This is a genomic window from Aeromonas sp. QDB34 (assembly GCF_027705405.1).
GTDB classification, from domain to species: Bacteria; Pseudomonadota; Gammaproteobacteria; order Enterobacterales; family Aeromonadaceae; genus Aeromonas; species Aeromonas hydrophila.
In genome coordinates this window covers 230687-288209 of the sequence record NZ_JAPDBT010000004.1, presented here as the reverse complement: position 1 = coordinate 288209, position 57523 = coordinate 230687, and the positions used below count along the sequence as shown (strand labels likewise).

50 protein-coding genes and 1 tRNA gene (2 of these 51 cut by a window edge) are annotated in these 57523 nt (G+C 61.9%); 24 read left to right on the top strand and 27 right to left on the bottom strand.

All coding sequences use genetic code 11. The features are described from left to right. Positions 1-464 carry the final stretch of a siroheme synthase CysG gene (cysG, locus tag OKC29_RS08890; protein WP_073350650.1) on the top strand. The gene continues 928 nt to the left of window position 1, outside the view, so only the last 464 of its 1392 coding nucleotides appear in the window; its start codon lies beyond the left edge, outside the window; the stop codon is at positions 462-464. Between the two features lie 88 nt (positions 465-552). On the opposite strand, the gene OKC29_RS08885 is transcribed toward cysG, so the two are convergent. Both OKC29_RS08885 and OKC29_RS08880 read right to left on the bottom strand, forming a co-directional pair. Continuing rightward, the gene (locus tag OKC29_RS08885; protein WP_073350652.1) at positions 553-1155 is read right to left on the bottom strand and encodes a hypothetical protein; all 603 of its coding nucleotides are present in this window, start codon (positions 1153-1155) and stop codon (positions 553-555) included. A gap of 272 nt (positions 1156-1427) precedes the next feature. Then, positions 1428-1745: a heavy metal-binding domain-containing protein gene (locus tag OKC29_RS08880; protein ID WP_011706400.1), complete on the bottom strand. Its 318-nt coding sequence runs from the start codon at positions 1743-1745 to the stop codon at positions 1428-1430. A 436-nt stretch (positions 1746-2181) separates the two neighbouring features. On the opposite strand from OKC29_RS08880, the gene OKC29_RS08875 reads away from it, so the two are divergent. The 3 genes from OKC29_RS08875 to OKC29_RS08865 are packed head-to-tail and all read left to right on the top strand — an operon-like array spanning position 2182 to position 5250. Continuing rightward, positions 2182-3300 carry a hypothetical protein gene (locus OKC29_RS08875; RefSeq protein ID WP_162275711.1) on the top strand — a complete coding sequence of 373 codons (1119 nt, stop codon included), beginning with the start codon at positions 2182-2184 and terminating at the stop codon, positions 3298-3300. Positions 3301-3324: 24 nt separating this feature from the next. Continuing rightward, a complete protein-coding gene (locus OKC29_RS08870; protein ID WP_073350654.1) occupies positions 3325-4404 on the top strand; it encodes an HBL/NHE enterotoxin family protein in 1080 nt (359 codons plus the stop codon). A gap of 45 nt (positions 4405-4449) precedes the next feature. Beyond that, positions 4450-5250, top strand: a complete 801-nt coding sequence (locus OKC29_RS08865) for a hypothetical protein (protein ID WP_073350657.1) — start codon at positions 4450-4452, stop codon at positions 5248-5250. Between the two features lie 105 nt (positions 5251-5355). Here the strand turns inward: OKC29_RS08865 and OKC29_RS08860 are convergent, their stop codons facing one another. Both OKC29_RS08860 and ycfP read right to left on the bottom strand, forming a co-directional pair. Further along, a complete protein-coding gene (locus OKC29_RS08860) occupies positions 5356-6648 on the bottom strand; it encodes an NAD(P)/FAD-dependent oxidoreductase (RefSeq protein WP_011706404.1) in 1293 nt (430 codons plus the stop codon). A 78-nt stretch (positions 6649-6726) separates the two neighbouring features. Further along, positions 6727-7266, bottom strand: a complete 540-nt coding sequence (ycfP, locus tag OKC29_RS08855) for an alpha/beta hydrolase YcfP (protein WP_016351064.1) — start codon at positions 7264-7266, stop codon at positions 6727-6729. Positions 7267-7735: 469 nt separating this feature from the next. Here ycfP and OKC29_RS08850 point away from each other — a divergent pair, with 469 nt between their 5' ends. Beyond that, on the top strand, positions 7736-9151 hold the full coding sequence (locus tag OKC29_RS08850; RefSeq protein WP_042064544.1) for a nucleobase:cation symporter-2 family protein: 1416 nt from the start codon (positions 7736-7738) through the stop codon (positions 9149-9151). A gap of 52 nt (positions 9152-9203) precedes the next feature. On the opposite strand, the gene OKC29_RS08845 is transcribed toward OKC29_RS08850, so the two are convergent. From OKC29_RS08845 to OKC29_RS08835, 3 genes are all read right to left on the bottom strand, one after another. Next, positions 9204-11012, bottom strand: a complete 1809-nt coding sequence (locus tag OKC29_RS08845; RefSeq protein WP_073350659.1) for a M3 family oligoendopeptidase — start codon at positions 11010-11012, stop codon at positions 9204-9206. A 93-nt stretch (positions 11013-11105) separates the two neighbouring features. Next, positions 11106-12884: a M3 family oligoendopeptidase gene (locus OKC29_RS08840; protein WP_073350661.1), complete on the bottom strand. Its 1779-nt coding sequence runs from the start codon at positions 12882-12884 to the stop codon at positions 11106-11108. A 181-nt stretch (positions 12885-13065) separates the two neighbouring features. After that, positions 13066-13983 carry a DUF808 domain-containing protein gene (locus tag OKC29_RS08835; RefSeq protein WP_049047786.1) on the bottom strand — a complete coding sequence of 306 codons (918 nt, stop codon included), beginning with the start codon at positions 13981-13983 and terminating at the stop codon, positions 13066-13068. A gap of 258 nt (positions 13984-14241) precedes the next feature. On the opposite strand from OKC29_RS08835, the gene OKC29_RS08830 reads away from it, so the two are divergent. Then, positions 14242-14844 carry a DUF924 family protein gene (locus tag OKC29_RS08830; RefSeq protein WP_073350663.1) on the top strand — a complete coding sequence of 201 codons (603 nt, stop codon included), beginning with the start codon at positions 14242-14244 and terminating at the stop codon, positions 14842-14844. A 64-nt stretch (positions 14845-14908) separates the two neighbouring features. Here OKC29_RS08830 and secF read toward each other — a convergent pair whose 3' ends face one another. The 9 genes from secF to hinT all read right to left on the bottom strand — a co-directional run bounded on the left by secF (position 14909) and on the right by hinT (position 23071). Continuing rightward, positions 14909-15823, bottom strand: coding sequence for a protein translocase subunit SecF (gene secF / locus OKC29_RS08825; RefSeq protein WP_024944906.1), 915 nt, complete (start codon positions 15821-15823; stop codon positions 14909-14911). Between the two features lie 112 nt (positions 15824-15935). Continuing rightward, positions 15936-17738 (bottom strand): protein translocase subunit SecD, encoded by a 1803-nt coding sequence (secD, locus tag OKC29_RS08820; protein WP_162275712.1) that lies wholly within the window; start codon positions 17736-17738, stop codon positions 15936-15938. Positions 17739-17885: 147 nt separating this feature from the next. Next, a complete protein-coding gene (locus tag OKC29_RS08815; protein WP_073350666.1) occupies positions 17886-18392 on the bottom strand; it encodes a hypothetical protein in 507 nt (168 codons plus the stop codon). A 66-nt stretch (positions 18393-18458) separates the two neighbouring features. Beyond that, a complete protein-coding gene (locus tag OKC29_RS08810; RefSeq protein ID WP_011706414.1) occupies positions 18459-19316 on the bottom strand; it encodes a DUF6279 family lipoprotein in 858 nt (285 codons plus the stop codon). 61 nt (positions 19317-19377) lie between these two features. Then, a complete protein-coding gene (locus OKC29_RS08805) occupies positions 19378-20232 on the bottom strand; it encodes a choline kinase family protein (RefSeq protein ID WP_123785026.1) in 855 nt (284 codons plus the stop codon). Further along, positions 20222-20818, bottom strand: coding sequence for a penicillin-binding protein activator LpoB (gene lpoB / locus OKC29_RS08800; RefSeq protein WP_005302153.1), 597 nt, complete (start codon positions 20816-20818; stop codon positions 20222-20224). The genes OKC29_RS08805 and lpoB overlap by 11 nt, the downstream gene beginning before the upstream one ends. Further along, positions 20818-21216 carry a YcfL family protein gene (locus OKC29_RS08795; protein ID WP_073350667.1) on the bottom strand — a complete coding sequence of 133 codons (399 nt, stop codon included), beginning with the start codon at positions 21214-21216 and terminating at the stop codon, positions 20818-20820. Before OKC29_RS08795 ends, lpoB begins: the two co-directional genes overlap by 1 nt. Positions 21217-21299: 83 nt before the next feature. Beyond that, the gene (locus tag OKC29_RS08790) at positions 21300-22721 is read right to left on the bottom strand and encodes a COG3014 family protein (RefSeq protein WP_162275713.1); all 1422 of its coding nucleotides are present in this window, start codon (positions 22719-22721) and stop codon (positions 21300-21302) included. After that, entirely contained in the window at positions 22721-23071 is a 351-nt protein-coding gene (gene hinT, locus OKC29_RS08785) for a purine nucleoside phosphoramidase (protein WP_010633658.1), read from the bottom strand. Before hinT ends, OKC29_RS08790 begins: the two co-directional genes overlap by 1 nt. 262 nt (positions 23072-23333) lie before the next feature. On the opposite strand from hinT, the gene OKC29_RS08780 reads away from it, so the two are divergent. Beyond that, positions 23334-25334, top strand: a complete 2001-nt coding sequence (locus OKC29_RS08780) for a methyl-accepting chemotaxis protein (RefSeq protein WP_226031544.1) — start codon at positions 23334-23336, stop codon at positions 25332-25334. Positions 25335-25410: 76 nt separating this feature from the next. On the opposite strand, the gene OKC29_RS08775 is transcribed toward OKC29_RS08780, so the two are convergent. Continuing rightward, positions 25411-26295, bottom strand: coding sequence for a 6-carboxytetrahydropterin synthase (locus tag OKC29_RS08775; RefSeq protein ID WP_162275715.1), 885 nt, complete (start codon positions 26293-26295; stop codon positions 25411-25413). 79 nt (positions 26296-26374) lie between these two features. On the opposite strand from OKC29_RS08775, the gene OKC29_RS08770 reads away from it, so the two are divergent. From OKC29_RS08770 to OKC29_RS08755, 4 genes are all read left to right on the top strand, one after another. After that, positions 26375-27718 (top strand): dihydroorotase, encoded by a 1344-nt coding sequence (locus OKC29_RS08770; RefSeq protein ID WP_073350671.1) that lies wholly within the window; start codon positions 26375-26377, stop codon positions 27716-27718. Between the two features lie 231 nt (positions 27719-27949). Then, positions 27950-28026: transfer RNA gene (locus tag OKC29_RS08765), tRNA-Pro, on the top strand. Positions 28027-28159: 133 nt separating this feature from the next. Then, positions 28160-28636 (top strand): CC0125/CC1285 family lipoprotein, encoded by a 477-nt coding sequence (locus OKC29_RS08760; protein ID WP_162275716.1) that lies wholly within the window; start codon positions 28160-28162, stop codon positions 28634-28636. Positions 28637-28841: 205 nt separating this feature from the next. After that, positions 28842-30101, top strand: coding sequence for a dicarboxylate/amino acid:cation symporter (locus OKC29_RS08755; RefSeq protein WP_024944897.1), 1260 nt, complete (start codon positions 28842-28844; stop codon positions 30099-30101). Between the two features lie 74 nt (positions 30102-30175). Here the strand turns inward: OKC29_RS08755 and OKC29_RS08750 are convergent, their stop codons facing one another. Continuing rightward, positions 30176-30631: a methyltransferase family protein gene (locus OKC29_RS08750; RefSeq protein WP_073350678.1), complete on the bottom strand. Its 456-nt coding sequence runs from the start codon at positions 30629-30631 to the stop codon at positions 30176-30178. A gap of 189 nt (positions 30632-30820) precedes the next feature. Here OKC29_RS08750 and alr point away from each other — a divergent pair, with 189 nt between their 5' ends. After that, on the top strand, positions 30821-32047 hold the full coding sequence (alr, locus tag OKC29_RS08745) for an alanine racemase (protein ID WP_011706424.1): 1227 nt from the start codon (positions 30821-30823) through the stop codon (positions 32045-32047). A 66-nt stretch (positions 32048-32113) separates the two neighbouring features. Here alr and OKC29_RS08740 read toward each other — a convergent pair whose 3' ends face one another. The 7 genes from OKC29_RS08740 to OKC29_RS08710 form a co-directional block, all read right to left on the bottom strand. After that, positions 32114-33058, bottom strand: a complete 945-nt coding sequence (locus OKC29_RS08740; protein ID WP_011706425.1) for a TerC family protein — start codon at positions 33056-33058, stop codon at positions 32114-32116. 295 nt (positions 33059-33353) lie between these two features. Continuing rightward, positions 33354-34349 carry a murein tripeptide/oligopeptide ABC transporter ATP binding protein OppF gene (gene oppF, locus OKC29_RS08735; RefSeq protein ID WP_011706426.1) on the bottom strand — a complete coding sequence of 332 codons (996 nt, stop codon included), beginning with the start codon at positions 34347-34349 and terminating at the stop codon, positions 33354-33356. Beyond that, a complete protein-coding gene (locus OKC29_RS08730; protein ID WP_017408089.1) occupies positions 34350-35330 on the bottom strand; it encodes an ABC transporter ATP-binding protein in 981 nt (326 codons plus the stop codon). Positions 35331-35470: 140 nt separating this feature from the next. Continuing rightward, positions 35471-36382: an oligopeptide ABC transporter permease OppC gene (gene oppC / locus OKC29_RS08725; protein ID WP_073350679.1), complete on the bottom strand. Its 912-nt coding sequence runs from the start codon at positions 36380-36382 to the stop codon at positions 35471-35473. 14 nt (positions 36383-36396) lie between these two features. Then, entirely contained in the window at positions 36397-37317 is a 921-nt protein-coding gene (gene oppB / locus OKC29_RS08720) for an oligopeptide ABC transporter permease OppB (protein ID WP_011706429.1), read from the bottom strand. 97 nt (positions 37318-37414) lie between these two features. Further along, complete coding sequence (locus tag OKC29_RS08715) at positions 37415-39034, bottom strand: ABC transporter substrate-binding protein (RefSeq protein ID WP_011706430.1); 1620 nt, start codon at positions 39032-39034, stop codon at positions 37415-37417. 279 nt (positions 39035-39313) lie between these two features. Further along, complete coding sequence (locus OKC29_RS08710) at positions 39314-39949, bottom strand: YchE family NAAT transporter (protein WP_016351085.1); 636 nt, start codon at positions 39947-39949, stop codon at positions 39314-39316. A gap of 269 nt (positions 39950-40218) precedes the next feature. On the opposite strand from OKC29_RS08710, the gene OKC29_RS08705 reads away from it, so the two are divergent. From OKC29_RS08705 to OKC29_RS08655, 11 genes are all read left to right on the top strand, one after another. Then, entirely contained in the window at positions 40219-40851 is a 633-nt protein-coding gene (locus tag OKC29_RS08705) for a 2OG-Fe dioxygenase family protein (protein ID WP_162275717.1), read from the top strand. Positions 40852-41146: 295 nt separating this feature from the next. Beyond that, positions 41147-43810, top strand: a complete 2664-nt coding sequence (gene adhE / locus OKC29_RS08700) for a bifunctional acetaldehyde-CoA/alcohol dehydrogenase (protein WP_016351087.1) — start codon at positions 41147-41149, stop codon at positions 43808-43810. Positions 43811-43919: 109 nt separating this feature from the next. Further along, complete coding sequence (locus tag OKC29_RS08695) at positions 43920-45155, top strand: HD-GYP domain-containing protein (RefSeq protein ID WP_011706434.1); 1236 nt, start codon at positions 43920-43922, stop codon at positions 45153-45155. Positions 45156-45508: 353 nt separating this feature from the next. After that, positions 45509-47179: a sensor histidine kinase gene (locus tag OKC29_RS08690; RefSeq protein ID WP_045789525.1), complete on the top strand. Its 1671-nt coding sequence runs from the start codon at positions 45509-45511 to the stop codon at positions 47177-47179. A 57-nt stretch (positions 47180-47236) separates the two neighbouring features. After that, positions 47237-47941, top strand: a complete 705-nt coding sequence (gene btsR, locus OKC29_RS08685) for a two-component system response regulator BtsR (RefSeq protein WP_073350683.1) — start codon at positions 47237-47239, stop codon at positions 47939-47941. A 140-nt stretch (positions 47942-48081) separates the two neighbouring features. Next, positions 48082-49503: a carbon starvation CstA family protein gene (locus OKC29_RS08680; protein WP_039214540.1), complete on the top strand. Its 1422-nt coding sequence runs from the start codon at positions 48082-48084 to the stop codon at positions 49501-49503. 289 nt (positions 49504-49792) lie between these two features. Next, on the top strand, positions 49793-50131 hold the full coding sequence (locus OKC29_RS08675; RefSeq protein ID WP_043167400.1) for a DUF3302 domain-containing protein: 339 nt from the start codon (positions 49793-49795) through the stop codon (positions 50129-50131). Positions 50132-50134: 3 nt separating this feature from the next. Further along, positions 50135-51172 carry an HlyD family secretion protein gene (locus tag OKC29_RS08670; protein ID WP_011706439.1) on the top strand — a complete coding sequence of 346 codons (1038 nt, stop codon included), beginning with the start codon at positions 50135-50137 and terminating at the stop codon, positions 51170-51172. Between the two features lie 114 nt (positions 51173-51286). Next, the gene (locus OKC29_RS08665; RefSeq protein WP_073352486.1) at positions 51287-53047 is read left to right on the top strand and encodes a DEAD/DEAH box helicase; all 1761 of its coding nucleotides are present in this window, start codon (positions 51287-51289) and stop codon (positions 53045-53047) included. A 132-nt stretch (positions 53048-53179) separates the two neighbouring features. Then, complete coding sequence (dacB, locus tag OKC29_RS08660; RefSeq protein WP_073350685.1) at positions 53180-54616, top strand: D-alanyl-D-alanine carboxypeptidase/D-alanyl-D-alanine endopeptidase; 1437 nt, start codon at positions 53180-53182, stop codon at positions 54614-54616. Positions 54617-54758: 142 nt separating this feature from the next. Beyond that, on the top strand, positions 54759-55022 hold the full coding sequence (locus OKC29_RS08655) for a GrxA family glutaredoxin (protein WP_010633640.1): 264 nt from the start codon (positions 54759-54761) through the stop codon (positions 55020-55022). Between the two features lie 57 nt (positions 55023-55079). Here OKC29_RS08655 and OKC29_RS08650 read toward each other — a convergent pair whose 3' ends face one another. Continuing rightward, positions 55080-55292 (bottom strand): DUF1653 domain-containing protein, encoded by a 213-nt coding sequence (locus OKC29_RS08650; protein WP_017408079.1) that lies wholly within the window; start codon positions 55290-55292, stop codon positions 55080-55082. Positions 55293-55671: 379 nt separating this feature from the next. Here OKC29_RS08650 and OKC29_RS08645 point away from each other — a divergent pair, with 379 nt between their 5' ends. Then, the gene (locus tag OKC29_RS08645; protein WP_011706443.1) at positions 55672-56886 is read left to right on the top strand and encodes a pyridoxal phosphate-dependent aminotransferase; all 1215 of its coding nucleotides are present in this window, start codon (positions 55672-55674) and stop codon (positions 56884-56886) included. A gap of 65 nt (positions 56887-56951) precedes the next feature. On the opposite strand, the gene OKC29_RS08640 is transcribed toward OKC29_RS08645, so the two are convergent. Then, positions 56952-57523, bottom strand: partial view of a YfcC family protein gene (locus OKC29_RS08640; protein WP_073350688.1) — the 3' portion only. Its footprint extends 904 nt past the window's final position; only the last 572 of its 1476 coding nucleotides appear in the window; its start codon lies beyond the right edge, outside the window; the stop codon is at positions 56952-56954.

Sequence of the window (57523 nt, the reverse complement as noted above, 5' to 3'; positions counted from 1 at the left end):
GCGAGGAGCTGGAGACCCTGGCCAAAGCGGGGATCCCCTTCTCGGTGGTGCCGGGCATCACGGCCGCATCGGGCTGCGCCGCCTACAGCGGCATTCCCCTCACCCACCGTGATCACGCCCAGCGGGTGCAGTTCATCACCGGCCACGACAAGGAGGGCAATATCGCACAGGAATGGTCGGCGCTGGCGGCCCCTCGCCAGACCCTGGTCTTCTACATGGGACTGGCCCATGCCGGCCGCATTCAGGACGAGCTGCAGACTCACGGCCTGCCCGGTCACACCCCGGTAGCGCTGGTGGAGCAAGGCACCCACCTGCAGCAGCGGGTGGTACGCGGCAAGCTGCAGCAGTTGGCGCAGCTGGCAACCCAGGTCGGCAGTCCGAGCCTGATCATCATAGGTTCGGTGGTGACGCTGGCCGACAAGCTGGACTGGTACGGCGAAGCCAATACCCTGGCGGGGATGTAACCGCTCATAGCGCGCCCCTTCAGTAGACCAGTAAAAAAGCGACGCAGGCCATGGCCTGCGTCGCTTTTATCGGAGTTGGAAAGCGAATTTATTCAAAGGAGATAGGGCCGGTCGAGCCGGCATCCGTATCCTGCCAGCTGCTTTCGCTGCGTACTCGCGGATCGCCCTGCAGGGTATAGAGGATCATCCCCTGACGAAACTGCAGGGCACCGTCGGTGCGCTTGGCCTTCACCTTGACCTCGTTGACCCACACCTGCTCCTTGCCGTCGATCCGGATCTCGGCCACGGTCTGACCGGTGCCGCTGTTCTTGGCGGTCCACTTGCCCTGATAGGGAGAGTCCCCCTTGGCCATCGGCAACGCGGCCGCCTTGCCTGCCGACCAGGATTGCACGGTGCAAAGGCCGTTGGCGCGCTTGTCGTGCTTGATGGCGTAGTCGATGCTGGGCTCGCTGGTGGCGGAATCCGAGGTGATGCCGATCATGATCTTGCCGCTCTGGGCCGAATAGGCATTAGGGGCATCGGTTTTCAGGGTGGCCTTCTTGCCGTTGATGTAGACGCTTCCCCCTTCTCCCTTGACCTGGATATTCATGGGGCAGCTGGCGCTGAAGTTGGGCACGGCCGCCGCAACGCTGCCGGCATGGGCGGTGATGGCCAGGGTGATGATGGTCAACAGAGCTGATTTCTTGTGCATCTTGATACGCCTTGAGAGAGATGAAATGTCATCCGTGCCGGATGTCGTCCTGATGGCACACACTCTAGTGCTGACGACTCACCGCCGCCCAGTTAAAAAATATAAAATCGGCAACGGGCCATTATTAAAAAATATTAAAGATAACAATCAACAAGTTATGAGCATACATTGGCTCATTTTCCGCTGATGGCCAGGGAAGCGGCACCGCCAGCCCCCACAAAAAAGCCGATAACCAGGTTATCGGCCTACATCACAACAGCAGGAACGCAGCCTTAAACCAGCACGGCGGTTCCGCTAATGCTGACCATCAGCATGCTGCCGCTTTGCCCCACCACCTCGTAGTCGATGTCGATGCCGACCACCGCATTGGCGCCCAGCGCTGCGGCGCGCTCCTTGAGCTCGTCGAAGGCGATTTCCCGGGCCCTGGCCAGCTCTTTTTCATAGGCGCCGGAGCGGCCGCCGATGATGTCGCGGATGCCGGCGAACAGATCCTTGAACACGTTGGCGCCAAGAATGGCTTCGCCCACGACGATGCCACGGTACTCGCGAATGGTCTTGCCTTCCAGGGTGGGAGTGGTTGAGAGGATCATCTTGCTTTCCTTGTGGAGTGTACTGGGGAGACAGCCTAAAGCAGCGCAGGAGACCAGGCAAGCAGGCAGACTCGACACGATCAGCCAGACCCTGGCTGACCGTGCCCCATATCCCGGAGCCACAGCCCGATGACAGGCCTGTTTACCGGCAGAAGTTATCGGCAAAAGACAACACCGGGCCGCCGACACGCCCCATGCAGACGCCCCTTTCATTAGCCGATCCAGCTCAAACATCAAGTGACAAAAGTGTCAGTTGTGACCCATTTTGCCTTTCCCTAGGGTGAGTCTGTCCCGGCACCAGCGCGGGGACAGACCCACTTCGTCACGAGGAGAGCAGCATGATGCAGCAGGATACCCGACTACCTCACCCCACCCTCGCACTGGGGACATGTTCCCCCGCCAGCCCGCTCGCCGACACCGCGATGGAGACCATGTCATGACCACGATCGCCACCCTGGATCTGGGGGATCAAGGTCTGCTGGCCGCCTACCTGTCGGCGACCTCACCCGCCCTGCTCAACCAGACCTATGCGAACTTGCTGTTGATGCAGCAGTCCTTGGCCAACAGCGAGATCGACTCCACCCTCGCGGTAAAAATCGAGGCCTACCAGGCCCAGATGATGAATCAGGCACGCTATTACCAGCAGACCAACCTGTCCGGCCTTATCCACCTGCTGAGCAACGGCTCCAACTTCTACGCCCTGGTCGCCGCGTTCAACCGCCTGCTTGGTCAGGAAGACGACGCCGCCGTTCTCGCGGGCGGAGCCCGGCTGGGACAGCAACTGACGTCCCTCGTCGATCAGGCCCAGAGCCACCGGCTCAATGCCCAGGCACTCAATACCCGCGTGCAGGTGGCCTGGGGCTCCCTGCGCCCCCTGATGACCCAGTTCAACGGCGTCATCACCCAGCTCGAGCAGGATCTGATGGCCGACGCCAAGCGTCAGACCGAGATCATTGACGCCCTCAACCAGGCTATCGCCGCCAATATCCAGGCGATCGTCGATGAGGGTGGCAAGGCCGGTGAGGGGGTCAACCAGCTGGGGCGGGCCATCGTCACTTCGCTGACGCTGGAGCAGAAACCGGCCGACAAGGAGGCCAAACCCGCCACGTCGCAGGAGATAGCCAAAGAGACCGATCAGCAGACCCAGTACATGATCTCCGGCCTCGAGGCGCTCTCCTCCGGCATCGCTGGCTCCAGCCAGGCGGCCCGCGAGCTCAAGACCAACACCGACAAGCTGGCCCAGGCCTATCAGGCACTGGCTGCCACCAACACCCTGCTGAGCGTGGCCAAGTCGGTCCAGGCGCAAAACCAGCTGTTTGTCGACACCTACAACCGGGTTGCCGACACCGTCACCCAGTTGCCCGCAGGCTGGCAGAAGGTGGCCGACGCCTACCAAGGGGCCGTGCCCGTGGTCACTGACCTCAACAGCCCCGCCGACATACGCCAGCTGCGGCGCACCGTGGCGCTCAACACCCAGTCCTGGCAGCTGCTCTCGAGCCAGGTTGACGACATCAAGGCAGCCTACGCCGGCAACGGCATCCTGCCCGACGCTTAATCCCACCACGCAAGGACACGCCAAATGACCAACGCAACAACCATCACCATGGACCAGGGTATGGCCAACCAGGCTTCCCAAGCCATGCAGATCCAGACCTACTGCAACAGCGTCAAGCAGCAGGTGCCGGTGGACTTCAGCCAGTTCCCGAACCTCAAGGACAACCAGACCCAGATCAACCAGGGGCTCGATCTGGCGAAGGGGCACGCCGACCTCTATCTCAATACCATCCAGCCGCAGATCATCACCAACATCAGCAACATCTCCAACTACTTTGCCCTGCAAAACGCCATTCCGGCCGTGCTGCCGCCCGGCTCCACCAAGGCACAGTGGCTCAGGCAACTGAGCGTCATCAAGGAGCAGGCCACCGAATATCAGCGGCTCTCCTCCGACACCCGCCTGGTGATCGTCAATCTCAACAACAACCTCATCACCGACTCCAGCAACTTCCAGGGAATCGTGGTGAACCTCAACAGCAAGGTGCAGGGGGATAACGGGGTGCTCGCCCAGCTCAACGGCGACATCGACAAGGTGAACGCGGCCATCGACGGCGCCATCGCCGGCATCGTCGCCGGGGGGCTGCTGGTGATTGGTGGCGCCTTCGTCACCGCCATCGGTGCCGTGGCCGACTTCGTCACCGCCGGCACCTCGACCCCGGTGGTCATCGGCGGGGTCGCCATGATGGTGGCCGGGGCCGGCGGCATCACGGCTGGCGCCATTGTGCTGCACAACTCGCTGGGCGCCCGCCAGGATCTGTACCAGAAACGCAGCAGCCTCAACAGTGAGGTGCTGATCGCCACCCAGATCGGCAACGGCTACAAGGGGCTGCAGGTGCAGGCGCAAAACGCCGTCACCGCCGCCACCCAAATGAGCAACGCCTGGGACTCCCTCACCTCCGATCTGGGCAGCCTGATCACCGACCTGGACAAGGGGATCACCAGCGGCGACGACATCCGTCAGCTCTGGCTGACCGCCGCCGACACCACGGTCAAGACGGTGCTCACCGACGTGACCACCATCAAGGCCCAGATGGCCGGGGTGAGCCCGCTGCAAGTGCCGCAGACCGACACCATCGCCGACTTCGTGGCGCGCCTGGCCGCCTAAACCACGGGAGGGCGGCCTGGCCGCCCTCTTTCATAAGGAGACCCCATGAGCAACGGCATTCTTTCCCAATCCATTGCCAACATGCAGCAGGCCGAAGCGACCATTCAGTCCTTCAGCGGTCTGCCGCAAAACGCCGTCAACATCCAGCAGAACGTCGGTGAGGTGGTCGCGGCCCTGCTGCCCCAGGTGCAAACCATGCAGCAGCAAGTCCTGGCATTTGCTGCCCGCCTGGAGCTGCAACTGACCCAGCAGCTGGCCAATACCGGCCCCTTCAACCCCGATGCGCTCAAGGCGTTCGTCGATCTGGTCCAGCAGGAGATCGCCCCCATCCAGACCCTGACCGCCCAGACCCTGACCGCCAGCCAGACCGCCAACGATCGCATCACACAAGACAACATCGCGTTGCAACGGATCGGCGTGGAGCTGCAAGCCACCATCGCCGGGCTGCAATCCAACCTGGACGGCGCCCGGCAGGAGCTGGACTCCCTCAACAAGAAAAAACTCTACCTGCTGGGGCTGGGATTGCTGGGGCTGCCGGGTCTCATCGCCCTGGCCGTCACCCTGACGCAGACCCAGAACAAGGTGAGCAGCCTGGAGGGACAGGTGAACCAGATTGAGGGGCAGATCCAGCGTCAGCAAGGCTTCCTCGGCCAGACGACGGCCTTCTCCCAGCAGTTCGGCTCCCTCATCGATCGGGTCAGCAAGGTGGGCAACACCATCACCCTGCTCGGCGGTGACATTGCCAACGTCGCCCGCGATGCCGGACAAGGAGATCCGGAGCTGGCGCGGCTGTTCTTCACCGCAGCCCTCACCGAGGTGCGCACCCTGCAGGTGGACGCCTCCTGATACCCCAGCAACAAAAAAGGAGAGGCCAGGGCCTCTCCTTTTTCATAGTGCGCGTTTCATGGTGCGCGGGACCATTGCCGCCCCGCCACGTTTGCCCCAAGCGGCTTAGTGCAGCTTCAGGGTCGGGCGCAGCACCCGGTTGATGCGGCCCACCAGCATGATGAGGCCGGTCTTGACGTAGCCATGAAGGGCGATCTGGTGCATCCGGTAGAGCGAGATGTACACCAGACGGGCGATGTAGCCCTCCACCATCATGGAGCCACGCATCAGGTTGCCCATCAGGCTGCCCACGGTGGAGAAGCGGCTCAAGGATACCAGCGAACCGTGGTCATGGTAGAGGTAGGGCTTGAGCTCGCCACCGTTCATCTTGGCCAGGATGTTCTTGAACGCCTGGGTCGCCATCTGGTGGGCGGACTGGGCGCGCGGCGGCACGAACTTGCCGTCCGGCTGCGGGCAGGCGGCGCAGTCACCGATGACGAAGATGTTCTCGTCGCGGGTGGTCTGCAGGGTCTCTTTCACCACCAGCTGGTTGATGCGGTTGGTCTCAAGACCGGCGATATCCTTCATGAAGTCCGGCGCCTTGATACCGGCTGCCCACACCATCAGGTCCGCTTCAATCAGCTCGCCATCCTTGGTGTGCAGACCCTCGCTGGTCGCTTCGGTGATCATGGTGGCGGTACGCACGTCCACGCCGAGCTTGACCAGCTCCTGGTGGGCGGCGCCGCTGATGCGCTCAGGCAGGGCCGGCAGGATGCGGGGGCCCGCTTCCACCAGGGTCACCTTCAGGCTGTCGGTGGTGAGGTTCTTGAAGCCGTAGGCATAGAGCTGCTCGACCGCGTTGTAGAGCTCGGCAGAGAGCTCGACGCCGGTGGCGCCGCCGCCGACGATGGCAATCTTCACCTTGTCGCCCGGCTGGTATTCGGTGGCGAACTGCAGGAAGCGGTTCATCATGCTGTTGTGGAAACGGTGCGCCTGGGTGGGGCTGTCCAGGAAGATGCAGTGATCCTTGATGCCCTTGGTGTTGAAGTCGTTGGAGACGGAACCGATGGCCATCACCAGGTAGTCGTAGGGCAGCTCGCGCTCGTTGACCACGATGTCGCCGTTATCGTCGACAATCTTCCCCAGCACGATGCGTTTCTCGTCGCGCTTGATGTCGGTCAGGGTACCCAGCTGGAAGTCGAAGCCGTGGTTCTTGGCGTGGGACTGGTAGCTCAGGGCGTCGATGCCCGCGTCCATGGAGCCGGTGGCCACTTCGTGCAGCAGGGGTTTCCACAGGTGGGTACGATTGCGATCAACCAGGGTGATCTTGGCCTTGTTCTTCTTGCCCAGCTTGCGGCCCAGGCTGGTGGCCAGCTCCAGACCGCCGGCACCGCCGCCGACGACAACAATATTGGTCATGGTTAATTACCTCGGTTCCATTAAAGCGAAGGGAGCCATCGGCTCCCTTGATAGTTGAATCCATGACGTGACGATCAATCAGGCTTCTTTGAAAGCCTTCATCTGTTGCAGGTGATGAGAGATGTTCTTGAACTTGTGCGTCTCTCGCTCATCCCACACGATGTTGTAATAATTCTTCAATTCACGCTCAGTTTCGCCATTATCGCGCACTTCATCCTGAACGGAAAGGATGCAGAGGCAATTTCCTGAATTTTTACTACGAAATTCAGACACACATTTGGTACCGATATCCTCGTACTCTTCCGGTCGGTCGATCTTGCCCTGCATGGTGATTTCGGGGTGCAGGTTGGGGTTGAAGATCACCTGCTTGATGCCGCACAGGAAGCCGATGCGCTCGCTCCAGTACCCACCCAGCCCCACCCCGCAGATGAGGGGTTTGGGATCGGTGCTCATGTCGAGCTGCTTCTTCACTTCCTTGAGCAGGTGGCTCATGTCATGACGGGGGTGAACCGTGCTGTAGTGCACGAAACGCACATCATCATCAATAAACTGCAACTGCAGCACTTTCTCGTGATTGCCCGGGCTGGTGGCATCGAAGCCATGCAGATAGATGATCATGGATAAGACCTCAGGATCTGTGTCGGTTTTATCGAAACTACCCCAGCGGCGGGGCCCTGCGCCACCAAAACATCCTACTTTCTTGCTTTGGATCACGCCCTCGGTTACGGATGAAACCAGACGGTGCGCAACCGTCCGCTGCCGGCTATCAATCTGAGAGCCCGACCGACCGAAATGATAACCGGGCTACCAATCTGAAAGCCCGGTCTCATCGACTGGCAAACGATTGTCAGCCATCGGCGCGTGCAAGCGTGATCCCGCCTGCAAAAATACGCATGAACAGGGCCAACAGACACCCATGCCTGCCGGCTGAGCACGGTTCCTGCACTCCCCCTGCAATACCGCGTGAAGGCAACCTTCGCCTGCGCGGCCGGATCCAGGGCGACCCGGACCCCATCCATGAACGGGGCAGCCAGCCTGCCCCATCTTGCCCGGCTCTCGCCGCCGGGTCGCAAGGAGTGATCTGTTCATGAACCAGACCCAGCCCCCCGGGGCGGCCAAGGGCCGCGCCATCGACGAAGTGGAGCGCCTGCTCCCCCCCGGCCAGCTCTTTACCCTCGGCCTGCAGCATGTGCTGGTGATGTATGCCGGCGCCGTGGCAGTGCCGCTGGTCATCGGCGGCAGCCTGGGGCTGCCCAAGGATCAAATCTCCTATCTCATCAGTTCGGATCTCTTCTGCTGCGGCATCGTCACCCTGCTGCAGTGTCTTGGCATCGGCCGCTTCGCCGGGATCCGGCTGCCGGTCATCATGTCGGTCACCTTCGCCGCCGTCATGCCGATGCTGGCCATCGGCGCCAACCCGGCGCTGGGGCTGACCGGCATCTTCGGCGCCACCATCGCCGCCGGCATCCTCTCCACCCTGCTGGTCCCACTCATCGGCCGCTTGATGCCGCTCTTCCCCACCGTGGTGACCGGGGTGGTCATCACCTCCATCGGCATCAGCATCATGCAGGTGGGCATCGACTGGATGGCGGGGGGCAAGGGCAACCCCGAGTACGGCAGCCTGCGCTACATCGGCACCAGCTTTCTGGTGCTGGCCTTCATCCTGCTGGTGACCCGCTTCACCAAGGGCTTTTTCAGCAACATCTCGGTGCTGCTCGGCATCCTGTTCGGCTTCGGGGTGGCCATCGCCATGGGAGAAGTGAGCCTGGACGGACTCGGCGAGGCGGCCTGGTTCGCCCCCATAGTGCCGTTCGCCTTCGGCTGGCCCACCTTCGATCCCATCTCCATCGCCACCCTCACCGTCATCATGCTGATCACCTTCATCGAGTCGATGGGGATGTTTCTGGCGCTCGGCGACATCGTCGGCCACCCGGCCAGCCGGGGCGACATAGTGCGCGGCCTGCGGGTGGACGGCATCGGCACCATCATCGGCGGCATCTTCAACAGCTTCCCCCACACCTCCTTCTCCCAGAACATCGGCCTGGTGAGCGTGACCGGGGTGTCGAGCCGCTGGGTCTGCGTCATGTCGGGAGGGATCCTGCTCGCCTTCGGCCTGGTGCCCAAGATGTCGGTGCTGGTCGCCTCCATTCCCCCCTTCGTGCTGGGGGGCGCCGGTATCGTGATGTTCGGCATGGTGCTGGCCACCGGCATCCGCATCCTGGCCAGGGCCGACTACAACAGCAATCGCCACAACCTCTATATCGTCGCCATCAGCTTAGGGGTCGGCATGATCCCCACCGTATCCGGCCACTTCTTCCAGCACTTCCCCGCCGCCCTGCAACCGCTGTTTCACAGCGGCATCCTGCTGGCCACCCTCAGCTCGGTGCTGCTCAACCTCTTTTTCAACGGCTACCAACCAGACCTGCGCCACCAGCCGAGGCCCCTGCTGGTGGGGCCGGTGCGCCCGCCCGCTCAGCCGCAGCCAGGCAAACCCGCCCCATAAAAAAACCGCCGGGCAGCATGGCTGCCCGGCGGTTTCATTCAGCAAGCCTGCGTTAGCCGCGAGTCTGGGCGAAACGCTCCACCGCCGCTTCCACCAGCGCCAGGCTGCCCTGCCAGAAGGCGCTCTGGCGGATGTCCTGGCCCAGGTGCTTGGCCACCAGATCTTCGGCGCTCATGCGGCCGGTATCGCGCAGCAGGTCGCGATAGGCCTGGGCCACGTTCTGTTCCCCCGCCTTCTGGCGATGCATCAGCTGCTGATAGACGCCGAGGCTGAACAGATAGCCGAACAGGTAGGGGTAGTTGTAAAAACCCAAGCCCGCGATGGAGAAGTGCGCCTTGGCGGCCCAGAACAGGGGGTGATAGCGGCACAGACTCTGCTCATACCAGCGGCCCCAGGCCTCTTCGGTCAGCGCCTTGAGCCGCGCCGGCGAGACATAGCCCGCCGCCCGCTCCGCCACCAGGGCGCGCTCGAAATCGAAGCGGGCCGGGATATTGACCAGGAAGGTGGCGGCGCCGTCGGCTTCCGCCCAGGCGATGGCCTGCTGCTCCTCGGGGGTCTGCGCCTGCTCGAACAGGGCGCTGCGCACCAGGGTCTCGGCGAAGATGGAGGCGGTCTCCGCCAGCGTCATGGGGTAGCTGCGCTGGCTCATGGGCAGATCGCGAATGAGCCAGTTGTGCCAGGCGTGGCCGAGCTCGTGGGCCAGGGTGATGACGTTGTCCATGGTGCCGGCATAGGTGATGAAGACCCGCGGCTCCACCGGCTCGGCAAACTTGGTGCAGTAGGCCCCGGTGCGCCGGTTGGGGGTGGGCGCGGCATCGATCCACCCCTTTTCAGCCATCATGCGGGCAAACTCGCCCATCTCGGGATCAAAACGGGAGAAGGCCTCGGCGGTGATCTCGATGGCCTCCTCGAACGGGATCTCGCGGCTCACCGCGGCCGGCGGCGGGGCAAACAAATCCTCCGGCCCCAGCTCTTCGATGCCGAGGCGCTCGGCCATCAGCCCCAGCGCCCGCTGACCGAGCCCGCGTGCGCGCCAGGTCTCCTGCATCAGGGTATCCAGGGTCGCCCGCTCGATGTGGCTCTGGTGACAGGAGAGATCGAGCGCATCGAGCTGGCGGCTGCGGCCACGCTGGCGCGAAAGCTCAAGCCGCCAGCCGTTGATGGCGTTGAGGATGGCGGCCACCGTCTCCTGCTCCCCCTCCCAGCCGGCGCTGATGGCATCGAACGCTTCCCGGCGCAGGGCGCGCAGCGGGCTGGAGAGCAGGTTGCTCGCCTCGGCCAGCCCCATCTCGCGGCCATCGATCACCAGCCGGATCTTGCCCACCAGATCGTTGTAGAGGTTGCCCCAGGCGTGCAGGCCGTCGGTGCCAAGGCCGATCACCAGCTGCTCCGCCTCCACCGGCAGGCGCTGATCATGCAAGCGGCGCTCGTGACGCAGCCGGTACGCCTCCTCCCCCAGCAGGGAGTCGGCCATCAGCTGCTCGAATTCAGCCTCCGGCAGGGCCAGCATCAGATCCTCGACCGGAGCCAGGGTCTTGAACAGATCGGCATTGAGGGCACGGGCGCGGGAGGCCAGCTGCTTGGCCAGCTCGTCACGGGCATCCTGACTGCCCTGACAGGCCGCCAGCACGGCCAGGTTCCAGCCGATGTTGCGAATGCGCTGGGCCCGCAGCCGCACTTCGCGCAGAAAATCCTGCAGCGCCTGCGCATTGGCCCGCACGGCGCCAAGCCCCTCGAGGAACAGGCCGAGCTCGTCCAGACTGGCGCGCGACAAAGCGAGATCCGCGGCCACCTGCGGGCAGTCGAGGGCGGGATAGATATGCTGGTTTTGCCACTGTTGTGGGTAGATTCGTTGCTGCATCAAATGCTCGTCATCAGGTTGCGGGGCCGAGCCCCTTTGAATGCGCGTGGCGAGCCACAGGCCCAGCCACCAGGATAAAAACCGCCGGGCTGCCTACACCAGCCGCTCGAGGCGGGCGACCGCCTCTTCCACATAATCGAGGCTCTCCTGCCAGAAGGCGGGCTCACGGATATCGACCCCCAGGTGCTTCTCCACCAGCTCTTCTGCGCTCATGCGGCCGGTGTCGCGCAGCAGCTCGCGATAGGCGTGGACGAACTCGCGCCCCGCCCGCGCCTGCTGGGCATAGAGCCCCAGGCTGAACAGGTAGCCAAACAGATAGGGGTAGTTGTAGAACCCGAGCTCGGCGATGGAGAAGTGGCCCTTGCTGGCCCAGAACAGCTCGTCATATTGACTCAGGGTGTCACCATACCACTGCTGCTGCGCCGATTTCATCATCTGCCGCAGCTGGCCGGCCCCCACGTAGCCCTGCTCCCGCGCCGTCACCAGCGCCCGCTCGAAGGTAAAGCGGGCCGGCACGTCGAGCAGCAGGCTGGCGGCGCGCTCCCCGTCCAGCCAGGCGATGGCCCGGCGCTGCTCCATGTTGTCGGTGGCCGCCAGCAGGGCATCGCGCACCAGCGCCTCGGCAAACAGGGAGGCGGTCTCCGCCAGCGTCTTGGGGTAGTCACGCTGCTCCAGCGGCAACTCCCGCAGCAGCCAGCTGTGCCAGGCGTGCCCCAGCTCATGAGCGAGCGTGATGACGTTGTCCAGGGTCCCCTCGAAGGTGAGAAACACCCGCGGCTCGGGCGGATCGGCATACTCGGTGCTGTAGGCACCGCTGCGCCTGTGCTCGCTCGGGGCGGCGTCAATCCAGCCATTGGCCGCCATCATGCGGGCAAAGGCCCCCATCTCGGGGTCAAAGCCGGCGAAGGCGTCTGCCACCAGGGTCAGCGCCTGCTCGAAACTGATCAGGCCGCTCGCCGCAGCCGGCGCCGGGGCATAGAGATCCCAGGGGGCGAAGTCGTTGATCTGCTGGGCGCAGGCCATGGCGCGCAGGGCGCGTCGCCCCAACTCCTTGTGCTCGCCGGCCGCCCTCATCAGGGTCTCCAGGGTCACCCGCTCCAGGTGCCCCTGATGGCAGGAAACGTCGAGCGCATCCCACCTGCGTTCCCTGCCACGCTGGTGGGCCAGCTCGTTGCGCCAGCCGTTGATGGCGTTGAGGATGGCGGCCACCGTCTCCTGCTCCGCCCCCCAGGCAGCCTGAATGGCGTGCCAGGCGGCGGCGCGGCGCGCCCGCTGCGGGTGGGCCAGCAGGTTGTCCGCCTGGGCCAGCCCCATGGGCTGCCCCTCCACCACCGGTCTGAGCCTTCCTACCAGGTTGTCGTAGAGATCCCCCCACCCCTGCAGGCCGTCCACGCTCAGCCCCGCGATCAACTGCTCGCTCTCCAGAGAGAGCCACTGATCCTGCTGGCGCCGGTCGTGACGAATGACGTAGGCGAGCTCGAACAGCTCGGGATCCTGCAGCAGGGCACGCACCTGCTCTTCGGGAGCGCGCACCCAGAACAGGGTCACCGGCTTGCAAAGCTGGGCCAGGCTTGCCTGCAACTGCTGGCCACGGGAGAGCAGCACACGGGCCGCCTCGTCGCGCCCATCCCGGCTGAGCCGGTTGTAGCCGTAGGTCTGGCAGTTCCACTCCAGCCGGCGCACCTCGCGCCAGCAGGCCCTGATGGCCCGAAGCAGATGGCGCAAGGCATTGATGTCGTTGGTCTTGGTGAGTTCATCCAGCAGGGGTGGCAGGCGGTTAAGGGCTTCGCGGGCACGCTGGAAATCGGCGTCGATCGCCGGGCAGTCGGGGGCGGCATAGATGTGATCATCCAGCCAAACGGGTGGTTTCATGACCTTCCTTGTCTGTTTGCGTCCATGTGGGCTGACCCCGCCTCTGTGAGCGGGTGTCTGCCGGATAGTACGAAGGGGGCAGGCCCTTGCCTAGCCCCCATCCGAGGCAACAGACGAGACAGTCTCTGACGGGATGACCCCCACCGCAGGGATATGCCCCACGAGGGTCAGCCCGCTGCCACTATTTGGCGGGCTTGAGCTTGCTCACCAGGGTCATGGCCAGCACCAGCACCAGCCCGGCCACCACACCGGCCACGGCGTTGAGCAGGGTCGGCGTCACCAGCGCGAGGGCGGCGCCGACCGCAGGCAGAGTAGCCACGGCGGTGGCGGCCCCTTCAATCAGGTGATGCACAAAAGGCCAGCCGTGCACCAGGATGCCGCCCCCCACCATGAACATGGCGATGGTGCCGACCAGTGCCAGCAGGTGCATCAGCCGCGGCGCCGTCACCAGCAGCCCCTGCCCCACTGCCCGGCGCAGGGCACTGCCATCGGGCTTTTGCAGCAGGTGCAGGCCGATGTCGTCCAGCTTGACGATGAGCCCCACCAAGCCGTAGACCCCCACCGTCATCAGCAGGGCGATGCCCGCCACCACCGACAGCTGCAGCGCCAGGCTCGCCCCCTGTACCGTGCCAAGGGCGATGACGATGATCTCGGCCGACAGAATAAAGTCGGTGCGAATGGCCCCCTTTATCTTCTGCTGTTCAAACGCCACCAGATCATCGGGAACGGGGGCGGTGTGCGCCTCCCCCTCGCTCGCCTCATGGGGCAGAAACTTGTGGGCCAGCTTCTCGGCCCCCTCGAAGCAGAGGTAGGCGCCCCCCAGCATCAGGAGCGGGGTGATGAGCCAGGGCACCAGGGCACTGATGGCGATGGCGGCAGGCACCAGAATAAGCTTGTTGCGAAACGACCCCTTGGCCACCGCCCACACCACCGGCAGCTCCCGCTCGGCGCGCACCCCGGAGACCTGCTCGGCATTGAGGGCCAGATCGTCCCCCAGCACCCCGGCAGTCTTCTTCGCCGCCATCTTGGTCATCAGCGCCACGTCGTCGAGCACGCTGGCAATATCGTCGAGCAGGGCCAACAAACTGGTTCCGGCCATATCAGAGAATCCTTATGTCAGTAGAAGAGAGCTTCCCGCAGCCCACCGCGCCCTTGTTGGCCACGTCATCAGCGCCACACCATCGAGTACATTGGCCATGTCATCCGACAGGACCAGCCAACCGGTTCCGGCCGAAGGGGGATCCCTATTGCGGGAAAAGATGGCACAGTGTAACGAGAAGCCGCCCGTTCGGCAGCAACCACATCAGGGTCATTTGGCCTTGATTCATCCGGTGCCCGCAGGCCCAAGGAGTATTCCATGCAACCCTGGCAACCGCTGATCGCATTCTGGTTTGGCGAAGAGACCGACGACGTTACCCGCGCCAAACGCCAAGCGCCCCTCTGGTGGGGTAAAAACAGCGACACCGACGCCCTGCTCGCCAGCCGCTTCGGTGACCTGGCCGCCGCAGCCGCCGCCGGCAAGCTCGCCCACTGGGCCGACTCGGCCGAGGGCCGGCTGGCCCTTATCCTGCTGCTGGACCAGCTGCCGCGCAACATCCACCGCGGCACCCCCGCCGCCTTTGCCCAGGATGCCAAGGCGCGGGACCTCTGCCTCAAGGGGCTCTCTCTGGGGGCGGATCTGGCGCTGCCGCCGCTGGGGCGGGTCTTTTTCTACCTGCCGCTGGAGCACGCCGAATCCCGCGAGCAGCAGGCCAGAAGCGTGACCCTATTCGAGGGACTGGCGGCCGAGCAGGCAGACGGCCCGGCGCGGGAGACCTTCGCCGGCTTTGCCGACTTTGCCCGCCGCCATCAGGTGATCGTCGAGCGTTTTGGCCGCTTCCCCCACCGCAACGCCATCCTGGGCCGCCAGGACACGGCCGAGGAGGCCGCCTTCTTGCTGCAACCTGGCTCGGGCTTTTGAGCCTCATTTCAGATGCGCATAAAAAAACGGGCCCGAAGGCCCGTTTTGCATGGGAATGGCGAGGTCATGCCGCCTCCGCCAGCTCCTCTTCTTTTTTCTGGTAAGCCTGCGGCGAGAGGCCCAGCAGCTCCTGCACGGTGGAGGCCACCGTGATGGAGGAGATGGTGCCCACCAGGATGCCGGCGAACAGGGTGAAGGAGAAACCGTAAAGGGCGTCGCCACCAAACAGCAGCAGAGCCCCCACCGTGAACAAGGTGGTGCCCGAGGTGATCATGGTACGGCTGAAGGTGGCCTTGATGGCCACGTCGGAGCAGTCGTGGATCCCCATCTGGGTGCGCGAGCTGAGCAAGTCCCGCAAGCGGTCGGAGATGACGATGCTGTCGTTGAGGGAGTAGCCGATCACCGCCATCAGGCCGGCGATGACGTTGAGATCGAACTCGATGTTGAACAGCGCCAGCAGCCCCAGCGCCACCAGACCGTCGTGCAGCACCGACACCAGGATGCCGATGGCCTGGCGCCACTCGAAGCGCACCGCCAGGTAGGCGGAGATGGCCAGCGAGGCTACCAATACCGCCAGCATCCCCTGCTGGAACAGCTCGGCGCCCACCTGGGGGCCGACGATGGTGGTGCGCAGCAGCTCCACCGGCAGGTTGAGCTGCTGACCCAGCATCACCGCCAGCTCCTCGGCCGCCCAGGGCAGCTCGTGGGGCGGCAGCTTGATCAGCCACTCGCCGGGCACACCGGCGCCGTGCAGCTCGACCACACCCGCCAGGGGGGCCGTCAACAGGGCATTGAGCTCATGGGCCTCCTTCAGGGTCTGGATGCGAAACTCCAGCAGGATGCCGCCGGTGAAGTCGAGACCGAGGGAGAGGCCGTTGATGGCGAGCACCGCGATGCTCGCCACGGTCAGCAGCACGGAGGCCCACAGGCCGATGTAACGCCAGCGGGTCAGCCCCATGGCAATGATCATTCTCAGCATTGTTGTTCCCTCGACAGCAGATGGCTCGGGCTTCCCGCAGGGAAGCGCGTGACGCGGGCGCGGAGCAGGCTCGAACGCGCGGCGCGATGACACAGGTGGTGGTCAGTCATGATCACACCCTCAGCAGCTTGGCGCTGCTCTTGCCCCACAGGGGGTTGATGATGGCACGCGTGCCCCAGATGCCGGTCACCATGCTGGAGATGAGGCCCAGGATCAGGGTGATGGAGAAGCCCTGCAGCGGCCCGGAACCGATGGCATAGAGCACCACGGCACAGATGAGCGTGGTGATGTTGGCATCGAAGATGGTGCGAAACGCCGAGCGGTAACCAAAGTCGATGGCGTTAGCCAACGAACCCCCTTCCCGCAACCGGTCCTTGATCCGCTCAAAAATCAGCACATGGGTATCCACCGCCATGCCGACGGTCAGCACCAGACCGGCGATCCCCGGCAGGGTCAGCACAGCGCCCGGCAGCACCGCCAGCATGCCCACCTGCATCAGCAGGTTGGCGATGAGCGCGGTGATGGCGACCCAGCCGAACTTGCGATACCAGGCCATCATGAACAGCATCATGCCGGCCATGCCGAACGCCAATGCGGTGAAACCCGCTTCGATGTTCTGCAGACCCAGGGTCGGGCCTATGCTGCGCTCTTCCAGGATCTTGAGGGGCGCGGTGAGGGCACCGGCGCGCAGCAGCATGGCCAGCTCCTGGGCTTCCGGCAGGCTGCCGATCCCGGTGATGCGGAACTGGTTGCCAAGGGCAGTCTGGATGGTGGCGACGTTGATCACCTCGCTCCTGGCCCGCAGCTTGCCTTCGGCATTGGTCTTGTACTCGGTAAAGACGGTGGCCATCGGCTTGCCCACATGCTGGCGGCTGAACTGGTTCATCTTGCTACCGCCCAGGCTGTCGAGCACGATGTTGACCTGGGGTTGCCCCATCTCGCCCATGTTGGCGCGGGCATCGACGATGTGCTCGCCGGTCAGCACCGGCTTGCGAGCCAGCCCTACCGCCTGGCCGTTGCGATCTGCCATGAAGAAGCGGCTGTCAGCCTGGGCCTCGTAGAAGGCCAGCGAGGCGGTGGCCCCGATCACCTCTTTCGCCTGCTTGGGATTGTGCACCCCGGGCAGCTCGATGCGGATGCCGTCCTGACCCTGACGCTGTACCGAGGCCTCGACGATGCCGAGCTCGTTGATCCGCTTTTTCAGGATCGACAGGTTCTGGGTCACCGCGTTGTTGGCCAACAGGGTGCGCTCGGCCTCGCTCATCACCAGCCGCAGCTCGTTGCCGCTGCGCTTGAGGGTCCACTGATCCTGCCGGGTGCCGGCGGAATCCTTGATGATGGTGAGCCAGGGCGCCTGATCGGCCACCTCAGGCAAAATCACCCTCACCTCCCCTTCGCTCACCCGGGCCACGTTGGCGCCGCGCAGGCGCGCCTCGCGAAACTGGGTGCGCAGCATGTCCACCAGGTTCTTGGTCTGGTTGTCGACCACAAAGCTCAGATCGACCCCGATCAGCAGCTGGGAGCCGCCGCGCAGATCCAGCCCGAGCTTGATGGGGGCGGCGCCGAGCTGGCTGATCCAGCCCGGAGCGTTGGAGTAGAACTCCAGGGTCAGCGCCGAGCTGTCATAGCCCTGCTGCTCCAGCAGCTGCTTGGCGCGCTGCTGTTCGGCCTGGCTGGCAAACACCAGCTCGACCCGCTCGCCCTGCTGCACCTGTTTGAGTGGCTCGATGCGGTTGTCGGCCAGCAGGGTACGCTGCGCCTCGGTCAGGCTGGTCTGGCCGTGCAGACCGAGGGAAGGCTGCTCACCGAAGAAGGTGGGCAGGGAGTAAAACGCAAAGGTGAACAGCATGAGCAGCAGCAGGGCGTACTGCCACATGTTCATGCGGTTCAAGGTGATACGACTCTTTTTTCTCATGAAATCAGCCTCTGTCAGGAGAAGGCTGCGCACTCGCCACGCAGGCGGCACGCAAGAAAATACGAATGAGATAGTGGCCCGTTCACACGCGGTGAGCAGGCAGCAGGAGGCGATGAGGTGGTGCGAAAGGACCGGACCCCATCGGGATCAGGCGAGGTAACTCTGACAGAAACGGTATTGCAGGTGCTGGCGTTGCAACCGGTGCCGATGGATGGTGGCAAACCGATCGCGGAAACTGTGTTTGCGATAGAAGAGGGCGGCATAGAACAGCAGGCCGCACAGCAGCAGCAGGATCGCCTGCTGGGACCAGCTCATGATCAGCTGGTACACCACGTTGCCGGGCTGATGATCGCTGCGAAGGGAGTGTTCGAGCCGCAGCAGGTGATTCTGGTGGGAGCTGACGAACTTGACGACCCCGTCGTCGCTGTCGCTGGCACTGTGGATCACCGGAGCGCCATCGGTCGGCGCCACCGTATCCCCCATCAGTTGTACCTGCTGGCTCGACTGCTGGGCTGCGGGCAGCTTGAACCCCTCCACCGAGAGGGTAGAGAACAACAGAGCGAGGGTGATGAGCAGGGTCATCAGCGCCAGTTTCACTTTGTCGGTCAGGCTCAAAAAGTTAATTCCCGCATAATAGAAAGGGCAAACTACCACAGGGGCCCCGCCAGAACAAGGGCATGGGGGCCGGCCGGCCCCTGCCCTGCGGCCCCCTTGGCGCCATTATCCCTCCGACATCTGTCTGAAATCGCGGGCATAGCCCTTGAGCAGGCTGTAGAGGTGGGCCCGCTGGGAGATGTCCAGCGACTGGCTGAGATCGCTCAGCCAGTTGACGGTGCGCTGGCGTGACTGATCGGTGTAGCCGGTGAAGCGGCCATCCATCAGGCCGTCCCCCTGTTGCAGCAGGGCGGTGAGCTGAGCGCCGAAGTCCTGGCTCTGGCGCTGCTTCATCAGCCGGTCCAGCTCCTTGGTCCAGGCGGTCTGGAACTCAAGCCAGGGGGCCTGCAGCTCGTACTGCCACTGGGCCCACTGGGCCACCAGCGGGGCCTGGGCCGGTTTCACCTCGCCAATCCAGAACACCAGCCGCTCGTTCATCTTGTCGCGAAACTCCTTGAGCATCTCCTCCCTGGGCTTGTCGGCAAACTCTTTTTCCCGTTCTGCCTGACGGGTGAGCCGGTCCTTCATGAACATGGCCACCTGCGCCTCGGTCAGGGTACGCGCCAGCCGCACCGCCCGCGGCACCGTGTTCTCCAGGGTGCGGGTCAGGCTCTGCTGGGCCGCATCCAGATGGCGGGAGACCTGGGCCGGGGTCATGGGGCTCGCCACCGCCTTGGCCAGCGCATCGAGATCGTCGGCATAACGGGGCACCTCGCGCTGGCGGTGCCAGGCCATCAGCCCCTTCACTTCGTTGTCCAGCAAGCGCTTCTGGCCGCGATCCAGCGAGAAGTAGTCGTCCAGCTGCCAGACGATGGCCACGTCGAGCCAGTAATAGACGACCCGGGTGGAGCAGCCGGCCAGCAGCAGACAGAGCAGCAGCAGACTCCAGCTACTGGGCTTGCGCCAGGAAAAGGTGGTCACCATGCAGGGCTCCAATGTTGATGAAACAGGGTTGACGCAACGGATGATTCATAATGCCTGATTCCTACTCCAGCCGCTGCCGGTTGAGATCGATCAGCGCCTGGTAGTCAGGCCCCGGTTGCTGCTCGGCCATCAGCAGCGCCCACAGCAGCCCTATGTAATCGACCCAGGGCAAAAAGGCCCGGCTCTGAAAGCCGCGTGGGCTGACAGGCCCCCCTGCCCGCTCGCAGTAGGCCTGCTCCAGCGCCTCGCGCTGGGCATCCTCCCAGCCGTGGGTGCGCTGGATGCTGGCCACCTCGAAACCGGGATGCCCGGCGGCACCATACTCCCAGTCGATGACCCAGGGCCGGCTCCCCAACAAATTAGCCGGATTGAGATCATGATGGCAAGGGAGCCAGCAATCGGCAGGCTCGCGGCTGGCCAGCAACCCCCGCTCCAGCGCCGGCAGCCAGGCCGGCACCCGGGCCAGCCGGGCACGATAGCCGGCGCTGTGGGCCCGCACCGCCATCACCACGCTCGGCACCGGCAACCGGTGCAGCCGCGTCAGCACCCCGGCCAGCAGCACTGGCTGCAACGCAGCCGGGGGCGGCGCCGCCAGCCAGTTCGGCTCGTCGCACCAGTCCAGCAGCATCAGGCCAGTGGCAGGATCGCTGTGATGGCAGGGCAAGGCCAGCCCCTGCCCCACGGCCCCCTGATAGAGCTGCCATTCGGTGGCCCGATCGATGCCAAGGCGTACCGGATCGGGGTGGCCCTGGCGCAAAAAGTGACTGCGCCCCGAGGGGAGGCGCAGTCGATAGTTGCAGTTGGTCAGGCCGCTGGCCAATGGCTCCAGCCGGCCCGAGCGCCAGGGTGGCGGCAGGCGGGCCAGCAGGGCCCGCTCGGCGGCCGCCAGAGAGGCCTCGCTCGACTTACCAGCCAAAGGTGGACTTCTTGGCCTGCTTGCGGATCTCTTTCTGGTCTGCCCACAGCAGCTCGCCGTTTTGCAGATCCATCAGGTTCATGGTCATCTGGTAGTAGACATCCTTCACCTTGCCATTGTCCTTGACGATGCTGGCGAGGTTGCCATAGACCATGTAGCGGGCACCGGTCTGCTTGCCAAGGCGCACCATGGAGGCAGGATCCACCATGCCGCTGCTCTGCTGGTATTCGAGCTGCTGCTTGACCGCCGCCACCTTGCTCATGTCGACGAAGCGGAACTTGCCGGCACGCAGCAGCTTGGTACGGATGGTGTCGGTGATGGCCTCGGTGTCGATGTGCTCGGAGGTCTTGTTGCGGATGGAGTCCATGAACATCACCGGACGGCCGCCGGCGGTGATCTCGCTGGTGGCCGGCGACGCCAGCATGGAATCCGCCATCTTGTCGGCGATGGCCTGCAGATCGCTGGAACCGTAATCGACGGTCACCGTCTCGGTTTCGGTCGGATCGCCATAGCTGACGGTGGTGCTGGAGCAGCCGCCCAGCAGCAGGGCGCCGGTCAGGATCAGCAGGGCATGATTCATTTTCATCAGTAGGATTCCTCAATCACTTCGCGTACGTAAATCCGGTAGCCCCGGGCGCCCGGGCTCGGTGCCAGGGCAGACAGGGTGCGGGTCTGATAGCCGTGCAGCTTGAGCGGCGTCCAGCCGCGGCCATCGCTGGCCACCTCCTGCCCCGCCTCATCATACCAATAGAACAGGTATTGCAGCTTGTTGTCGCCGCGCTGGGTGCTGGCCGCCGCCACATTGACCTGCAGCAGGCCGTTCTGTTCGCGCCGGCTGAGCTCGGTCAGGGTGACATTGACGTTTTGATGCTGCTCCGCCACTGGCGCGGCACCCGCCGCCCCATAGAGCGCCACGCCAGAGGTATTGGTGGCGCAGCCTGCCAGCAGCAGAACCAGGCCCAGAGCCAACCCGTATGCTTTCATCTTGCTCTCCTTGATTGGAGTGAGTGGGGCAGCACTGGGAGCTGCCCGGTTAATCGTCTTGCTCATCTCTCTTTGCCGCTTGCTCAGAGCGGCATCACCCGGGTCGTCAACCCGGCGCCGAGGCGCTGCACCCACACCAGGGTGGTGCGTCCCTGATGGATGGTGAGCGGCAATTGCCGCTGCGCTGCCCCCGCGCCCAGAGTGAGGGCCACGTCACCTGCAGGCAGCATCCCCTGCCAGCTCGCAGCCTGCGCCGGCAGCGTCAGCCAGCTGCGGGTGTCAGCCCGCTCCGAGAGGGTATTGAAGATGCCGACCAGAATGTTGCCCACATCGCCCCCCTCCTTGGCCGCGGTGCGCCGCACCTGCTCCTTGGCCACCAGCCGCAGCGCCTGGCGGGTCAGCATACCGGGCAGCCGCTCCTGCAGATCTTTGGCCGCCAGCGCCTCCAGCCTGACCAGCTCGCTGGTCTGCTCGACCCGCTTGCCCACCGATACCGTGAGCGGCCCGGTGTCGCTGGCCCGATTATCGTAATAGGGGATGGCGACGGTAAAGGTGCGAAAATCGCCGCCGGAGGTGGAGATAGGCAGCGGCAGGAACAGCTCGCGCCGTGCCGGGATCAGTCCATCTTCAAACAGCACCACCAGCAGGCCCTGATCCTTGGCCAAGGGCGGCGCCTTGCGGCCCACCTTTTTCTCGGTCTCGCGGATCTCGTCCGCGGCGCCACGCAGCACAGCCAGGCGCAGCAAGGCATCCTGCAGACTGCGGTTGTCCGGCGCTATCTGGTAACCGCGCTGATAGTCGACCCAGGCATCGTTGAGATCGCCGGCCGCCTCATAGAGCACGCCGGAGAAATAGAAGGTGTAGGCGTTCTGAAAACCGTTCTTGACCCGCCCGATCAGCCGGTCGAGCTCGGGGGCGCCGCGCGACATCAGCTGGCGCATCTCCCCTTCGGCCTCGGCCTCTTCGCTCTTTTGCTTTGCCTTGCGCACCTCGTCGGCCCGCCGCTTGAGGGCCTGCTCCTGCACCTGGTTGGCGCGGCGCACCTCCACCAGGGCGCCCTCGGCATCCCCGCGCTGCAGGTAGTTGAGAGCCAGATAGTGGTGCAGCATGGTGCGCTCGTAATCGGGCGCCCGGTAAACCATGGTCTGGTCGTTGGTGAGCAGGCTGCCCGCCTGGGCAAGCCCCTGGCTGACCCGGTACTCGGCCTGATTGTCTTCCCACGCCAGCCGGCTGTCGGCGGCGGCAAAGGCCTGCTTGCTGGCGGCGTCCTGACTCGCCAGCCAAGCGATGCGCCCCTGCTCGAGCCGATCCAGCACATAGGTATCGTCCCCCGGCGTGGAGTCGCGCACCTCGGGCAGCGCCTCGGCGGCATGACCCAGCAACAGCTGGTTGCGCAGCGGCACCATCTGATCGGAATAGGAGACGAACATGTCTTGCCAGTGGGAGGCACAGCCCCCCAGCAGGGAACCGGCCAGCAGCAGGCCGGCCAGAGGAAGGCGCGGCATCACAGGCTGAGCAGGGGTCCCAGCGGCTGGCCACCGACCAGATGCAGGTGGATGTGGTAGACCTCCTGCCCGCCGTGGCGGTTGCAGTTCATGATGAGGCGGTAGCCATCCTCGGCAATGCCCGCCTCGCTGGCCAGCTTGCGGGCCACGGTGAACATCCGGCCCAGCGCCAGCTCGTGATCCGGCTCCACGTCGTTGACGGTGGGGATCAGCACGTTGGGGATGATCAGGATATGGGTCTTGGCCTTGGGCTGGATGTCGCGAAAGGCGGTCACCAGGTCGTCTTGATAAAGGATGTCGGCAGGGATCTCTTTGCGGATGATTTTGCTGAAAATGGTTTCTTGCGCCATGGATAACTCCTTTATATGAAAAAGAAAATTCAATGCCTGTCTCAAGCGGTTCCAACGCCCGTCATCAAGGCCCGGCAAGTGTGACACAAGCCGACATTTGACACAGCCGTTGTCCCATTCTCTTCAGTTATTGTTAAAAATACCGATAGCCGGAAGACGTCTGCCGACGTTGCTCGCCCACAGTGGTAGCAGGGTATCAAATGGACGGGGTATTCAGGCAAGGGACTTTTGCATATACAGCGGGACAATAATGAAACAAACAATGTCAGACCTCTCCATCTTGCAGAGGGTCTATCTTGGCTTTGCCATCCTGGTGGCCGTGATGGCGGCCACCTCGGTACTCACCTTCCGCAGCCAGAGCGAGCTCAATCAGGCGCTGGATCAGGTCACCCGGCAGACCATGCCGCTGGTGATCGCCAGCAGCCAGACCCAGATCAGCCTGCTCAGCGCCAACAAGTGGCTCACCGACGTGCTGACCGAGCAGGATCTCAAGCAGATCCCGACCGAAGTGGCCGAGCTGCAGCAGGCCAAGGCGCTGGTCGACCAGACCCTCGCCACCCTCGCCCGGCAGGCGGCGGAACACCCGGAGCTGCAGGGGGAGCTCGGCGCGCTCAACCAGCTGGTCAAGGACTATCTGCAGCTGACCGACACCCTGCCCACCGAACACCAGGCCCTGCTCACCCGGCTCTACAAGGTGAACCAGGCCAAGGGCCAGTTCCAGGTCAGCCTGCCCCAGTTCAAGAAGAACCTGGGGGACATGATGATCACCATCGACGACAGCTTCATCAAGATGCTCTCCGAGACCCTGACCACCAAGCTCTCCGCCATTGAACTCTCCACCATGGATGCCCTCAACCAGAGCATCCCCGCCCCCATCGAGGCAGCGCTCAAGCGCAACAAGATGCAGATCGAGGGCTTCAACAGCACCATCAAGGATCTGCAGGGGGAGCTCAAGGATTTTGACAACAACATGGGCCACTACGTGCACGGCTTCGTGCGCGACACCACCGCCAGTGATGGCGTGCTGGCCCAGTACCTGGCGCTGATGCAGCAGCAGGAGCGGATGCGCGAGCAGAGCAAGCAGGCCAGCAAGCTCATCGTCAACATCCAGAGCAAGCTCGAGCAGATCACCGCCCAGAGCCAGCAGCTGATGAACAACAGCATCCGCGCCTCCGGCAAGGTGCAGACCCAGAGCACCCTCACCCAGGGGGTGGCACTGGTCATCGCCATCACCATCGCCATCCTGGTGGCCTACACCCTCGGCAAGGCCATTCGCCGTCCGCTCAAGGAGCTGCTGCGGGTGCTGACCGAGGTGACCCAGGGCGACATGACCCAGCGCATCGGTTTTCGCAGCAACAACGAATTCGGCCGGCTCGGCAGCCAGGTCAACCTGCTGATCGAGCAGATGGGCGAAGTGCTGAGCCAGCTCTCCCAGGCGTCGGCCCAGCTCAACAACGCCGCCCACGACAACCGCCACACCACCGAATCGGTGCGGGCGGATCTGGAGAAACAGCGCCAGGAGACCGCCTCGGTCGCCGCCGCCATGACCCAGATGGAGGCCTCGGTGCGCGAGGTGGCCCAGGCCGCCAACCAGACCCTGGAGCGGGTGATGGACGTGGAGAAAGCCTCCGAGACCGGCCGCAAGGTGATGGCCGGCAACATCACCACCACCCACCAGCTGGCGGGCAAGCTGCAGCAGACCGGCAAGGTGATCGGCGACGTGAGTGCCATGAGCGGCCAGATCGGCAACATCCTCGACGTCATTCGCGGCATCGCCGAGCAGACCAACCTGCTGGCCCTCAATGCCGCCATCGAAGCGGCGCGGGCCGGCGAGCAGGGACGCGGCTTTGCGGTGGTGGCCGACGAGGTGCGAAGCCTGGCCGGACGCACCGCCCAGTCCACCAGCGAAATCCAGACCATGATCGAGAACCTGCAGCAGGGGGTCGCCAAGGCGGTCACCGTGATGCAGGAGTGCTCGCGCGAGATGGACAGCTGCATGGATCAGAGCTCCCACGCCAACAACGCCATGGAGGAGGTACAGGGCATAGTGGTGCTCATCAGCGACATGTCGAGCCAGATCGCCTCCGCCGCCGAGCAGCAACAGGCCACCAGTGCCGACATCGCCACCAACCTCAACCGCATCTCCGACATCTCGGATCTCAACTATCAGGGCATAGAGCGGGTGGCCGAGACCAGCCAGCAGCTCGACTCGCTGGCCGAGCAGCAGGAGAGCCTGGTCAAGCGCTTTAGGCTCAGCGCCTGACGCACACGCCAGCCCCGGCAACGACAAGGCCCCGCAGATGCGGGGCCTTGTTTTTTTACTGGCAAGCGGCGCGGGATCAGGCGTAGGCGATGGCGCCCTTGCCCACCCCTTCATAGGCGACAATCTTGATGAACTTGTCGCCCACGCTCTTCTTCACCTCGCGGGCGATGTAGTGGGCCAGCAGCTCGATGGTGGTGTCGGTGTCGATCATCTCCACCTCCGCCGCCGGCATGGCCAGCTGGAACAGCCCTTGCGGCGCCACATACTTGAAGCCGACGTAGTGTTCGCCAGCCTCTTGCAGGATGGCCTTGGCCTGCTCGCTCAACGCGAGATCGCCGAGGGCCACCCGATCCTCGTCGGTCCCCAGATAGATGTCGGCCCAGCGCTCGGCCCAGTTGAGCTCAAGCTCCTGGTCGCGCTCGCCGTCCACGTGGATCTCGATGGGAGAGCGGTGGCCGTGGGCGATGCGCTGGCAGTTGCCGTCATGCTTCTTGAGGCCGTGGCTGTAGTGGTAGAAGGCGCCGTCGATAGCCTCCTGGCGCAGGGTCAGCGACAGATCCTTGATGTTCCCCGGCAGCCGCTTGGCCAGCACCGCCAGCAGATAGCGGGTGACGGACTCCTTGTCCACCTGGGGGGCCGGAATGAAGGCAAAGCCCTGGCTCGGGCAGCGCAGGTGAATGGAGCGGCCCGGCCGCAGCAGATCGACGGTGCGCTCGTCACCGTCCAGCTGGGCCACCTGCACCAGGGGGCACTCGGTCGGCACCAGCAGCTTGTGATCCACCTCGTCGTCGATGATCGACTTGATCAGTTTCTTGACCCGGCCGAAGTCCAGCAACATGCTCATCTCGTTGAGCTCGCCGCTCATTTCGATGTCCACCAGCCAGCTCTCCCCCACCATACCGCGGCGTTCGCACAGGTAGCTGGAGTCGATCACGGTCAAATCTTTTACAAATAACTTCATCAGTCAGGCCTTGCTACAGAGAAAGGGCGGTTTGCGCTATTATGACCCGCGATTATCGGCAAAGGAACTGGAACCCCCCATGAACAAATTGCTTATCAAGAATGCCACCCTGGTCAACGAAGGCCGCATCTATGCCTCCGACGTGCTGATCGAGGGGGAACGGATCGCCCGCATCGCCCCGGATATCCAAGCCCCCGATGCAGTGGTGATCGATGCCGCGGGCCGTCACCTCATCCCCGGAATGATCGATGATCAGGTCCACTTCCGGGAGCCAGGGCTGACCCACAAGGGGACCATCGCCAGTGAATCCCGGGCCGCCGTGGCCGGTGGCACCACCAGCTTCATGGAAATGCCCAACGTCAATCCCCAGACCACCACCCTCGATGCCCTCGAAGCCAAATACCAGATAGCCGCCAACTCCTCCGCCGCCAACTACAGCTTCTACCTCGGCGCCACCAACGACAACCTGGAAGAGATCAAGAAGCTCGATCCCAAACAGTCCTGCGGCATCAAGATCTTCATGGGCGCCTCTACCGGCAACATGCTGGTGGACAATCAGGAGACCCTGGCCGCCATCTTCCGCGAGAGCCCGGTGATGATCGTCACCCACTGCGAGGACACCCCCACCATCAAGGAGCTGGAAGACGAAGCCCGCGCCAAGTGGGGCGAGGATGTGCCGATGCGCGAGCACGGCCGCATCCGCAGCGCCGACGCCTGCTACAAATCCTCCAGCCTGGCGGTCTCCCTGGCCAAGCAGTACGGCGCCAAGCTGCACGTGCTGCACCTGACCACCGCCAAGGAGCTGTCGCTCTTCACCGCCACCCCGGACCTGAAGGATCTCAAGGACAAGAACATCACCGCCGAGGTGTGCGTTCACCATCTGTTCTTCAACGAGGCGGACTACGACACCCTGGGCAGCCAGATCAAGTGCAACCCGGCGGTGAAGAGCGCCGCCGACCAGCACGCCCTGCTGGATGCGGTGCGCAATGACGTGCTCGACATCATCGCCACCGACCACGCCCCCCACACCTGGGAAGAGAAGCAGAACAGCTACTTCAAGGCGCCGTCCGGCGTGCCGCTGGTGCAGCACTCCCTGCTGGCCCTGCTGGAGCTCTACCACAACGGGGTATTCTCGCTGGAGACCATCGTCAAGAAGACCTCCCACGCGGTGGCCGAGCGCTTCCAGGTGCAGGATCGCGGCTACATCCGCGAGGGTTACTTCGCCGACCTGGTGCTGCTGGATCTGGGCAAGCCCTACGTGGTCAACGACAGCAACCTGCTCTATCTGTGCGGCTGGTCGCCCTTCAATGGCTACCGTTTCCACAGCACGGTGGAGATGACCCTGGTCAACGGCCAGATCGCCTGGCAAAACGGCCAGGTCACCAACGAGGTGCTGGGCAAGCGGCTCACCTTCACCCGCTGATCCCTCTTCTATGTGCGCCGTCACCACAGCGCCATCACAGGCCGCCACCCGGGCGGCCTGTCTTTTTGCAGCCGCTCACGGCCCCGCAATGAGCGGTTTTTCGGCGATTGGCGGCACTTTAAGCGCAGATTGCTCGCAAAGCAGGCGAACGATGCCGGAGTGGAATTTCCACTGTTGACAGGCAGGGTCCATCTCCATAAACTCAGCCCCCGTCAGCCGAGCTGACTCCGTCGGTGTGTAGCGCAGCCAGGTAGCGCATCTGCATGGGGTGTAGAGGGTCGGAGGTTCGAATCCTCTCACACCGACCAAATTCCCCGAGAAAGGCCTTGTCAGATGACAAGGCCTTTTCTTTTTGGTGCGGCGCGCCACCACGCAGCCTGCATTGTGCCGCCGATCGGTTTGTGCTGTAGTGATGCCCTGTGTTGCCAACCGGTGTTCGAGATGTCCTCTCCCCGCCCCTTTTGCCAGCGTCTGCTGTGGCTCGGCCTCTGCGCTCTCCTGCTGCTCGGCTGCGCCACCCCTTATCAGAGCCAGCCATCGTTCTGGAACGGCCAGACCGGTTTCTCTCAGACCCAGCTCGGGCCTGACAAGTGGCAGCTGGAATTTGTCGGCAACGATCTGGTAAGCCGGGAAACCGCCCGCAAGTATGTGCTGAAACGGGCGGGCGAAGTGGCACAAGCCGAAGGTTATCAGTGGCTTGAGGTCAATGAATTGACCCTGCAACGGGACGCGGTCAGGGTGACGCCGAGTCGCCCCCTGTTCGGGTTTGATGACGACGAGCCAGATCCCTTTCTGGATCAGCGCACCGTGGAGCACCGCATCTCGGCGTTGCTCATCTTCACCCTCACTCGCAGCGCGAAAAACGACCAAACCATGAAAGCCGATTATCTTGCAAACATTAAAATAAACAGCGATTAATATAGCCAAATTGCAAGATCTATATCACATACAACTAATGACAAGATAAAATTCTGCCACAAGGCGCTGGATTTACCCCCCCGGATTAGGCATTCTGCCAGCACACCGGCTGTCAGGAATCTACGGCTCGGATCACAAAAACGGACTGAAGCGGCACCCTTGCCGCTTGAAACGCTCTGCACTTATCAAAACTGGGACCCACCCCATGAAAATGAACAAATTGACGGTTGCCATCCTCATCGCGATGCTGGTTGGTATCCTGACTGGCCAGGGCTATCGCATGTTTGCCCCTGACCAGGCCGCCGGCTTTGCCAGCGACATCACCCTGTTGACCGATATCTTCCTGCGGCTGATCAAGATGATCATCGCCCCCCTGGTGTTCACCACCCTGGTGGTCGGCATCGCCAAGATGGGCGATACCCGCACCGTGGGCCGTATCGGCGCCAAAACCCTCGGCTGGTTCATGCTGGCCTCCCTGCTGTCGCTGACCCTGGGTCTGGTGATGGTCACCCTGATGCAACCGGGCGTGGGGCTCTCCCTCTCCCTGCCTGACGACACCGCCAGCTCCGGCGTGGTTGCCAGCGCCATCTCCCTCAAGGATTTCGTCACCCACGCCATTCCCAAAAGCGTGATCGAGGCGATGGCCACCAACGAGATCCTGCAGATCGTGGTGTTCTCCCTGTTCTTCGGGCTGGCTGCCGCCGCACTGGGTGATGCCGCCAAACCGGTGGTGATGCTGATGGCCAGCGCCGCCGAGATCATGCTCAAAGTGACCGGCTACGTGATGAACTTCGCTCCGTTTGCGGTGTTTGGCGCCATTGCCGCCATGGTCGCCAAGGAAGGGCTCGGCATCCTCGCCACCTATGGCACCTTCATGGCGCAGTTCTACCTGGCACTGGGTTGCCTCTGGCTGCTGCTGATCGCCATGGGCAGCCTGTTTATCCGCCGCCGCATCGTGACCTTGCTGGCGATGATCCGCGAGCCGATCCTGCTGGCCTTCTCCACCGCCAGCTCCGAAGCTGCCTACCCCAAGACCCTGGATCGTCTGGAGAAGTTCGGTTGTGACAAACGCATCGCCAGCTTCGTGCTGCCGATGGGCTACTCCTTCAACCTGGATGGCTCCATGATGTACTGCACCTTCGCGGTGATGTTCATCGCCCAGGCCTATGGCATCGAGCTCTCCATGGCCCAGCAGATCACCATGCTGCTGCTGCTGATGGTCACCTCCAAGGGGATGGCCGGCGTACCGCGCGCCTCCCTGGTGGTGATTGCCGCCACCCTCAACCAGTTCCACATCCCGGAAGCGGGCATCCTGCTGCTGCTCGGCATCGACCACTTCCTCGACATGGGTCGCTCCGCCACCAACGTGCTGGGCAACGCCATCGCCGCCAGCGTGGTCGCCAAGAGCGAAGACAGCCTGGGTGAAACCGAACCTCTGGGTGAGGTGGATACCGCCAAGGCGTGATCCCCGCATCATTCACATACAAACGGCCCGCAGATGCGGGCCGTTTTTTATGTCTCATGGCGACACAGCAAGGCTCAGCACCAACGCCTCACCCGCCGGCAATAATCGGCATAGCCATCGCCAAAGCGGGCCTGCAGCGCCCGCTCCTCCGGCACTATCTGCCAGCGGCTGAGCCAGCCCCACAGCAGCAGCGGACCGAGCCACACCCACAGCCCGCCCAGATAACAGGCCAGCGCCATCGTCCAGCAGAGCAGCCCCAGGTACATGGGATTGCGGCTGAGGCGATAGAGTCCGCCCGTTACCAGCGCACTGGCCTGCTCGGGGTGCAGCGGCGTCACCGTGGTGCCCTGGCGGCGAAAGCGCAGCACGCCCCCCAAGCCAAACACAGTACCCAGCACCGCCAACAACAGAGCGGCCAGCCGCCAACCGGCGCCAGAATTGCTCTCTGCTACGCCCCCCCACCCCAGCATGGCCGCCACGATCAGGCCAAACAGCAGCAGCGGTGGCACCCGACACTCAAGACTCATCATCTATTGACTCCTGGAGGGTGCCACGATCGGCACCTTGCGTTACACTTCCCGACGGGAATAGCGCCCTGGAAAATTGTCAAAGTTCATAACAATAACAATGCCTTGGCTACACTTTATCCCATCTGCGTGAAAACGGCCCCTAGCGACCGTCATGCACCTCAACCCAAACAATAAAAAAGGAACCACCCCATGCACAAGAAGACACTGCTGGCCACGCTGATCCTGGGCCTGCTGGCCGGTCAGGCCGTCGCGGCCCCTTACCTGCCGCTGGCCAGCGATCATCGCAACGGCGAAGTGCAGACCGCCAGCAATGCCTGGCTGGAAGTCGATCTCGGCGCCTTCGAGCACAACATCCAGACCCTCAAGGATCGCCTCGGTGACAAGGGGCCGAAGATCTGCGCCATCATGAAAGCAGACGCCTACGGCCACGGCATCGACCTGCTGGTGCCCTCGGTGGTCAAGGCCGGCATCCCCTGCATCGGCATCGCCAGCAACGAAGAGGCCCGCGTGGCCCGTGAGAAGGGCTTCACCGGCCGCCTGATGCGGGTACGTGCCGCCACCCCGGCCGAAGTGGAACAGGCCCTGCCCTACAAGATGGAAGAGCTCATCGGCAGCCTGGTGAGTGCTCAGGGCATCGCCGACATCGCCCAGCGCCACCACACCAATATCCCGGTGCACATCGCGCTCAACTCCGCCGGCATGAGCCGCAACGGCATCGATCTGCGCCTGGCTGACTCCAAGGAAGACGCGCTGGCCATGCTCAAGCTCAAGGGGATCACCCCGGTCGGCATCATGACCCACTTCCCGGTGGAGGAGAAAGAGGACGTCAAGATGGGGCTGGCCCAGTTCAAACTGGACTCCCAGTGGCTGCTGGAAGCGGGCAAGCTGGATCGCAGCAAGATCACCATCCACGCCGCCAACTCCTTCGCCACCCTGGAAGTGCCGGACGCCTACTTCGACATGGTGCGCCCGGGCGGCCTGCTGTACGGTGACTCCATCCCCTCCTACACCGAGTACAAGCGGGTGATGGCGTTCAAGACCCAGGTTGCCTCCGTCAACCACTACCCGGCCGGCAACACCGTCGGTTATGACCGCACCTTCACCCTCAAGCGCGACTCCTGGCTCGCCAACCTGCCGCTGGGCTACTCCGACGGCTATCGCCGGGCGTTGAGCAACAAGGCTTATGTGCTGATCCAGGGCCAGAAGGTGCCGGTGGTGGGTAAGACCTCCATGAACACCATCATGGTGGACGTGACCGATCTGAAAGGGGTCAAACCCGGTGACGAGGTGGTGCTGTTCGGCCGCCAGGGTGAAGCCGAGGTGAAACAGGCAGATCTGGAAGAGTACAACGGCGCCCTGCTGGCGGACATGTACACCATCTGGGGCTACACCAACCCCAAGAAGATCAAGCGCTGATAACGCGATATGAAAAAAGGGCTCCCGCGGGAGCCCTTGTTGTCAGTGCTTTATAGTCTGCCGCGTTCAAGCGGTTTTTTTGCGGGTCACCCAGAGGCTCAACCCCATGGAGGCCAGCAGGATCAGCGCAACCACACCCAATGCAATGCCGGTGGGGATCTTGAAGATATCCAGCAGCAGCATCTTGACCCCGATGAACATCAGGATCAGCGCCAGCCCGTACTTGAGCAGGGCGAAGCGCTCAGCCACGCCCGCCAGCAGGAAGTACATGGCACGCAGACCCATGATGGCGAAGATGTTGGAGGTCAGCACGATGAAGGGATCCGTGGTCACCGCGAAGATGGCCGGGATGCTGTCCACCGCGAAAATGAGATCGCTCACCTCCACCAGCACCAGAATGAGCAGCAGCGGCGTGGCGTAACGCACGCCATCGCGCCAGACGAAGAAGTTCTCCCCCTCCAGCGTCTCCGTCACCTTGAAGCGACGACGCATCCAGCCCAGCAGCGGGTTGTTGGCCAGATCGGGCTCCTTGTCGGCCGCCCACAGCATCTTGACCCCGGTCAGCAGCAGGAAGGCGCCAAACAGGTAGAGGATCCAGTGGAACTGCTCGATGAGCCAGCTGCCGGCGAACACCATGCCGGCCCGCATCACGATGGCACCCAGTACCCCGTACAGCAGCACCCGGCGCTGCAGCTCGGCCGGAATGGCAAAGTAGCCGAACAGCATCAGCCAGACGAAGACGTTGTCCACCGCCAGCGCCTTCTCGATGAGGTAGCCGGTGAGGAACTCCAGCCCCTTCTGGTTGGCAATTTCACGGCCTGCGCTGTGATCCAGCCAGAACCAGATGGCCAGGTTGAACAAGAGCGCCACGCTGATCCAGATGAGGGACCAGATCCCTGCCTCTTTGAGCGACACCTTGTGCGCCTTGCCACCGCCGACAAAGCGGATATCAATCCATAACAGGACCAGCACTATGCTGAAGAAACCGGCCCACATCCACCATTCACCCATTTTTCACTTCTCCCAAAAACGACAAAACCCACGACCGAGAGGCGTGGGTTTGCGTTTGGAGCAGATACACCTTGCCTCTCGGCAAGGTCTCACTTACAGCCGACTTGCGTCAACTGCCCGGCTGCCGGGTGCACTGCAGGATATGGGTGCACCGTAATGACGACAAACCGGCGAGAAGTTACTCCCCTTGTTGCGCGGATAGTAACAGCGGAAAAAGATAACGCCAAGAGGCATCTTCATGCCGGCTGCAAAAAAACAGGGCGCCACCCGGGCGCCCTGTTCTGCCTGCTCATCCTCAGAGCGGATCCGCCTTGAGGCAGGAGACCGCATGGTCGAAGTTGCCCTCGAGCTGCGGCCGGGTCTTGGCACACTCAGGGCCGGCCACCGGGCAGCGGGTGCGGAACACGCAGCCTGAGGGCGGGTTCATCGGCGATGGCAAATCCCCCTCCAGGATCTGGATGGTCTTGCTGCGCTCCAGATCCGGATCCGGAATGGGCACGGCCGACATCAGCGCCTTGGTATAGGGGTGCAAGGGGTTGGCGAAGATCTCCTTGCGGGTCCCCAGCTCCACCGCATTGCCCAGATACATCACCAGCACCCGATCCGAGATGTGCTTGACCACCGACAGATCGTGGGCGATGAAAATGAGCGACAGCCCCATCTCCTTCTGGATAGCCTTGAGCAGGTTGACCACCTGAGCCTGGATGGAGACATCCAGCGCCGACACCGGCTCGTCACAGATGATCATCTTGGGCTCGAGGATCAGCGCCCGGGCGATGCCGATGCGCTGGCACTGACCGCCGGAGAACTCATGGGGATAGCGGTTGACCAGGTTGGGCAAGAGCCCCACCTTGCTCATCATGGCCCGCACCTTCTCCTTCACCTGATCTCGGGAGAGGTCGGGATAGAAGGTGATGAGCGGCTCGGCGATGATGTCGCCGATGGTCATGCGCGGGTTGAGGGAGGCCAGCGGATCCTGGAAGATCATCTGGATCTCTTTGCGCTTCTCGCGCAGCGCCTTCTGGTCGAGCTTGGTCAGATCGTTGCCCAGCCACACTACCTTGCCGTCGGTGGCCGGCACCAGGCCGATCAGCGCCCGGGCAAAGGTGGACTTACCACAGCCGGACTCCCCGACCACGCCCAGGGTCTCTCCCTCGTACAGGCGCAGGGTTACCCCGTCCACCGCCTTCAGTGCGGAGGGTTTGGCCCAGGGCCAGGCCTTGTCACTCTTGATGCTGAAGTGGACCTTGAGGTCGGACACTTCCAGCAGCAGTTTCTTGTCAGTCCCCATTTAGTTCACTCCCTTGATCATGGCATCCGATACCCAGTGGCAGGCCCGCTCCCGGCCGTCGTTGAACGGCGTCAGAATTGGCGACTGCTTGCCGCAAATCTCGCTCACCCGGTGGCAGCGCTCCTGGAAGGGGCAGCCGGTGGGCAGACGCAGCAGGTTGGGCGGATTGCCCGGGATGGTGGGCAGCTCTTCCCCTTCGGTGTCGAGGCGGGGAATGGCGCGCAACAAGCCCTCGGTATAGGGGTGGCTCGGGCGATAGAAGATATCGTTGACCTTGCCGTACTCCATGGTACGGCCGGCATACATCACCAGCACCTTGTCGCAGATGCCCGCCACCACGCCCAGATCGTGGGTGATCATGATGATGGCGGTATTGAACTCGCGCTTGAGCTCGTTCATCAGGGTCATGATCTGGGCCTGCACGGTCACGTCCAGCGCGGTGGTCGGCTCGTCGGCGATGAGCAGTTGCGGCCGGCACAACAGCGCCATGGCGATCATTACCCGCTGGCGCATGCCACCGGAAAATTCGTGAGGATACATCCCCATCCGCTTGCGCGCTTCCGGGATCTTGACCGCATCCAGCATGCGCACCGACTCTTCGAACGCTTCGGCCTTGCTGACGCCCTTGTGCAGCATCAGCACTTCCATCAGCTGATCCTTCACCTTCATGTAGGGGTTGAGCGAGGTCATGGGGTCCTGGAAGATCATGGCGATCTTCTCGGAGCGGATCTTGTTGAGCTTGTGCTCCGGCAGGTTCAGGATCTCGTCGCCCTGAAATTTGGCCGAGCCGGTGATGACGCCGTTCTTGGCCAGCAGCCCCATGATGGCGAACGCGGTCTGGGATTTGCCCGAACCGGACTCGCCGACGATCCCCAGGGTCTCGCCCGCAGCGAGGGAGAAGTTGAGGTCATTGACCGCCACCACATTGCCGTCCGGGGTCTTGAACTCAACCCGCAGATCTTTTACATCCAGTAATTTCATAAAAACTCCTTATCGATCTTTCGTGACGTTTTCCTGTCGATCCGATGCGCTATCCGCCCGATTGAGCCGCACTCTGCGGCCCCTCGGCGCGTTGTTTCAGCGCTCCTTCGCCGTTCTGTCAGCGATCTTTCGCCGCTTTCTCAGCGATCCTTCGGATCGAGGGCGTCACGCAGACCATCCCCGAGGAAGTTGAAGCAAAACAGGGTCACCACCATGAAACCGGCGGGGAACAGGAGTTGCCAGATGGCCACTTCCATCGACTTGGAGCCTTCATCCAGCAGAGCACCCCAGCTGGTCATGGGCTCTTGTACGCCCAGCCCCAGGAAGCTCAGGAAGGATTCGAACATGATCATGCCCGGCACCAGCAGGGTGGCGTAGACCGCCACGATACCCAGCACGTTCGGCACGATGTGACGGGTGATGATCTTCCACTTGGAGACGCCGCAGACGTGAGCCGCCTCGATGAACTCCTTGCTCTTGAGGCTCAGGGTCTGGCCTCGCACGATCCGCGCCATGTCGAGCCAGCTCACCGCGCCGATGGCGATGAAGATGAGCGCCAGGTTGCGGCCGAAGAAGGTCACCAGCATGATCACGAAGAACATGAAGGGGAAGGCGTTGAGGATCTCAAGCACCCGCATCATCAGGCTGTCGACCCGACCGCCGATGAAGCCGGAGGCCGCGCCGTAGAGGGTGCCGATGATAACGGCCACCATGGCCCCCATGATGCCGACCATCAGCGAGATGCGCCCGCCAAGCAGGGTACGCACGAACAGATCGCGCCCCAGGCTGTCGGTGCCAAACCAGTGGCCGGTTTCCATGTCCGGAGCCGCCTGCATGGCGCCCCAGTCAGGATCGTCGAAGGTGTATTGGGACAGATGCGGTCCCGCGATCACCGCCAGACCGATGATGGTCAGGATGATGAGGCTGGTGAGCGCGGCCTTGTTGCGCAGGAAACGGCGACGGGCATCCTTCCACAGGGAGCGTCCTTCCACCACTTCCACTTGCTGGGCGAACGCCTCGACGGCTTCGCGTTTTTCAGTTGTGACAACCATGATGTACTCCCGACTTAGTAACGGATCTTGGGATCGATAAAGGCATAGAGAATATCGACCACGGCGTTAAAGGTGATGGTGAGGGCACCGACCAGAATGGTCAGACCGAGCACCATGGAGTAATCACGGTTGAGGGCACCGTTGACGAACAGCTGGCCAATCCCCGGCAGGCCGAAGATGGTTTCGATCACCACGGAACCCGTGATGATGCCGACAAAGGCCGGGCCAAGGTAAGAGACCACCGGCAGCATGGCCGGACGCAACGCGTGTTTCAGGATGATATGGCGCAACGGCAAGCCCTTGGCGCGGGCGGTACGGATGAAGTTGGAGTTCATGGTCTCGATCATGCTGCCCCGCATGATCCGCGAGATGGCGGAGATGTAGTACATCATCATGCCGAACACCGGCAGCACCATGAATTGCACCCCGCCGCCCTGCCAGCCACCGGCCGGGAACCAACCGAGATGGATACTGAACAGCAACACCAGCAAGGGCGCCAGCACAAAGCCCGGGATCACCACCCCGGCCATGGCCGACGACATCAACAGGTAGTCGATGACGGTATTCTGTTTCAAGGCGGCAATGGTGCCGAAGGTGACCCCCAGTGTCACCGCGAACAGAAAGGCAAAAGAACCAATCTTGGCCGATACCGGCAGCGCCTGGCTCACCAGATCGTTGACGGTGAAGTCCTTGTATTTGAAGGAGGGACCGAGGTCGCCCTGCACCAAGTTGCCCAGATAGGTGAGGTATTGCACGCCGATGGGCTTGTCGAGGCCATATTTGGCTTCGATGTTGGCCAGAACTTCCGGCGGCAGGGAGCGTTCGCTGGTGAAGGGGTTGCCCGGCGCGAAACGCATCATGAAGAAGGAGACGGTGATCAAGACCAGCAGAGTCGGGATCGCTTCCAGTAGACGTTTAAAAATGAATTTCAACATAGACAATTCCTGTCCTGTACTGCTTCCAAAGGGTCGCGGTTGTAATAAAGGCCCGCCATCCGGCGGGCCTGCTTTGTTATGCGACGTGTTACTTTACTCAGTGAGCAATGATGTACATGTCTTTGCTGTAGAGGTTGTCCAGCGGGTTGGCCGGGTAGCCGCCCACGTAGGACTTGACCATGCGGGAGGTCACGTACTGATAGATGGGAGCGATCGGCATGTCCTTGGCCAGGATCTCTTCAGCCTGCACATAGAGCTTGTTGCGGGCATCGGCATCCACCTGATTGCGAGACTCGTTCATCAGCTTGTCAAACGCCGGATTGGAGTATTTGCCGTCGTTGTTGCCGTGCGTGGTCTGCATCAGATCCAGCATGGAAGAGGCTTCGTTGTAGTCGGCGATCCAGCCGGCACGACCCACGTCAAACTGACCCTGCTTCTTGGTTTCCAGGTAGGTTTTCCATTCCTGGTTGACCAGGCTCACCTGCACGCCCAGCTTCTTCCACATGGAAGCCACGGCAACCGCCACTTTCTTGTGGTTGTCGTCGGTGTTGTAGAGCAGCTCGAACTTGAGCGGCTTGCCCGGGCCGAAACCGGCTTCGGTCAGCAGCTCTTTCGCCTTGGCATCACGCTCTGCCTGGGTCAGCTTGGACCAGGCCGGCGCCACCGGCTTGAAGCCGTCCACGAAATCAGGCACCAGGGTGTAGCCCGGAGTCTCGCCCTTGCCCATCACCTTGTCGGCGATCACGTTGCGGTCGATGGCATAAGAGAGGGCGGTACGCACCCGCACGTCATCAAACGGCTTGTGCTTGAAGTTGTACTGGTAGTAGTAGGTACCGACATAGCCGCTCACCTTCACCTCGTTCGGCAGCTCCTTCTTCATCTGCTTGAAGCGCTCGATGGGCATGTTGTAGGTGAGATCCACTTCGCCGGCCAGATAGCGGTTCAGCTCGGCGTTGGTGGACTGAATCGGCAGATAGGTCACCTTGTTGATGACGGTCTTGGCGTTGTTCCAGTAGTTCGGGTTGCGCTCGACGTCGACGCGTTCGTTGACCACCCAATCCTTCAGCACATAGGCACCGTTGGATACCATGTTGCCGGGCTGGGTCCACTTGTCACCGAACTTCTCGATCACCTTCTTCGGCACCGGGTAGGTGGTGGTGTGGGAGAGCATGCTGACGAAGTAAGGCACCGCCTTCTCCAGCTGCACCTCGAAGGTGTAGTCGTCCACTGCCTTCACGCCCAGGGTGTCGGCCGCTTTCTTGCCGGCGATGATCTCGCTGGCATTGACGATGGTCGGGATCTCCAGATACCAGGAGTAGGGAGACGCCGTCTTGGGATCCACGGCCCGCTTGAAGGCGAACTCGAAATCGTGGGCTGTCACGGGATCCCCGTTGGACCACTTGGCATCTTTGCGCAGGTGGAACACGAAGTGTTTGTTGTCCTTGGTTTCCCAGGACTCGGCCATGGCGGGAAGCACTTCCCCTTTGGGGCCGGAGGCAACGAGACCTTCGAACAGGTCACGCAGAATATTGGATTCAACCGTTCCTTCGGTTTTGTGCGGGTCGAGAGTGGCAGGCTCGGAGCCATTGCCTTTTACCAGCTGCTGAACGTCAGCCAGTTTGGTACCTGCGGGAACATCGGCGGCTTGTGCCGCGTTGACACCGCCGAACAGTGCTGCCACCAAGAGGGTATTAATCATTGTTTTTTTATGAGTCATTTCCATACTCCACAAGAACATTCCATGCAATTTTCCATCAACGGGATAAGTACCCCGCTGCCAGCATAATTCCCTGACATTTCTGATAATGCAATAGATATTGTCAGGCAGGGCTGGACTTCATGGTCAAAAAAGCAGCTTTTAACCAATTATTCAGAATTTAAATATCGCGTGATGGACGTTTTTTATACAAACCCGCTCGATTCTAGGAAATGACCAACAAAAAAGAAACAATAAAAAGCCGGTCACGAGGACCGGCTCCAACAAAACAGACCTGAATCACATCAATCCGGGGAAGACCCCCTTGATCCCCGCCACCATGATCTCGATGCCAAGCGACATCATGATGAGACCCATGATCCGGGTGACCACGTTGATGCCGGTGTTGCCCATCACCTTGAACAGCAGGGGGGCGGCGCGGAAGATGAGCCAGGAGCAGAAGGCAAACACCATCACCACCACCGACATCCCCAGCATCTGGGACCAGGTGCTCTGGCTGGCATAGACAATAGAGGAAGAGATGGCGCCGGGGCCGGCCATCAGCGGCAGCGCCAGCGGCACCACAGCGACAGATTCCCGCGCGGCGAGCTCCCCTTTCTCCTGCTTGTTGTGCTTCACCTCCCCCAGCTTGCCCTGCAGCATGGACCAGGCGATCAGGGTGATGAGCGAGCCGCCGGCAATGCGAAACGACGCCAGCGAGATGCCGAAACCATCGAGGATCAGCTGCCCCATGTACATGGAGACCAGCAGGATGATCATCACCGCAATGTTGGCGGTGGTGTTGGTCTTCATCCGCTCTTCCGGCGTTTGATGGCTGGTCAGGCTGACAAACACCGGCAACAGGCCGAGCGGGTTGATGATCGCGAACAAACCGATGAAAAACTTCAGATATAAAGAGACGTCAATTGCTGCCATAGGCGCCATCCAGAAGTAGAACGAGGCCCTGCGGGCCACCCCGATAAACCGTGCGTAAATTTACACCATGGCCGAAACCTTCACCAATCAAATAATCTCACCCTTTCCGTGGCTTTTCAGTTAGTTCCTCTAATGTCACGACGAAATTCAACATATCGAGTTGTTAATAAAGATTGTCGCCATTTAACACTCTGATAAAATCACTTCGAGTTTTATGCGGCCACGGAGTTTTGGCGCAACATTTCATCTTCGTAAAAAAGGATTTTGTAATGATTGATACGGACATCAAGTTGCAATGGCATCTGGATTCACTGCCCGCAGGCAGTGTCGACCCGCTGCAGGGCTTCTTCGACCGGCTGCCGGTTGATCCCTATATCCAGGGCCGCTTTCGCGAACGCCGTTACGGCCGGGTTGAAAAAGAGGGCAGCCGCTTTTATCCCCTCGACAACGGCGTCTTCTTCCAGGCGGCCGCCATCAACAAGTTCCTGGGGGACGTGCCCAGAACCTATGCCGAGCTGGATCCCGCCTTCGTCGCCCACCCCACCTTCCAGCTGATGCTGGCCCGCTTTGCCCGCCATACCCGGCTGGCGGATGGCCAGGCCATCGGCATTCACCAGATGCGCATCGTCACCGGCGAAGGTGAAAGCGTGCCGCCCGCCCCGGAAGGCGTGCATCAGGACGGCTTTGATTTCATCGGGGTGTTCTTTTGTGGCAGTGACGGGGTCAGCGGCGGCGCCTTGCAGCTCTATCATGGATTAAAAGAACAACCATTTTTTCAACAACAATTAAACGCTGGCGAGTATCTGATCCTGGATGATCGCCGTTTCTATCACAATGCCGCCCCCATACAGCCCCAGGGTCCGCACCGGGGACACTGGGACGTAATCGTGCTAACTGCTTGAAAAATGGTGCGTGAGCCCCTGTTCACGCCCCATTCATCCCGCTTCTGGCCCACTCAACAACTGCGCAACATCTGGCAAACATGTATTGTGAAACAAAATTTCTTTTGTTCTTTTGTTACACATGATCCAGATCAAGTTTTTCTGAGTCAGCCCCGCTCTATAATCGACTCAGAAAGCGATTTAGTAAGGCATGTAAATACCCCGTTGTGGTGATTCTGTTCTTGACAGGGCATCTATAATTGCCGGGCATTGCCAACGTCTTACTAAACAGTTTTCAAATCATCAGGAGATAAACATGGCAGTAACCAATATGGCTGAACTGGATGCACTGGTCGCCCGCGTCAAAGAAGCACAGCGTGAATTCGCCAGCTTCTCGCAAGAGCAGGTAGACAAGATCTTCCGTGCCGCCGCCCTGGCCGCCAGCAATGCCCGTATCCCCCTGGCCCAGATGGCCGTGGAAGAATCCGGTATGGGTATCATCGAAGACAAGGTTATCAAGAACCACTTCGCCTCCGAATACATCTACAACAAGTACAAAGAAGAGAAGACCTGCGGCATCCTCAGTGAAGATGACGAGATGGGTACCATCACCATCGCCGAGCCGGTAGGTATCATCTGCGGTATCGTACCGACCACCAACCCGACTTCCACTGCGATCTTCAAATCCCTGATCTCCCTGAAGACCCGCAACGCCATCATCTTCTCCCCGCACCCCCGTGCGAAGAACTCCACCAATACCGCTGCCAAGCTGGTACTGGATGCAGCCATTGCCGCTGGTGCACCGAAAGACATCATCGGCTGGATCGATCAACCGACCGTTGAACTCTCCAACGCCCTGATGAAGCACAACGACATCAACCTGATCCTGGCCACCGGTGGCCCGGGCATGGTGAAAGCCGCTTACTCCTCTGGCAAACCTGCCATCGGTGTGGGTGCCGGTAACGTGCCTGTTGTCATCGACGAAACTGCCGATGTGAAGCGCGCCGTCGCCTCCATCCTGATGTCCAAAACCTTCGACAACGGTGTGGTCTGTGCCTCCGAGCAAGCCGTCATCGTGGTTGACTCCATCTATGACCAGGTGAAAGAGCGTTTCGCGACTCACAACGGTTATGTGCTGACCAAAGAAGAAGCTGACAAGGTCCGCAAGGTCATCCTGATCAACGGTGCCATGAACGCCAACATCGTGGGCCAGCCAGCCACCAAGATCGCCGAAATGTCCGGTGTGACCGTGCCCCCCACCACCAAGATCCTCATCGGTGAAGGTCTGGAAGTGTGTGAAGAGGAAGAGTTCGCTCACGAGAAGCTCTCCCCGACCCTGGGTATGTTCCGCGCCAAGAACTTCGAAGAAGCCGTCGAAATGGCCTGCACCATGGTCAACCTCGGTGGTATCGGCCACACCTCCGGTCTGTACACCGACCAGGATCGCAACGCCGACCGCATCAAGTACTTCGGCGACAAGATGAAGACCGCCCGTATCCTGATCAACACCCCGACCACTCAGGGTGGTATCGGTGACCTGTACAACTTTGCCATCGCACCGTCCTTGACGCTGGGTTGCGGTTCCTGGGGTGGTAACTCCATCTCCGAAAACGTGGGTCCCAAGCACCTGATCAACAAGAAGACAGTCGCAAAACGGGCAGAAAATATGCTGTGGCACAAACTTCCGAAATCCATCTACTTCCGTCGTGGTTCCCTGCCGATCGCCCTGGGCGACCTGGAAGGTAAAAAACGCGCACTGGTCGTGACCGACCGCTTCCTGTTCAACAACGGCTACGCCGACGAAGTGGTTCGTCTGCTCAAGGGCCTGAAGATGGAAGTGGAAGTGTTCTACGAAGTAGAAGCCGACCCGACCCTGTCCGTGGTACGCAAAGGCGCCGAGATGGCCCACTCCTTCAAGCCGGACGTGATCGTCGCGCTGGGCGGTGGTTCACCGATGGATGCGGCCAAGATCATGTGGGTGATGTACGAGCACCCGGAAACCGCGTTCGAAGACTTGGCCATGCGCTTCATGGACATCCGCAAGCGTATCTACAAGTTCCCGAAAATGGGCGTGAAGGCCGAACTGGTCTGTATCACCACCACTTCCGGTACCGGTTCTGAAGTGACCCCGTTCGCGGTCGTGACCGACGACGCCACCGGCATGAAATACCCGCTGGCCGACTACGAGCTGACCCCGAACATGGCCATCGTCGACGCCAACCTGGTCATGGGCATGCCCAAATCCCTGTGCGCCTTCGGCGGTATCGATGCCGTGACTCACGCCATGGAAGCCTACGTTTCCGTACTGGCCAACGAGTACTCCGACGGTCAGGCGCTGCAAGCCCTGAAACTGCTCAAAGAGTACCTGCCGTCCAGCTACCAGAACGGTGCCAACGACCCGGTTGCTCGCGAGAAGGTGCACAACGCCGCCACCATCGCCGGTATCGCGTTCGCCAACGCCTTCCTGGGTGTGTGCCACTCCATGGCTCACAAACTGGGTGCCGAGTTCCACATTCCGCACGGTCTGGCCAACGCCCTGCTGATCAGCAACGTGATCCGCTACAACGCCAACGACAACCCGACCAAGCAGACTGCGTTCTCCCAGTACGACCGTCCGCAGGCTCGCCGTCGCTACGCCGAAGTGGCCGACCACCTGGGTCTGACTGCAGCCGGTGACCGTACCGCCGCCAAGATCGAGAAGCTGCTGGTATGGCTGGACGAGCTGAAAGCCACTCTGGGTATCCCGGCCTCCATCCGTGAAGCCGGCGTGTCTGAAGCGGACTTCCTGGCCAAGGTTGACCAGCTGGCCGTGGAGGCCTTCGATGACCAGTGCACCGGCGCCAACCCGCGCTACCCGCTGATCAGCGAGCTGAAAGCCATCCTGCTGGACACCTACTACGGCCGTCCCTTCACCGAAGACGCTCAGGTAGCGGCCAAGGTAGAAGCCAAGGTTGAAGGCAAGAAGAAGTCCAAAGCCTGATAAGCTGAACCGACTCGAGAGCCCGCGCACATGCGCGGGCTTTTTTGTTTGTCTATCTGCTTAATTTTGCTAGCTTGTTCATAGGCATTCATGAAATGCGAGCTAGCGTATGGCGCTGATACAAGCCTCCATCGAGCAGTTGCGGGTAGGCCACTACATCCATCTCCCCACGGGATGGACCAACCACCCTTTTATGTTCAATGCATTCAAGATCAAGGATCAGCAGCAACTCGACATCATTCGCCATCTCGATCTCAGCCTGCTGATGGTGGATCCCGACAAGAGCGATCTGCCTATCGAACCCATCTTGCGCGGTGACATTCCTTCCGCCGGGCCTGACCTGTCGATCATCGAAGAGCTGGTGGAGAGCGGCCCTGCCCCGTTTGATGAGAAAGCCTTTCGCCGCTCCCTGCGCGCCGCCGACAAGGCCTTCGGCCAATCCATGTCCGAACTGCGCGATGCACTGGGGGCCCTCAACCTCAAGCCGGACGAAGGGCTCGCCAACACGGCGCAGATAGTGCGCAACGCTGCCGCCCGCATCAGTGCCCACGAAGGCCCGCTCGGCCTACACCTCATTCGCAGCCCGCACACCGACATCCTGCTGCAGCACAGCCTGAACGTGGCCTTCATCGCCATGTTGATGGCCCGCGAGCTCGGCATGAACCCCATTGAAATCGAAGAGACCGGGCTGGCCGGCCTGGTGCACGACATCGGCGAGCTGAAGATCCCGACCCAGATCACCCAGAAACGGGGGGAGCTCAACAAGTCGGAGCAAAACTTCCTCAACATGCACCCCCAGTACGGGCTGGAGATGCTGACCCAGTTGCAGGCCTTCGAGCCCAAGATCCGCCAGGTGGCCCATCTGCATCACGAGCGCCTCGACGGCAGCGGCTTTCCCCTTGGCATCAAGGGGGGGGAGATCCCGCCGCTGGCGCGGATCATCGGGCTGGTGGATTACTATGACGAGCTGCTGCACCCGCGCAACAGCGCCACGCCGGCGGCGCCGAGCCAGGCCATCAGCCAGCTCTACAAGCTGTCGCAGAAGAAATTCGATCAGGATCTGGTCAAGCTGCTGATCAAGGTGCTGGGGGTCTATCCGCCCGGCTCGCTGGTGATGCTCTCCGATGACTCGGTGGCGCTGGTGCTCTCCACCGAGCCCACCATGCCGCTCAAGCCCAAGGTGCTGCCTTACATCAAGGCACAGCGGCCGGAAGGGGTGGCGATGATCGACCTGCGGGAAGATGAACGCACCATCAAATCATTTATCAAGCAGGAAGAGCTGGATGAGGGGCAACGGCTGTTTTTCAACCTGACCCGACGCTTCTGTTACTATTTTGCCTTCTGAGTTATCCCCAGAAGCTGGGGATAACTCATTGGACAAACCTGAATAATCACTCGATTGCCCGCAAAATTGTTCGCCATCCACCATGGATAAAAAACGCCCAGCCAAGGGGCTGGGCGGAGCATGCCACCTCCGTGTGGCGTATCCAGCGGATACATTCATGCTCCATCCAGCAATATCAACCCTTGGGCGATTACACAAATATCAATTTAACATGCTGATTTAATATGGTTTTATTTCACGTTTCTGGCACACTGCGGCCGCAATCCCGCCCTGGCGCCCCGCAGAACAAGATCCTGATCACATTTATTCAAGGTTGCCGCTTTTTTCGGCACGGACTCTGAGGAACGTTTTTTATGCAGTTGGTCCTCTCCCTGCTTCAACAGATGAGCGTCAGCCTGGTCATCGCCTACCTCTTTTCCAAGAGTCCGCTGCTGCGTCCGCTGGCCAACTACTCGGTCAGGCTGCCTCACAAGGTGCTCATCTACATTACCTTCTCCTGCTTCTGCATTCTCGGCACCTACGTGGGGCTGGACATCGACGACGCCATCGCCAATACCCGCGCCGTCGGCGCCGTGCTGGGCGGGCTGCTGGGGGGCCCGCTGGTGGGCTTTCTGGTGGGGCTGACCGGCGGCCTGCACCGCTATACCCTGGGTGGCTTCACCGATCTCGCCTGCGCCATCTCCACCACCTGCGAGGGGCTGCTGGGCGGGCTGGTGCACTGGCGGCTGATGCGGGCGGGCAAGATGGATGCGCTGTTCGAGCCGCGCATCGCCTTCTTCACCACCCTCTACGCCGAGATCATGCAGATGGTGATCATCCTGCTGGTGGCCACGCCATTCGATAAATCCCTGCTGCTGGTGCGCACCATCGCCACCCCCATGATCCTGGCCAACTCCTGCGGCGCCGCGCTCTTCATCAGCATGATCCGCGATCAGCAGCAGATGTACGAGAAGTTCTCCCGGGTCTTCTCCGCCAAGGCGCTCAATATCGCCAACCGCACCGTCGGCATCATGAGCCAGGGCTTCACCCCCGAGGCCAGCCACAAGATTGCTCGCATCATCCAGGAGGAGACCGGGGTGGGCGCCGTCGCCATCACAGATACCGACAAGATCCTCGCCTTCATCGGCATCGGCGAGGATCACCATCAGCCTGGCACCCCCATCACCTCGGCCATCACCATGCAGGCCATCGCCCGCAACAAGGTGCTGTTTGCCGACGGCAACAGCCAACCCTACCGCTGCAGCATCTCGCCCCAGTGCCAGCTCGGCTCGGTGCTGGTGATCCCGCTGCACGGCGACGAGGGGGTGATCGGCACCATCAAGCTCTATGAGCCCAAGAAGCGGCTGTTCCTCAAGATCAACCACACCCTGGGAGAAGGGATTGCCAACCTGCTCTCCCAGCAGTTGCTGACCGGCCGGCTGGAGCAGCAGCAGCGACTGCTGGTACAGTCCGAGCTCAAGCTGGTGCAGGCCCAGATCAATCCCCACTTTCTGTTCAACACCCTCAATACCATCAGCGCCATCACCCGGCGCGAACCGGAGCGGGCGCGCCAACTGCTGCTGCACCTCTCCCTGTTCTTTCGCAAGAACCTCAAGCGCCAGAGCGGCCTGGCCACCCTGCAGGAGGAGCAGGAGCACTGCCAATCCTATCTGGAGATCGAGCTGGCCCGCTTTGGCGATCGACTGACGGTGCAAAACGAGATCCCGCCGGCCCTCGCCGACCTCAAGCTGCCGAGCTTCACCCTGCAGCCCCTCATCGAGAACGCCATCAAGCACGGCATTTCCACCCTGCTGGAGCGGGGGCACATTCGCCTCTACACCGAGCAGACGGCAGAGCGGGTCACCATCCACGTGGAGGACAATGCCGGCACCTGGCAGGAGAAACCGGCCGGCGACGGGCTCGGCATGACCCTGGTGGACCGGCGCCTCAAGAGCGCCTTCGGCAACCGCTATGGTCTGAGCGTCAGTTGCGAGCCCGACTGCTGGACCCGGGTCTCCGTCACCCTGCCAAGGGAGCTGCCATGATCCAGCCGCCGTCCCACTTCATCTTCACCCACTACCCCAACCACGCAGGAGAACCCCATGATCCGCACCCTCATCGTCGATGACGAGCTTTACGCCCGCGAGGAGCTGATGCAGCACCTGGCCGCCGAGCCCGATATCGAACTGCTGGGCGCGGCCGCCAACGCCATCGAGGCGCTGCCGCTTATTCAGCGGCTCAAACCCGACGTAGTGTTTCTCGACATCCAGATGCCCAAGCTCAGCGGCATGGAGCTGGTGGCCATGCTCGATCCCCTGCCCCGCATCGTCTTTGTCACCGCCTTTGACGAGTACGCCATCCAGGCGTTCGAGGAGAACGCCTTCGACTACCTGCTCAAGCCGGTGGAGCCGGTGCGTCTGGCCAAGACGCTGGCGCGGCTCAGGCAAGATCTAACCCCCCAGCCCATGACGGCGCTCGCCCCCGCCATTCGCCACATCCCGGGCTACCTGCACAACCGGGTACGCCTGCTGCCCATCGAACAGGTGGAGTACGCCTTCTCCGATCTCGGCGGGGTGCACGTGGCGAGCCAGGGCGAGCTGTTTCACACCCAGCTCACCCTCAAATCGCTGGAGGAGAAGACCCCGCTGCTGCGCTGCCACCGCCAGTACCTGGTGGCCCCGGCCGCCATCTTCGAGATCCGGCTGCTGGAGAACCAGCTGGCGGAGATAGTGACGCCGAGCGGCGCCCAGGTGCCGGTCAGCCGCCGTTACCTGAAGGAGTTGAAGGAGATGCTGGGGCTGGAGTAAGCCCCGCGATGTGAGCCGGATCACGAGCGCCGACCGCTCGGACCGCCATATGACCGCTCATGCCGTTTGACCTGCCGTCAACAGAGCAAGCCCCTACACTGGCCGCGCACCCCCAACAATAACAAAGCAGGAGCGTAGCAATGATCTGGTTCTTCCTCTGTGTCGGCTTGTTAATAGCCGGCTATTTCGTATACGGCAAATTCATCGAGCGGATATTTGGCCCCAAGCCGGAGCTGAAAACCCCCGCCATCACCATGGCGGACGGGGTGGACTATGTCCCCATGTCGGACAAGAAGGTCTATCTGGTTCAGCTGCTCAACATCGCCGGCGTCGGCCCCATCTTCGGCCCCATTCTGGGCGCCCTCTACGGTCCGGTCGCCATGCTCTGGATCGTGTTCGGCTGCATCTTCGCCGGTGCGGTGCACGACTACTTCTCCGGCATGCTGTCGGTGCGCGCCAAGGGCGCCTCGGTGCCGACCGTGGTTGGTGAACACCTCGGCACCACCGCCAAGCACTTCATGAACCTGTTCGCCGTGGTGCTGTTGATGCTGGTGGGCGTGGTGTTCGTGCTGAGCCCGGCTGGCCTTCTGGCCAACCTTACCTCCACCGATCTGGTCTACTGGATTGCGGCCATCTTCGCCTACTACATCCTGGCGACCATCGTCCCCATCGACAAGATCATCGGCCGTTTCTACCCCATCTTCGGCGCCCTGCTGGTGTTCATGTCGGTCGGCCTCATCATCGGCCTCATCGTCTCCGGCAAAGGCTTCTACAACACCGGGATGGATTTCTCCAACCTGCACCCGACCGAGCTGCCGCTCTGGCCGCTGTTGTTCATCACCATCGCCTGCGGCGCCGTGTCGGGCTTTCACGCCACCCAGTCACCGCTGATGGCGCGCTGCATGCAAAACGAGAGCTCCGGCCGCTTCATCTTCTACGGCGCCATGATTGGTGAAGGGATCATCGCCCTCATCTGGTGCACCCTGGGTCTCTCCTTCTACGACAGCACCGAGGCGCTCAACGCCACCCTGGCCAGCGGCGGCCCCTCTGCCGTGGTGCACGAGGTCTCCACCAGCCTGCTCGGCACCGTCGGCGGCATCCTGGCCATCCTCGGCGTGGTGATCCTGCCCATCACCTCCGGCGACACCGCGTTTCGCAGTGCCCGCCTCATCGTCGCGGACTTTCTGAAACTGACCCAGAAGCCCATGGCCAAGCGACTGCTCATCGCCATCCCCATGTTTATCCTCGGTTTCATCATCTCCAAGGCCGAATTCGGGGTGATCTGGCGCTACTTCGGCTGGGCCAACCAGACCACCGCGGTGATGATGCTGTGGGCGGCGGCGGCCTACCTCGCCAAAGAGGGCAAGCTGCACTGGGTCTGCACCATTCCCGCCATGTTCATGACCGCCGTAGTGTTCACCTACCTGGCCAACGCCCCCATCGGGTTCGGGCTGGAGATGGGCGTCTCCACCATGATTGGACTGGCCAGCACCCTGATCGTCACGGTGGCCTTCCTGGTGAAATTCAGGCCTGCGCTGATCAACAAGCCCAGCGAAAGTTGATCCACGCCAACCATGTCAAGAAAGGAGCCGTTAAGGCTCCTTTTTTTGCTGAACATTTCCCTTCAGCAATGCCATACTCCCAGCGTAAGTCCTTGTCATGGATACGACTTTACGGACTTGCCCCCAACAACATCAGCGTCTGTTTTGACGACTTGGAAACCACTTAAGCTTCAGTACAACAAAACAACTTAAGATTTCGGGCCCGACAGGAGGGAAATCAGGTAGCTGACTGCCTTGCAGAGCCCTGATCCCAATGACAATGCGGTGCGTCAAGCCAGCGGAGGCGTAAATGGCACTCGATTATTTTGCTCTTGGTCTGCTTTTTTTTGTGGGTTTGGTCATTTTTTATGGGGTCATCGTCATTCACGACATTCCCTATGAAATAGCCAAACATCGTCAACACCCCCATCAGGACGCCATTCACGTGGCCGGCTGGGTCAGTCTGTTCACCCTGCACGTGCTGTGGCCCTTCCTCTGGATCTGGGCCACCCTCTATCGTCCCGAGCGGGGCTGGGGCTTCAACCAGCGGCTGCAGCAGGATGAAGAGGATATCCAGCAGCTCAAACAGGAGCTGGCCGACCTCAAGGCCCGCCTCAATACCATCGAACAGACCGAGCAACAGGGATAAATCATGGACCTGCTACTGATCCTGACCTACACGGCCGTCTGCGTGGCCATCTTCAAAATTTTCCGTATCCCGCTCAACAAGTGGACCGTGCCCACCGCCGCACTGGGTGGCGTGCTGCTCATCGGCACCCTGATCATGCTGATGAACTACAACCATCCCTACTCCGAGATGGCACGCAACTACTATGTCTCCACCCCGATCGTGCCGCTGGTCAAGGGCCGGGTCATCGAGGTGCCGGTACAGGCCAACCAGCCGGTGAAGAAGGGCGACGTGCTGTTTCGCCTGGATGCCGCCCCCTTCCAGTTGAGGGCGGACAGCCTGACGGCGCGGGTTGAATCCAACCGCAACCACCTCAAGTCCATCGAGGCCAGGCTGCGCTCCGCCAAGCTCGATCGGGATCGCGCCAGCGACCTGATGCGCCGCGGCGTCGGCAAGCAGCGCGACCTCGACGTCACCCAGGCCAACGTGGATGACATCGTGGCCCAGATCGAGCAGCAACAGGCGACGCTGGAAGATCTGCAGGCCCAGCTCGACGAGGCCAGGTATCAGGTTGAACAGACCGTGGTCTATGCCCCGAGCGACGGCCACGTGGTGCAGCTGGCCCTGCGCCCCGGCATGATAGCCACCCCCTTCATGTATCGCCCGGTGATGACCTTCATTCACAAGGACGAGACCGCCTATGTGGGCTGGTTCTGGCAGAACAGCATGCAGCGCCTGGCGGTGGGCGATGAGGCCGAAGTGGTGATCGACGGCATCCCCGGCAAGATCTTCCAGGGCCAGGTGACCGCCGTGATCCCGGCCATCGCCGCCGGCAACGTGCAGGCCAACGCCGGCCTGCTGGATCAGGCCAGTGCCGTTCAGCCGGGCCGCCTGCCGGTGCTCATCTCCATCACCGACCCCGAATGGCCCAAGTATCAAGTGATCGCCGGGGCCAGCGGCCAGGCAGCCATCTACACCAAGCACTTCCACCATGTCTCGGTGATGCGCAAGGTGCTGCTGCGCATGGCCAGCTGGATGAACTACGTCTTCCCCTTCCACTAAGCGAAGACGTCATCGCCAGCGGGCCGGCACCATGCCGGCCCGCTGTTTTTTGGCGCCAAGATCCCTATAATGGCGCCATCCTGCACCACCCCATATCGATACCACCAAGCCTGCATGTTCGTTCTCAGACCCTATCAGACCGACGCCGTCAACGCCGTGATCAGCCACTTTCGTCAGCACCCGGATCCCGCCGTGGTGGTGCTGCCCACCGGGGCCGGCAAGAGTCTGGTGATCGCCGAACTGGCCCGCAAGGCGCGCGGCCGGGTGCTGGTGCTGGCCCACGTCAAGGAGTTGGTGGAGCAGAACCACGCCAAATACGAGGCGTGGGGGCTCAAGGCCGACATCTTCGCCGCCGGGCTGGATCGCAAGGAGGCGAGCGCCCAGGTGGTGTTTGGCTCGGTGCAGTCGGTGGCGCGCAATCTGGCAGCCTTCGACGGGGCGTTTTCGCTGCTCATCATCGATGAGTGCCACCGGGTCTCGCTCGATGACGACAGCCAATACCATCAAGTGATCGACCACCTCAAGGCCGCCAATCCAGCCCTCAAGATCCTCGGTCTCACCGCCACCCCCTATCGGCTCGGGCTGGGCTGGATCTATCGGCGCCACTACCACGGCATGGTCAAGAGCCACGGCGAGCGGCTGTTTGGCGACTGCGTGTTCGAGCTGCCGCTGCGATTCATGGTCAAAAATGGTTATCTGACGCCGCCCAGGCTGGTGGATGCCCCCATCGTCCACTACGACTTCAGCAAGCTGGTGGCGCGGGAGAACGGCCTGTTCAGCGAGGCGGATCTCAACGGCGAGCTCAAGCGTCAGCAGCGGGTCACCCCCCATATCCTGAGCCAGGTGCTGGAGTATGCGGCCGACCGGCAGGGGGTGATGATCTTCGCCGCCACCGTCGAGCATGCCCGCGAAATTCATGGCCTGCTGGGCGCCAGAGGCCAGCAGGCCGCTCTCATCACCGGCGAGACGCCGGGGCCGGAGCGCGATGCCCTCATCAACGCCTTCAAGGCACGCGAGCTCAAGTTTCTGGTCAACGTGGCGGTGCTCACCACCGGCTTCGACGCCCCCCACGTCGATCTCATCGTGATGCTCAGACCCACCGAGTCGGTGTCGCTCTACCAGCAGATCGTGGGTCGCGGCCTGCGCCTCTCGCCCGGCAAGACGGACTGTCTGGTGCTCGACTACGCCGGCAACAACTTCAACCTGTTCGCCCCCGAAGTGGGGGAGCCTCGCCCCCACGCCGGTACCGAGCCTGTGCAGGTACCCTGCCCCGCCTGTGGCTTTGCCAATACCTTCTGGGGCAAGACCGACGAGGATGGCAAGGTGATCGAGCACTACGGTCGCCGCTGTCAGGGGCTGTTTGAAGATGACGAGGGCCATCGCGAGGAGTGTGACTACCGCTTTCGCGCCAAGATCTGCCCCGCCTGCGGCAGCGAAAACGACATCGCCGCACGCCGCTGCCAGAGCTGCGATCAGCTGCTGGTGGATCCCGACGACAAGCTCAAGGAGGCGCTCAATCTCAAGGATTGCATGGTCATTCGCTGCGCCGGTTTGACGCTGAGTGCCGGGCGTGGCAAACAGGGGGAGCGGCTGGAGGTGGTTTATCACGATGAGGACGGTCTCACCCTCAATGAGTACTTCGGATTTCACTCCGAGGGCGCACGGCGCTTGTTTCAACAGGTCTTTGTGCGTCATCATTGGCCCGCTCCGGGTCTGGAACCCGAGTTTGCCACCCTGGCGAGCGTGCTGGCGGCCCAAAGCCAGTTCCGCCACCCCGATTTCGTCATCGCCCGCAAAGCGGGGCGGTTCTGGCAGATAAAAGAGAAGATTTTTGATTATGAGGGTCGCTATCGCACCGCCAACTCGCTGGCGTGATGGCCAGTGGCGACCGGCATAAATCGTATGAATGGCTTTGCCACGGCCGATCCCGCATCGGCGGGTGAAACAAGGTTGAATTGTCAGGGCCGGCACCACTGCCGAGCCCCTTCGTCACGTTTAGAGGATGTTATGCAGCGGCTGTTGATTGGTTTTTGTGCTCTCTTTTCCCTGGCGGCCCAGGCCGCCCCGCTGACCCCGCCCCAGGGGGGCCAGTACGCCATCATAGTGCAGGGTAACAACGGGGTTGAATTTGCCCGCCATGCGGATCAGATGATTGCCCCCGCCTCCACCATGAAGGTACTCACCGCGCTGGCGGCCCGTCTCGAGCTCGGTGCCGACTTCCGCTTTGCCACCGACATTCAGGCCCAACCCGGCGCCAAGCAGGGTGATGCCATCAATGGCGACATCTGGATCAACTTCGTCGGCGACCCTACCCTCTCCCGCATGGACCTGCTGGCCCTGTTCAAGCAGCTCGGCGTGAACCGCATCAAGGGCAACGTCTACGTCAACACTGGCGCCTACAACGGCTACGAGCGCGGCAACGGCTGGTCGTGGGGGGATCAGACTCTCTGCTTTGCCGCCCCGGTCTCGTCGGTCATCATCGACAAGAACTGCGCCTACGGCACCATCACCGCCACCCAGATTGGCAAACCGGCGGTTGGCAACGTGGCTACCGGCGTGCCCATCGGCATCGGTGCCGACAACGTGGAGGTGATGAGCTATGGCGACATGGCGCGCCAGTTCTGCGCACTGGAAGTGGACATGGCCAAGGGCAACTTCTACGAACTCAAGGGTTGTATCACCCCGAACAAGGAGCCGCAGGGGCTGCGCTTCGCCATCCACGACGTGGAGGCCTGGGGCTGGGACAACATCCGCTGGGCCATGGACCGTGCCGGCATCAAGCATGACGGCCTGCTGCGGGTGACCCACAAGTCGCCGGACAACGCCGAAACGCTGGGCACCCACTACTCGGTATCATTGCCGGTGATGCTCGCCAAGATGCTGAAGAAATCGGACAACCTCTACGCCGATACCTTCCTCAAGACCGTCGGTCGCCACTACTACAACAAGCCGGGCAGCTATCGCAGCGGCACCATGGCGGTGCGTGCCATCCTGACCAAGAACGGCATCGATCTGGGCAACGCCACCCTGGCCGACGGCTCGGGCCTCTCCGCCCACAATCTCATCAGCGCCCGCCAGATGTTGTCAGTGCTGAACTTCATCCAGAAAAATGATGCCGAGCTTGGCCTCATCAAGCTGCTACCAAGCTCCCAGGTGGACGGCACCCTGGCCTGGCGGCGCAGCGTCACCGCCCCCATGATGAAGAACAAGGTGCACGCCAAGACCGGCACCATCACCGGCACCTCCAACCTGGTGGGCTTCATCGACACCTCCGGCGGCCAGCGCAAGGCCTTCGTGATGTTCCAGCGCGGCCTGTCGCAGGATCCGGCGACCCATGAGCGCTACCGCGCCAGCAAGGCCGCCTGGCCCTGGACCGTGTTCGAGAAGGGAGTGCTGGAGAGCATCTATCAGCAGCAGCCGATCCAGATCGCCGATCAGGGTTGAGCTACCGCTCGGTGATTGACGATGACGGCCGGCGAAGCGCGCCTTATCGAAGATGGCGAACGGCCGTATCGACAATTTCCACTTTGACTAGTCACGAGGCGGGGCTATCCTGTCCCCAGCCTCATATGAATGGAGAGAGAACATGTTTGCAGTGATTTTTGGTCGTCCCGGTTGCCCCTATTGTGTCCGTGCCAAGCAGATCGCCGAGCAGCTGGTTGAACAGCGTGACGATTTCAAATTCCGCTACGTGGACATCCACGCCGAAGGCATCACCAAGGAAGATCTGGCCAAGAGCGCCGGCAAGCCGGTCAATACCGTGCCGCAAATCTTCCTGGACGAGCAACACATCGGTGGCTGCACCGATTTCGAAGCCTATGCCAAAGAGAACCTGGGTCTCTACCAGTAAGTTCACGTTGTGAAAAAGGCGCCATCAGGCGCCTTTTTTCATGGTCAATGGTCAGCCTCAGCCGGCAACCGGGGTGAAACGGCTCACCACGTCTCCCTGATGCTCGATCCACTCCATGAACATGGCCACCGGGCGGGCATAGACGGCGCCATCCTGCTCGCTCTGGTAGATCACCAGCTGCTCCCCGGTTTCAGTGTGCAGGGCCAGGGTCAACACCTGATAATACCCACCCTTGAAATGGCGGTAGCGACCAACTGCGGGGGCTTGCATGGGAACTCCTTCGATATCGACGCCGGGCGGCGCCAGCATGGCGCGCAGACCACATGCTCTGCTTTTTGGGCCGGCGCCGACAAAAATAATGACATTTTTCACGCAAGCCAATCGTGCCAGCGAGAGTGAATATTTCAACACAGTCGGGTAGCTTTGTTAATCAGCCCCTCATCTTTCACTGGTGAAACTCGGTTACCACAAACGATCGTGCTGAATTTAACGTTTTAGCAACCCTGTTTCAGGGCTAAAAATCAGGGAATTCTACTAAAAAGAGGATTGTTCTAGCATTCAATTCTGTGAAGAATAGGGGAAAAGAAATTTGATACTAAAAAACGCCTTTTTCGCCAACGCGCCCCCAGGGGAAGGAATCACAGTCACCATGTTCACTATCGACAAGTCGCACAAGCTCGACGATGTCTGCTATGACATCCGCGGCCCGGTGCATAAAGAAGCTCGCCGTCTCGAAGACGAAGGCCACCGCATCATCAAGCTCAACATCGGCAACCCAGCCCCGTTCGGTTTCGATGCGCCTGAAGAGATCATCAAGGATGTGATCCTCAACATGCCGCTCAGCCAGGGCTACTGCGACTCCAAGGGGCTGTTCTCGGCCCGCAAGGCGGTGATGCAGTACTACCAGCAAAAAGGGATGCGCAAGGTCGACATCGACGACATCTACATCGGCAACGGTGCCAGCGAGCTCATCGTGATGGCGATGCAGGCGCTGCTCAACAACGGCGACGAGATGCTGGTACCCTCCCCCGACTATCCGCTGTGGACGGCGGCAGTGACCCTCTCCGGCGGCCATGCGGTGCACTACCGTTGCGATGAAGGGGCCGACTGGTATCCGGATCTCGATGACATCCGCGCCCGCATTACCCCGCGCACCCGCGGCCTGGTGCTGATCAACCCCAACAACCCGACCGGCGCCGTCTACGGCAGCGAGTTCCTGCTGGAGGTGATCGAGATCGCCCGCCAGCACAACCTCATCATCTTTGCCGACGAGATCTACGACAAGATCCTCTACGATGACATCTCCCACACCAGCGTCTGCACCCTGTGCGACGATGTGATGGTGGTGACCTTCAACGGCCTCTCCAAGGCCTACCGCGCCTGCGGTTTCCGCCAGGGCTGGATGGTCATCACCGGTCCCAAGGGCCGTGCCAAGGGCTACATCGAGGGACTGGAGATGCTGGCCTCCATGCGGCTGTGCGCCAACGTGCCGATGCAGCACGCCATCCAGACCGCCCTGGGTGGCTACCAGAGCATCAACGAGCTGATCCTGCCGGGCGGCCGCCTGCGCCGCCAGCGCGACAAGGCGTGGGAGCTGCTCAACGACATCCCTGGCGTCTCCTGCGTCAAACCCAAGGGGGCGCTCTACATGTTCCCGCGCCTCGACCCCAAGGTGTACGACATCCGCGACGACCAGAAGATGGTGTTCGACCTGCTGCAGCAAGAAAAATTGCTGCTGGTGCAGGGCACCGGCTTCAACTGGCCGGCGCCGGATCACTTCCGGCTGGTGTTCCTGCCCCGGGAAGAGGAGCTGGAAGAAGCCATCGGCCGTCTCGCCCGCTTCCTCAAGGGCTACAAGCAGTAAGCAAGGCTCATGAAAAAGGCTCCCGCGGGAGCCTTTTTGTTGTCTGTCGTTTTCTATCCGCGCCATCAACCGTGCAGCAGGGCACCGACTACCAGCACCGCCATGGTGATGAGGGCCACCCCGATGATGAAGGGCAGCACCCAGCGCACGAAGCGATCGTAGGGGATCTTGGCCAGCGCCAGCCCCGCCACCAGATGGGCGGCGGTGGGGGCGAACAGGTTGATCCAGCCGGAGGCGGACTGATAGGCGGTGATCACCAGATCCCGCGAGATCCCGGAGAAGTCCGCCAGCGGCCCCATCAGCGGCATGGAGACGGTCGCCAGCCCCGAGGTGGACGGAATGAAGAAGCTCAGGATGATGTGCACCAGATAGGCCATCAGGATGAACACCGACGACGACAGCCCGCTCACCAGCCCCTCGGCCCAGTGCAGTATGGTATCGATGATGACGCCATGCTCCATCACCACATAGATGCCGCGTGCCACCGCCACCACCAGCGCCACCCCGATGAGGTCCCGAGCGCCGCTCAGGAAGGTCGCCACGTAGTTGGACTCCGGCATCCGGTTGATCAGCGCGATCAGGATGGAGGCGCTGAAGAACAGAGTGGAGAGCTCGTCGAACCACCAGCCCAGGGTGG

Excerpts from the sequence above, each read along its gene's own strand:
- OKC29_RS08885 (WP_073350652.1), bottom strand. The coding sequence starts at position 1,155 with ATGCACAAGAAATCAGCTCTGTTGACCATCATCACCCTGGCCATCACC.
- OKC29_RS08875 (WP_162275711.1), top strand. The coding sequence starts at position 2,182 with ATGACCACGATCGCCACCCTGGATCTGGGGGATCAAGGTCTGCTGGCC.
- alr (WP_011706424.1), top strand. The coding sequence starts at position 30,821 with ATGCACAAGAAGACACTGCTGGCCACGCTGATCCTGGGCCTGCTGGCC.
- ycfP (WP_016351064.1), bottom strand. The coding sequence starts at position 7,266 with ATGATCATCTATCTGCATGGCTTCGATGCCACCAGCCCGGGCAATCAC.
- adhE (WP_016351087.1), top strand. The coding sequence starts at position 41,147 with ATGGCAGTAACCAATATGGCTGAACTGGATGCACTGGTCGCCCGCGTC.
- OKC29_RS08770 (WP_073350671.1), top strand. The coding sequence starts at position 26,375 with ATGAACAAATTGCTTATCAAGAATGCCACCCTGGTCAACGAAGGCCGC.
- OKC29_RS08880 (WP_011706400.1), bottom strand. The coding sequence starts at position 1,745 with ATGATCCTCTCAACCACTCCCACCCTGGAAGGCAAGACCATTCGCGAG.
- secD (WP_162275712.1), bottom strand. The coding sequence starts at position 17,738 with ATGAGAAAAAAGAGTCGTATCACCTTGAACCGCATGAACATGTGGCAG.
- OKC29_RS08710 (WP_016351085.1), bottom strand. The coding sequence starts at position 39,949 with ATGGCAGCAATTGACGTCTCTTTATATCTGAAGTTTTTCATCGGTTTG.
- oppC (WP_073350679.1), bottom strand. The coding sequence starts at position 36,382 with ATGGTTGTCACAACTGAAAAACGCGAAGCCGTCGAGGCGTTCGCCCAG.
- OKC29_RS08755 (WP_024944897.1), top strand. The coding sequence starts at position 28,842 with ATGAAAATGAACAAATTGACGGTTGCCATCCTCATCGCGATGCTGGTT.
- OKC29_RS08860 (WP_011706404.1), bottom strand. The coding sequence starts at position 6,648 with ATGACCAATATTGTTGTCGTCGGCGGCGGTGCCGGCGGTCTGGAGCTG.
- OKC29_RS08670 (WP_011706439.1), top strand. The coding sequence starts at position 50,135 with ATGGACCTGCTACTGATCCTGACCTACACGGCCGTCTGCGTGGCCATC.
- OKC29_RS08780 (WP_226031544.1), top strand. The coding sequence starts at position 23,334 with ATGTCAGACCTCTCCATCTTGCAGAGGGTCTATCTTGGCTTTGCCATC.
- OKC29_RS08790 (WP_162275713.1), bottom strand. The coding sequence starts at position 22,721 with ATGCCGCGCCTTCCTCTGGCCGGCCTGCTGCTGGCCGGTTCCCTGCTG.
- OKC29_RS08690 (WP_045789525.1), top strand. The coding sequence starts at position 45,509 with ATGCAGTTGGTCCTCTCCCTGCTTCAACAGATGAGCGTCAGCCTGGTC.
- oppB (WP_011706429.1), bottom strand. The coding sequence starts at position 37,317 with ATGTTGAAATTCATTTTTAAACGTCTACTGGAAGCGATCCCGACTCTG.
- hinT (WP_010633658.1), bottom strand. The coding sequence starts at position 23,071 with ATGGCGCAAGAAACCATTTTCAGCAAAATCATCCGCAAAGAGATCCCT.
- OKC29_RS08675 (WP_043167400.1), top strand. The coding sequence starts at position 49,793 with ATGGCACTCGATTATTTTGCTCTTGGTCTGCTTTTTTTTGTGGGTTTG.
- OKC29_RS08695 (WP_011706434.1), top strand. The coding sequence starts at position 43,920 with ATGGCGCTGATACAAGCCTCCATCGAGCAGTTGCGGGTAGGCCACTAC.
- OKC29_RS08740 (WP_011706425.1), bottom strand. The coding sequence starts at position 33,058 with ATGGGTGAATGGTGGATGTGGGCCGGTTTCTTCAGCATAGTGCTGGTC.
- OKC29_RS08715 (WP_011706430.1), bottom strand. The coding sequence starts at position 39,034 with ATGACTCATAAAAAAACAATGATTAATACCCTCTTGGTGGCAGCACTG.
- dacB (WP_073350685.1), top strand. The coding sequence starts at position 53,180 with ATGCAGCGGCTGTTGATTGGTTTTTGTGCTCTCTTTTCCCTGGCGGCC.
- OKC29_RS08650 (WP_017408079.1), bottom strand. The coding sequence starts at position 55,292 with ATGCAAGCCCCCGCAGTTGGTCGCTACCGCCATTTCAAGGGTGGGTAT.
- OKC29_RS08665 (WP_073352486.1), top strand. The coding sequence starts at position 51,287 with ATGTTCGTTCTCAGACCCTATCAGACCGACGCCGTCAACGCCGTGATC.
- btsR (WP_073350683.1), top strand. The coding sequence starts at position 47,237 with ATGATCCGCACCCTCATCGTCGATGACGAGCTTTACGCCCGCGAGGAG.
- OKC29_RS08835 (WP_049047786.1), bottom strand. The coding sequence starts at position 13,983 with ATGGCCGGAACCAGTTTGTTGGCCCTGCTCGACGATATTGCCAGCGTG.
- OKC29_RS08705 (WP_162275717.1), top strand. The coding sequence starts at position 40,219 with ATGATTGATACGGACATCAAGTTGCAATGGCATCTGGATTCACTGCCC.
- lpoB (WP_005302153.1), bottom strand. The coding sequence starts at position 20,818 with ATGAAAATGAATCATGCCCTGCTGATCCTGACCGGCGCCCTGCTGCTG.
- oppF (WP_011706426.1), bottom strand. The coding sequence starts at position 34,349 with ATGGGGACTGACAAGAAACTGCTGCTGGAAGTGTCCGACCTCAAGGTC.
- OKC29_RS08795 (WP_073350667.1), bottom strand. The coding sequence starts at position 21,216 with ATGAAAGCATACGGGTTGGCTCTGGGCCTGGTTCTGCTGCTGGCAGGC.
- secF (WP_024944906.1), bottom strand. The coding sequence starts at position 15,823 with ATGCTGAGAATGATCATTGCCATGGGGCTGACCCGCTGGCGTTACATC.
- OKC29_RS08750 (WP_073350678.1), bottom strand. The coding sequence starts at position 30,631 with ATGATGAGTCTTGAGTGTCGGGTGCCACCGCTGCTGCTGTTTGGCCTG.
- OKC29_RS08775 (WP_162275715.1), bottom strand. The coding sequence starts at position 26,295 with ATGAAGTTATTTGTAAAAGATTTGACCGTGATCGACTCCAGCTACCTG.
- OKC29_RS08840 (WP_073350661.1), bottom strand. The coding sequence starts at position 12,884 with ATGAAACCACCCGTTTGGCTGGATGATCACATCTATGCCGCCCCCGAC.
- OKC29_RS08865 (WP_073350657.1), top strand. The coding sequence starts at position 4,450 with ATGAGCAACGGCATTCTTTCCCAATCCATTGCCAACATGCAGCAGGCC.
- OKC29_RS08645 (WP_011706443.1), top strand. The coding sequence starts at position 55,672 with ATGTTCACTATCGACAAGTCGCACAAGCTCGACGATGTCTGCTATGAC.
- OKC29_RS08760 (WP_162275716.1), top strand. The coding sequence starts at position 28,160 with ATGTCCTCTCCCCGCCCCTTTTGCCAGCGTCTGCTGTGGCTCGGCCTC.
- OKC29_RS08810 (WP_011706414.1), bottom strand. The coding sequence starts at position 19,316 with ATGGTGACCACCTTTTCCTGGCGCAAGCCCAGTAGCTGGAGTCTGCTG.
- OKC29_RS08680 (WP_039214540.1), top strand. The coding sequence starts at position 48,082 with ATGATCTGGTTCTTCCTCTGTGTCGGCTTGTTAATAGCCGGCTATTTC.
- OKC29_RS08870 (WP_073350654.1), top strand. The coding sequence starts at position 3,325 with ATGACCAACGCAACAACCATCACCATGGACCAGGGTATGGCCAACCAG.
- OKC29_RS08830 (WP_073350663.1), top strand. The coding sequence starts at position 14,242 with ATGCAACCCTGGCAACCGCTGATCGCATTCTGGTTTGGCGAAGAGACC.
- OKC29_RS08845 (WP_073350659.1), bottom strand. The coding sequence starts at position 11,012 with ATGCAGCAACGAATCTACCCACAACAGTGGCAAAACCAGCATATCTAT.
- OKC29_RS08655 (WP_010633640.1), top strand. The coding sequence starts at position 54,759 with ATGTTTGCAGTGATTTTTGGTCGTCCCGGTTGCCCCTATTGTGTCCGT.
- OKC29_RS08850 (WP_042064544.1), top strand. The coding sequence starts at position 7,736 with ATGAACCAGACCCAGCCCCCCGGGGCGGCCAAGGGCCGCGCCATCGAC.
- OKC29_RS08730 (WP_017408089.1), bottom strand. The coding sequence starts at position 35,330 with ATGAAATTACTGGATGTAAAAGATCTGCGGGTTGAGTTCAAGACCCCG.